Raw genomic sequence first — 53,910 nt, 5'->3', positions numbered from 1 at the left:
GACGTCCTTGGCTTCATTGATCCGCGCCGCCAGGAAAGACGTGCCACCGACATCGGGGTGCAGGCGCTGCATCAGGCGGCGGTGCGCCTTGCGGACATCCGCCGCGGCGGCCCCCGCTTCAAGACCAAGGACCTTGTAGGCCTCCTCCTTAGTCATGGCGCCCGGACCTGGCGCAACACCCAGCCCTTCGCCACCGTTCGTCTCAGCGTTTTTGCGCCAGACGGGAAATCTGCCGTCAAGATACGTCTCTAGCAGTTGCCCACTCTCCGGATCGCCGGAGAGTTCGCGGTAGAGATGCTGCAATTCCGCCAGCCCCATCGCGCCAAGCATCTTGCCTTCGTGGCGGCCAGCCAGGACCAGTCCTTCAAGGCCGCCAGTATCGTGATCGAGTTCCATTTCGAGTGCTGCGGTGCGCACCGTCGAACGCTTGCCCGGTGCGAGCTTTGCCGTCGGCCGCTTCATCCGCATGGAACCATACCAGGCGATTGCCGCCGACAGAATTATGCCGCCGATGCCTTCGCGCCCGACCACAACCATAGCGATGCCGACCAGCCCCAGAAGGACCGGCCCGAGTGTCTTCATGCTGCTGGCCAATTTTGCTGGGTCGGCGCGGAGGAAGATCGTGGCCGCGCCGAGAAGCACCAAATGCAATGCTACCAATGCGATGATTGCGCCCATCAGTCCCCGCCACCCCGCAGATGCTCGATCATCAGCCGGTCTTCCGGCCTGCCTCTGGCCTCGAGCGCCTTCAGCCCGCCGGTTGCAAACACGGCAACCGCCGAAAGCAGTCCTGCCAGAGTCGCGGCAGCCCGCCGATCAAATCGGAACCAAGCCCCTTTGGACAACCGCGCGATTTCCTTAAGCGCCTTTTCTGCGCCGGAATCATGACCTTCCTGGAAGACGAAGACAGGTACGCCATGCAGGCCGAGGCTGCCGGCCTTTTCCGCCAGATCGTCGATGTTCTCTTCCATCGCATCGCCGATATAGACCAGCGCATTGACCTTGGCCTTGGCCGTCTGTTTCAGCGAATGCGCCAGCACCTTGCCGATCTGGGTGTTGCCGCTGCGGCATTCGATTCGCGTCATCAGTTGCTTCAAGGCATTGGTATCGGTCACGAAAGCGGACGAACGGCACTCGCCCAGGCCGCGAAAGTAGACCAGTTGGACGCTGAGGGTTCCGGCCTTGCCGACGGCATCGAACATCTGGCCCTGCAGCTCACAGGCCAGATCCCAGGTCGGCTGGCGGCTCATCGTCGCGTCGAGCGAAAGGATCAGCCTGCCCGAACCCGTCGCCGACGCAGCCAGCGTCCTTGCCTGCCGAACAAAGGTTTCTATCTCGCCGGCATTGGATTGGGGTTTGACCGGCGCAGGATTGACCCTTGCGGGCACGGGCTGCTTCTTGTCGCTCATGAAAACAAGATGTGGCGTTGTTCCACCGCTTGCAAGCCCTGCCTAAGGCAACATTGAGGGCCAGACGCTTGGATTCCTGAGGGTCAGAGCAGGCCGAGATCGGCAAGCTCGCGCCTGAGCTTCGGCGGCATCTCGATCAGTCCGGCCTTGCCCTTGCCGAGATCAGCCGGCGCGTCCGCCGGTTTCAGATAGCGCCAGCCCTGAAAAGCCCGGCGCGGCTGCCAGTCGGTGCGCACGACTTGTGGATCGAGGATCAGATGGCAGCGGCCGATGCCCTCGTCGTCGGTGAATGGCCGGATTTCGGTGATCAACTGGCGGCACTGCACATTGCCCTTTATCACCCAGTAGAGCGAACCGCCATCGGTAACCTCGGCGCCGCGCGTCGGCATCATGCGTGTCGTGTGATACTGCTCGACCGGCTCACCGGAGCGCCGCCGCTCGTCAAGGCGGAAGGCGATCCACTCTTCGAGATCCTCGACGCTGTCGCAACCGACACAGAGTTTTATGAGATTGAGAGACATCGCTTAAGGTTTAGTCCGGTGCGCGGATGCGTCAACGGCCTGATCGACTTCTCCACAGTGCCAGTAGCCAGATACCAAGCCTGTGGTGCCCAGAGCCTCTCAGCACTCCACGACATTGACGGCAAGCCCGCCAAGGCTGGTTTCCTTGTACTTTTCGTTCATGTCGAGGCCGGTCTGGCGCATGGTCTCGATCGCCGCATCGAGCGGCACGAAATGGATGCCGTCGCCCTTGATCGCCAGTGACGCAGCCGTCACCGCCTTGACCGCGCCGAGCGCATTGCGCTCGATGCAAGGCACCTGGACCAGCCCGCCGACCGGATCGCAGGTCATGCCGAGATGGTGTTCGAGCGCTATCTCGGCGGCGTTTTCGACCTGTTCGGGTGTGCCGCCCATGACGGCGCACAGGCCGGCCGCGGCCATCGCCGATGCGGAGCCGACCTCGCCCTGGCAGCCGACCTCGGCGCCGGAGATCGAGGCGTTGGTCTTTATGATGCCGCCGACGGCTGCGGCCGTCAGCAGGAAGTCGCGGATGCTCGGCTGGTCGGCCTCGGGATGGAAATGCAGCCAGTAGCGCAGCACCGCCGGCAGCGTGCCAGCCGCACCATTGGTCGGCGCGGTAACGACGCGGCCGCCGGCGGCGTTCTCCTCGTTGACGGCCATGGCGTAGATCGACAGCCAGTCATTGGCGAGCAAGGGATTGGGCTTGTTCTGCTGCCATTGCTCCTGCAGCTTGTCGTGCAGCATGCGTGCCCGCCGGCGCACCTTCAGCCCGCCCGGCATGATGCCATCCTGCGACAGGCCACGGTCGATGCAGCCCTTCATGGCGCTCCAGATGCCGTCGAGGCCGGCGTCGAGCTCCTCGCGCGACATCTGCGATTCCTCGTTGACGCGCTTCATGTCGGCGATGGAAAGGCCGCTTTTGCCGGCCATCGCCAGCATCTCGACCGCGTTCTTGAAGGGATAAGGCACCTTCTTGCCTTCGGTCGTCACCGACCCCTTGGCCTTCATCCGCTGCAGCTCTTCTTCCGAAACCACGAAACCGCCGCCGATCGAATAGTAGATGCGCTTGAGCAGCAGACGGTCGCCGGAATCATAGGCGTAGAACGCCATGCCGTTGGCGTGGCCGGTGAGCGGCGTCTTGCGGTCCAGCACCAGATCGGTGGCCGGGTCGAAACGATAGGACGGGTGCCCGGGCGGTGAAATGCGCTTCTCCGCCGTGATGCGGCTGGCAATGCCATCAGCCTGATCGGGATCGACAGTCTGCGGCGTCAGGCCGGCGAGGCCGAGTATGACAGCACGATCCGAGCCATGACCAATGCCGGTATAGGCGAGCGAACCATGCAGGCTGGCGGCGAGACGGTCGACCTTGACGCCCGCCGGACGCGGCCAGTCATTTCCCGCGACCTCGTCGAGAAACCGCGCCGCAGCGGTCATCGGCCCCATCGTGTGCGAACTCGAGGGGCCGATGCCGATCTTGAACAGGTCGAAAACCGAAAGGAACACGCGGCGTTGTCTCCTGGAGTCACGTCGAGGACTACATATAGGAATTCCCAGGATGTTTCCGCTCTTTTGGCAATCGCGGCGCAGCGCCTGCCGACCTTGTTTGCTCCGGCAGCGACATTGGTTGTCGATCGCTCTTTGCCGGACATCGAAGCGATCGCACTGAATGTGATAAATTCAGTCCATGGGCGATTCCCTCGATCTTTCGACAGCCGATCTCGCGGCGCTGGCTTTCTTCCTCGTCGCGTGGCTGCTGCACACGCTTGCCTCCGACGGCAAGCTGGTCAGCCGGATATCGCTGACGACGGCGATGAATGCGCAGCGGCAAGCCTGGATGCGCACCATGGCCGAACGCGAGATCCGCATCGTCGACACCGCCATCATGAGCGGCCTGCAACAAGGAACCGCCTTCTTCGCCTCCAGCTCATTGATCGCGATCGGCGGCTGCTTTGCCTTGCTCGGCGCATCCGACCGGGTTCTTGAAGTGCTGAGCGATCTGCCCCTGGGCGGCGCCCCGTCGCGCGCGGCCTTTCAGATAAAGGTGTTTGGGCTGGTGCTGATCCTTGCGTTTTCGTTCTTCAAATTCGGCTGGGCGTACCGGCTGTTCAACTATTGCACGATCCTGATCGGCGCGGTGCCGATCCCGCATGGCGAAGCGTCACGCAATCCGGTCAGCGAAACGGCGGTCTGGCGTGCGGCGCAGATGAACATGCTGGCCGGAAAGCATTTCAATTCCGGCCTGCGCGGCGTGTTCTTCTCGATCGGCTATCTCGGCTGGTTCGTCGATCCCACGGTGTTCGTGCTGTCGACGCTGTTGCTGCTCGCCGTGCTGGTCCGGCGCCAGTCCTTCTCGGCCGCCAGACAGGCGGTGATCGGTCAGCCGCCAGGCCCTGGAAAGGGTTGATCGATCCGGCCCGACAGCCAGTAGGCAAAAAGCCCGATCCATTCACGGATGGCCATGGTGGTGGCCTGCAGCGAATCGGCGGGATTGTCGCGGAACAGGCCGATGCCTTCCCGCCCCGTGGTGCGATAGTCGACCGGCCAGGGAATTGTTGCAAAGCCGGCTTTGTCGAACAGCGCCTTGGCGCGCGGCATATGGAAGGCCGAGGTCACCAGCAGCCAAGTCTCGCCGGGCTTCGGCGTTACCAGCGCCTTGGTGAAGACGGCATTCTCATAGGTGTTGCGGGACTTGTTTTCGAGGATCAGGCGATCGGCCGCCACGCCAAGTGCGGTGAGCAGACGAGGCGCGGTGGCGGCGTCGCCCTCGCCTTCCAGGAACAATTCGCCGGTGCCGCCGGAGACGACCACCTTGGCGGTTGGAAAGCGCCGGGCGAGAATCGCGGTCTCGACCATCCGGTCGCCGCCGCTGTTCAGCTCATAGCCGCCGCGCACCAGGTTGATGGCGCCTTCGAAGCCGCCGCCAAGCACGACGATGCCGTCGACCCTTTGCGGCAGCGACGGGCGCGCAAAACGCTCCTCCAGCGGATTGAGCATCATGGCGCCGAGCGACGTCCAAGCCGACAGCGCAAGGATCAGAAACGCCAGCACGCTGCCGGTGGCCGCTAGCCGCCGTCGGCCGATCATTGCGGCAAGCAGCCCGGCCAGCAGCAGGAAGATCGTCAGGTTGAGCGGCTGGATGAAGAACCAGAATATCTTGGAAAGGTAGAAGAACATCGCTCACCCCCGTCGGACGAGCGACATCCTTACCACCACTTCTCCGGCTGAAATGTGCCGGCCGCCTGCTCGATGACCGCAGCGGTCTGGAACAGGGTTTCCTCATCGAACGGCCGGCCGATCAGCTGCAGGCCGAGCGGCAGGCCCTTGGCGTCGAGCCCGGCGGGCACGGCGATGCCTGGCAGGCCGGCCATGTTCACGGTGACGGTGAAGATGTCGTTCAGATACATCTTCACCGGATCGGCGGCCATGTCCTCGTCGGCGATGCCGAAAGCGGCGGATGGTGTCGCCGGGGTCAGGATGACATCGACGCCGGCGGCGAAGACATTCTCGAAGTCGCGCTTGATCAGATTGCGCACCTTTTGCGCCTGCAGATAGTAGGCGTCGTAATAGCCGGCCGACAGCACATAGGTGCCGATCATGATGCGGCGCTTGACCTCGCGGCCGAAACCGGCGGCGCGGGTCTTTTCATACATGTCGACGATGTCCTTGCCCGGCACGCGCAACCCGTAGCGGACGCCGTCGTAGCGGGCGAGGTTGGATGAAGCCTCGGCGGGCGCCACGATGTAATAGGCCGGCAGCGCGTATTTGGTGTGTGGCAAGGAAATATCGACGATCTCGGCGCCGGCGTCCTTCAGCCAGGCAATGCCCTTCTGCCACAGCGCCTCGATCTCTTCGGGCATGCCGTCGACGCGGTATTCTTTGGGAATGCCGACCTTCATGCCCTTGATCGGCTTGCCGATCGCCGCCTCATAGTCCGGCACCAGCCGGTCGACCGAGGTCGTGTCCTTCGGGTCGACCGAGGCCATCGATTTCAACAGGATCGCGGCATCGCGCACGTCGCGGGCGATCGGCCCGGCCTGGTCGAGCGACGAGGCGAAGGCGACGATGCCCCAGCGCGAGCAGCGGCCATAGGTCGGCTTGATGCCGACGGTGCCGGTGAAGGCCGCCGGCTGGCGGATCGAGCCGCCAGTATCCGTCGCCGTCGCGCCGGCGCACAGGAAGGCCGAGACCGCGGTTGCCGAACCGCCGGAAGAACCACCCGGCACCAGCTGTGCATTGTCCAGGCTGCGCGCGGTCCTGGTGCCGCCGGCCGATACGAAGCCGCCGTCGCCCTGATGCGTGGTCGGCATCACCACCGTGTCGAGGCGCGAGCGCCGCCACGGGTTGATGACCGGGCCGTAGTAGGACGTCTCGTTGGACGAGCCCATGGCGAACTCGTCCATGTTGAGCTTACCCAGCATGACCGCGCCGTCGGCCCACAGATTGGTGGTAACGGTCGATTCGTAGCGCGGCTTGAACCCATCGAGCACATGGCTGCAGGCCTGGGTATGGACGCCTTCGGTGCCGAACAGGTCCTTGATGCCGAGCGGGATGCCTTCCAGCGCACCGCCCTCGCCCTTGACCAGCCTGGCATCGGACGCCTTGGCCATGTCTCGCGCCTTGTCGCCGGTCACCGCGACATAGGCATTGAGCGCCGGATTGGCGCGATCGATGGCCGCGAGATAGGCCTCGGTGATCTCGGTCGCGGTGATTTCCTTGCCGCGCAGCTTGGCGCGGGCCTGCGAAATCGTCAGCTGGGTCAGGTCGCTCATCAAAGGCTCTTTTCGTAAAACACCGACCACTCGGAATCGGGATAATCCAGCACCGGGCCGCAGCGCGAAAACCCGGCACGTTCGTAGACGGTCCACGCGGCGGGATGACGATCGCCCGTCTCCAGCACCAGGCGCTTCAGCCCTTCATTGCGCGCCAGCGCCTCGACCCGCTCGACGATCCTGGCGCCGATCTTTAGGCCGCGATATGAAGGCCGCGTGTACATACGCTTGACCTCGCCGATGGCGCCATCATGGCGCTTCAGCGCGCCGCAGCCGATGGCCAGGCCGTTGTCGCGGGCGATGAAGACGGTCGTATCCTCACCGGCCATCTGCTCGACCGTCAGGTGGTAGCAATGCTCCGGCGGTGTCAGCTCGAGCAACGTTTCGTTGAGTTCGTTGACCAGTCCGCGCACGTCTTCCTGCAGCGGCGTTTCAATGGCGATCTCGATTGCCATCGGCGCGCTACTCCACGACCTTCGGCACGAGGAAGAAATTCTCTTCGGTCGCCGGTGCATTGGCAACGATGTCGGCGGCCTTGTTGCCGTCGGTGACGACATCCCTGCGCTTCTTCATTTCCATCGGCGTCACCGAGGTCATTGGCTCGACGCCGGAAACATCGACCTCGTTCAACTGCTCGACGAAGCCCAGGATGGCGTTCAGTTCGCCGGTCATGCGTTCGGCATCTTCTTCGCTCACCGCAATGCGGGCGAGACGCGCGACGCGCTTCACTGTCTTGACATCAACGGACATGTTTTGCCTCGGGAAAACCAGTTCGGGCTATAGCGGCGCCGCGCGCGCGGCGCAACATGCATCGTGCGAGGCCGTGGTGGCGGCCCGGCTCTTCTGCCATCGGTCCGCGGACAAGATGCTGCCTATGGCAGGGCAACGCCCTCGCACAGATAGTAGCTGCCACTGTTGCCGGTGGCCTCGCTTTCGTCATCGGCCGGCCGGACCGAAACGAGATCGATCTGTGTCGGGCTCATTTGGGTCACTGAAAGGACGTCGGGAAAGACGTAACCCGGCTCCTGGCAGATGGCCGTCACCGCCCAGCTGGGCGAAGCTGTCGCCTTGCTGACCTGAACGAACTCGCAATTGTATTCGACGCCCTGCAGGCCGCGCGCCGAAAGCACGATGTTGCCGGCGTCGATCAGCGTCTGCAGCGTAGCCTTCCTCGCCTGCGCGCAAAGCTCCTCGGACTGAAGGTAGACGCCTTCGATGAAACCATCCGCTGCGAGCGCGGGCGACGCCGCGACCAACATGGAAACGCAAAGAGATTGCCTCAAAGCCATGGTTTCATTCCGCTTTAGCCGATTTCTAAATCGTAATCGTCTCACCGATCTTCGGCAATGCCACCTTCACACCGGATCCTTCCAGGCCCGCCTCGAACTTGTCAGCGGTCGGATCGATCATCGGAAACGTGCCGAAATGACAGGGAACCACGGTCTCGAACTTGAAGAAGCGGCGGCAGGCGAGCGCGGCCACCGCACCGCCCATGGTGAAACGGTCGCCGATCGGCACGATGCCGATCTTCGGTTCATGCAACTCGTTGATCAGCGCCATGTCGGAAAAGATGTCGGTGTCGCCCATGTGGTAGAGCGTCCTGTCTTCCGGGAAATGCAGGACGAGGCCGCCGGGATTGCCGAGATAGGTGTTTTGGCCGCCATCGCCGGGGAACGAGGAGGAGTGCAGCGCCTGGACGAACGTGGTGGTGAAGCCGCCGCAATCGACAGTGCCGCCGATGTTGCCCGGATTGATCTTCTTGTCGCTGACGCCCTTGCCGACCAGGTACATGCAGATTTCGAAATTGGCGACCAGTTGGGCGCCGCTTTTGCCGAGCACTTCCACCGCTCCGCTGATGTGGTCGCTGTGACCATGCGTCAGCAGCACATGCGTGATCCCCTCGGCCGGCCCCTCCCAGCCACCCGTCCAGGACGGATTGCCGATCAGATAGGGATCGATGAGGATCTTGGCATCGGCGGTTTCGATGCGAAAGGCCGAGTGGCCGTACCAGGTCAATTTCATGAATGCTTTCCTCGATTTTTGCCTTGCCAAAGGATAGAACGCCGATGGCACTGAAATCAAAGGGTTACTCTGTCCGTCGAGCGTTTGGCAAAACACGAGACGTTGAAAGGCGAAGGACGGCCATTGGGCATTATCACGATCGAGGAATTGCCGGCGCGGCTTGCCGGCGGCAAGACGCTGGCGGGGCTTGACCTCGGCGACAAGACGATCGGCGTCGCGGTCTCGGACCAGAGGTTTTCCTTCGCCCATCCGCGCCCGGTCATCATGCGAAAGAAATTCTCGCTCGACGCTGCGGTGCTGCTGGCCTTGCTGCAGAAGGAGAATGCAGGCGCGGTGGTGATCGGACTGCCGATTAACATGGACGGTTCGGAAGGGCCGCGCGCGCAGAAATCGCGCGCCTTCGTCCGCAACATGGCGCAGGTGAGCGACCTGCCCTTCGTGCTCTGGGATGAAAGACTATCGACGGTCGCGGCCGAAAGGACACTGATCGAGATGGATTTCTCGCGCCGCAAACGCGCCGGCAAGATCGATTCGGCGGCAGCCGCGTTTATTCTGCAGGGAGTTTTGGACCGGCTTCAGTCGCTCCACGCATCCGCTCGAACGGAACCGGACCCGCCCAGCGCTGCTTGATCCAGCCGGCGATTTCACGGCGGCGGCGAAACGCCCACAGCGCCATCAGCAGAAACCCGTCGAAGACGCAGGCCTTTGCCACCATACCGGGGATGGTCGCCGGATCGATACCGAGCATCTGGCCATAGAGCTGGAAGACGAAGTCGTGCAGCTGCCGGCTCAGCATGACGTAGCCGAAGTTCATGTCGTTGAGCGACAGGTAGAACCAGCCCCAGAACAGTGCCATCGGGGCCGCCCACAATGCGAAGATATAACGCATCAGCGGCCTCCCCTGGGATTCGAGCCTGTCCGGCCCGATATGAGTGATAGCAGTGAATTGTGGGCCGCGGCCTTTGCCATGCCATGCGCGGCGGCGCGGATTTCGTCATCGGCCGGAGCGACCGCCGCGACAGACCGTCGCTCGGCAAGCATGGCGACATAGGATGCCAGAAGCGCCGCCAGTTGCACGGCGACAACCATGAACAGCCCGTTGATGCCTTGCGCGGCGCCACCGATGACGATCAGCGACAACACCCCGGACGCGGAGATGAAAGCGATGCGGGCAACGCTGTCGACGCCCTGGCTGCTCGCGTCATTGACCAAGGTTTCGACAAAGGCCCAGAAGAACAGCACCGCCACGACCAGCAATGCGGTGGCGAGCGGCGCCACGACGATGACGTTGTCGAGGTCGACGAAGCGAGTGCCCTCTATGGTGGCCCCCAACACGCCCAGCGCCGCCGCCACACCACGGTTTCCGTCGATGCAGATGAGCGCAAGCAGGGCGAAAACGATCGCCCAGTGCAAGGCCAGAAAAGAGGTCAGTACGTGTCGCATCGGCATTCCTGGTTCGCAAAGTAGGGAATGGCAATTTGAACCATTCCTTGCTCTCGCCGCGACAGTGAGCTTTGCCGCCCGCCACCGCAACGGAAACCATTTGTTAAGGTTAACGGCGATCAATGACACGCGTGAGGAGGCTCGCCGGTACCTCAAAATGATGGATGGCGCCGGTTTTTATGCGATGCTCGCGGTTTAATTCACCGGCGGATAGAGCGTGTCGATGATCATGCGCGCGTCGTGGCGCGAATCGAGCATCCCATAGGTGTTGCGCCATTGGCCGGCCAATCGCGTCTCGACGAAGGCGTCGGCGATCCGCCCTGCCCCCAGCCGGCGCAATTCCGCCGCCGCCGCCGATAGAGCCAGCTGTTCGGTAAGCAGCCGGGCCGAGCCGTCGTCGGTCGCAGCAACCTGCATCGCCGCCTTCAGCACGCCGATCGTGCCACGTCCGCCGGCGCCGAGGTCACGGTCGATACCGGCCAGCACATCCTCGAACAGACCAGGCGCGCGGCCGAGCACGCGCAGCACGTCGAGCGCCATGACATTACCGGAGCCTTCCCAGATCGCGTTGACCGGGGCCTCGCGATAATAGCGGGCGAGCGGCGCCTCCTCGACATAGCCATTGCCGCCGAGGCACTCCATCGCCTCGTAGAGCAGCGGCGGTGCGATCTTGCAGACCCAGTATTTGACGACCGGCGTCATGGCGCGGGCGAATGCAGCCTCGCCGCGATCGCTCGCCGCCTCGTCGAAGGATCGCGCCAACCGGAACGACAGCGCGGTGGCGGCGGCGACATCGAGCGCCATGTCGGCCAGCACGCGCTGCATCAACGGCTGCTCGATCAAAGTTGAACCGAACACCTGTCGGTGGCGGGCGTGATGAACAGCCTCGGCGAGGCCGGCGCGCATGATCGCCGAAGATGCGACAGCACAGTCGAGCCGGGTCAAGGTCACCATGTCCATGATCGTCTTCACGCCCGCACCCGGTTCGCCGACCATCTCGCCGATGGCGTTGACGAACTCCACTTCGGAAGACGCATTGGAACGGTTGCCGAGCTTGTCCTTCAGCCGCTGGAAGCGGAAGCCGTTGCCCGAGCCGTCGCCGAGCACGCGCGGCACCAGGAAGCAGGACAGTCCCTCCGGCGCCTGTGCGAGCACCAGGAACGCATCCGACATCGGCGCCGACATGAACCATTTGTGCCCAGTCAGGCGATAGAACCCGCTGCCGGCGCGTTCCGCCCTTGTCACATTGGCGCGCACATCCGTGCCGCCCTGCTTCTCGGTCATGCCCATGCCGACCGTCAGCCCGGTCTTTTCGACCGGTGGCTTCTGGCTCTGGTCGTATTTGCGCGTCGTCACGCGCGGTGCCCATTCACGAAACAGTTTTGGGCTGGCCATCAACGCCGCGAGCGAAGCGTTGGTCATGGTGATGGGGCACAGATGCCCAGTCTCGAGCTCCGCCGTCAGATAGAACCGGGCAGCGCGGACCTGATGGCGGCGGCCGATCTCGGGGTCGCCGTTTTCCCACACCGAGGAATGCAGTCCATTGGCCACCGAGCGGCGCATCAAGGCGTGATAGGCGGGATGGAACTCGACCACATCGATGCGCCGTCCCTGGCGATCATGCGTCCTGAGCTTCGGCGTCTCGACATTGGCGAGGCGGGCCAGTTCCTGCGCCTCCTGCGTCAGCACGAAACGGCCGAGCCCGTCGAGGTCCTTGCGCACCGGATCGGAAAAGCGCTCCGCAAGCTGGATCAGCAACGGATCGCCCCGCCAGGCGTTGCCGCCTGTCAGCGGCGGCGGCTGGTTCGTCACGTCGTCGGTCACGCCCAATCCTTTTATCGGTAGAAAGGCCCTTATCGTCAGAAAGCCACGAATCCGAGGCCATCGGCTAGATATAGCCCAAGCCATGCAACGCGCGCGATGAAAATACCGGGGAGAACGGCTCCAATGCGAAGCTGGCGCTTGCAGCCGCAAAATCTCCACCCTATAGCAGCGCCTTGAGATGACCGACGCTTCGTCCCTGCCACTCTACCCTCACCGCCATCTTCTGGGCATCCGCGATCTTTCCCCCGCCGACATCGAGCTTCTGCTTGACCGGGCGGATCGGGCCGTCGCGATCTCGCGGCAGTCCGAGAAGAAAACCTCGACGCTGCGCGGCCGCACCCAGATCAACCTCTTCTACGAAGCCTCGACCCGTACGCAATCGTCGTTCGAGCTCGCCGGAAAGCGGCTCGGCGCCGATGTCATGAACATGTCGGTGGCGAGCTCATCGGTGAAAAAGGGCGAGACGCTCATCGATACGGCGATGACGCTGAATGCCATGCGGCCCGACATCTTGATTATCCGCCACCAGTCGGCGGGCGCGGCTGCACTTCTTGCCCAGAAAGTCGGCTGCTCGGTGGTCAATGCCGGCGACGGCGCGCATGAACACCCGACACAGGCACTGCTCGACGCGCTGACCATCCGCCGCGCCAAGGGACCGCTGTCGAAGCTGATCGTGGCGATCTGCGGCGACATCCTGCACTCGCGCGTGGCGCGCTCCAACATCATGCTGCTCAACGCGCTCGGCGCGCAGGTGCGGGTCGTCGCCCCGTCGACATTGTTGCCGAGTGGCGTTGAGAAGATGGGCGTGATCGTCACCCGCTCGATGGCCGAGGGCCTCAAGGGCGCCGACGTGGTGATGATGCTGCGCCTGCAGCGCGAGCGCATGGAAGGTGCCTTCGTGCCTTCGGTGCGCGAATATTTCCGCTATTTCGGCCTCGATGCCGAAAAACTGAAGGCGGCCAAGGACGACGCGCTGGTGATGCATCCCGGCCCGATGAACCGCGGCGTCGAGATCGCCTCGGAAATCGCGGACGGTCCGCAGAGCGTCATCCAGGAACAGGTCGAGATGGGCGTCGCCGTGCGCATGGCTGTCATGGAAGCGCTGCTCGACCCTCGGCGCAACCACGAGGGCCGCGGCGCATGAGCATAACAGTCTTTGAGCGCGCTCGCATCGTCGACCCCTCGCGCGGCATCGACGAAGTCGGCTCCGTCATCGTCGATGGCCGCAAGATCGTCGCCGCCGGCAAGGCGGCGCTGAACCAGGGCGCGCCCGAGGGTGCTATCGTCATCGACTGCGCCGGCAAGGCGATCATTCCCGGCCTGGTCGACGGCCGCGTCTTCATCGGCGAACCGGGCGGCGAGCATCGCGAAACCATCGCTTCGGCGAGTGTCGCGGCAGCGGCCGGCGGCGTCACCTCCATCGTGATGATGCCCGATACCGATCCGGTGATCGACAATGTGGCGCTGGTCGAATTCGTGCTGCGCACCGCCAAGGACACGGCAAGCGTCAACGTCTTTCCGGCGGCGGCGATCACCAAGGGCCTCGACGGGCGCGAGATGACCGAGTTCGGCTTGCTGCGCGAAGCCGGCGCCGTTGCCTTCACCGATGGCCGTCACACCATATCAAGCGCGCTGGTGATGCGCCGCGCGCTGACCTATGCGCGCGACTTTGGCGCCACCATCGTGCATGAAACGCAGGACGCCGACCTCGCTTCGTCCGGCGTCATGAACGAGGGCCTGTACGCCAGCTGGCTCGGCCTTTCCGGCATTCCGCGTGAAGCCGAATCCATCCCGCTGGAGCGCGACCTTGCGCTGGCGCGACTGACGCGCGGTTCGTACCATGCGGCGAAGATCTCGACGGCGATGGCGGCAAACGCCGTGACGCGCGCCAAAGCCGATGGCGCGACCGTGACATCAGGCATCGCGATCCACAATCTGTCGCTCAATGAAAACGATGTCGGCGAATACCGCACCTTCTTCCGTCTGACGCCGCCATTGCGCGCCGAGGAAGACCGGCTGGCGATGATCGAGGCGGTCAGGGACGGTACCATCGACATCATCGTCTCCTCACATGATCCGCAGGATGTCGACACCAAGCGCCTGCCCTTTGCCGATGCGGCAGCCGGTGCAATCGGGCTCGAAACCCTGCTGGGCGCGGCATTGCGGCTCTACCACAATGGCGACGTGCCGTTGCTCAGGCTGATCGAGACGCTGTCGACTGCGCCGGCAAGACTGTTCGGCCTGCCCGGCGGCACGCTGAAGCCGGGTGCGATTGCCGATCTTGCGCTGGTCGATCTGGACGAACCCTGGATCGTCGCCGAGAGCGGCATTCGTTCGCGTTCGAAAAACACCTGTTTCGAAGGCGCGCGGCTGCAGGGCAAGGTCTTGCAAACGCTGGTGGCGGGCCGCACAGTGTTCTCGGTGTGAGCCGGCCACCGCGCATCGCGCCTGATCCGGCCTATCTGGGGGAAATGCGGGGGAAACAATGACTTACAGCCTCATCCCAGCGCTGGTGTTCGGCTATCTCCTGGGTTCGATTCCGTTCGGCCTGCTGCTCACGCGCGCGGCCGGCCTTGGCGATGTGCGCAAGATCGGCTCGGGCAACATCGGCGCCACCAATGTTCTGCGCACCGGCAACAAGGGGCTTGCCGCGGCAACGCTGCTGCTCGACGCGCTGAAGGGCACGGCCGCCGTGCTGATATCTGGCCATTTCGCACCCGAATTGGCGCTCTGGGCCGGCCTTGGCGCCTTTCTCGGTCATCTCTTCCCGGCATGGCTGGGATTCAAGGGCGGCAAGGGCGTCGCGACCTATCTCGGCGTGCTCATCGGCCTTGCCTGGCAGGTGGCGCTGATCTTCGCCGTCGTCTGGCTGGTGATGGCTTTCCTGTTCCGATACTCCTCGCTGGCAGCGCTGACGGCGGCCATCGTCGTGCCGATCGCCCTGTATTTCCTGAGCACGCCGCAGATTGCCGCCCTGTTCGTGGTGATGAGCATCATCGTTTTCATCAAACATAGGGAAAACATTTCACGCCTGCTTGCCGGCACCGAGGGCAAGATCGGAGCCAAGGAGTGAGCGAACCCGCCGCCGGGCCGCGCCTCAGCGACCGGCAGCGGCTGAGCTGGCTGCGGCTGATCCGCACCCAGAATGTCGGGCCCGCTTCCTTTCGCGACCTGATCAATCGCTTCGGTTCGGCCGAGGTGGCGCTGGAGATCCTTCCGGAATTGATGATTTCGGGCGGCGCCAATCGCATTGCCCGCATCCCTTCCGTTGCCGAAATCGAGGCCGAATTGGAGACGGCGCGAAAGGCCGGCGCGCGCTTTGTCGGCATCGGCGAACCCGACTATCCGCCGCTGTTGCGCAGCATGGACAATCCGCCGCCACTGTTGGCGGTCAAGGGCAATGCCGCCGTGTTCCGGCTGCCGGGCGTCGCCATTGTCGGCGCGCGCAACGCATCGCTGGCCGGCATCAAGATGGCGCGCTTGCTGGCTGCCGATCTTGGCCGCGACGGCTATGGCATCGTCTCGGGGCTGGCGCGCGGCATCGACACGGCGGCGCATCAGGGCAGTCTCTCGACCGGCACGATCGGTGTGCTGGCCGGAGGGCTCGACCTGCCCTATCCGCCCGAAAATGCAGGACTGTGCGAAGAAATTGCCGAGCGCGGCGCCGTCATTTCGGAAATGCCGTTCGGCTGGCAGCCGCGCGCCCAGGATTTTCCGCGCCGCAACCGCCTCGTCGCGGGCGCGGCCCTTGGACTGGTGGTGGTCGAGGCAGCGCAGCGCTCTGGATCACTGATCAGCGCCAGGCTTGCCGGCGAAATGGGCCGGCTGGTCTTCGCCGTACCGGGCTCACCGCTCGATCCGCGCGCCGCCGGCACCAACGGCCTGCTCAAGGACGGCGCCACCCTGGTCACCGAAGCTTCGGACATTTCCAGGGCGATTGCGCCACTCACCGGCATGCGAGCGCCGGATGTGCCTCCGTTTCAAGACCCGCCCGATTTCTCGGCCACACCGCCGCCCGGCGAAAGCGACCGCGCCCGCGTCATCGAGGCGCTCGGCCCGACGCCTGTGTCGGTCGACGAGATCATCCGCCACACCGGCCTGCATCCGGCTCAAGTGTTCATGGTGCTCTTGGAACTCGACCTCGCCGGCCGGCTCGAGCGGCATGCCGGCGGACATGTTTCGCTGGTGTTCGAAGGTTCCTGAAGGGCAGCGTCGCCCCGCTCAATCCTGAAGCGATCAGCTTCAAACTCGCCCGCGTGCCCGAAGAAGCATTTTTCTTACAAACAGCGGGACCACGCCGTTGTAGAGGCGTTTGCTCTCGTTGACGAAATTTGAAAGGCCAGACAGCTGCTCTTCAAGTCGATGCAATCTAGCCTGGCTGTCCTGGGCCACGCTGTCGAGCGAAGCGGAGACATCAAGGATCGAACCAATTTTTGCAATGTCAGGTCCAATGGATTTGACCTGCTCGCCAAGCTCCATCAACGACGCGGCATTGCTCTCCAGCGTTTTTGTGCTTGATCGCAGCAATTCCACCAGCGCAGTCTGGTCTGGCGCAGTCCGCCATCCATGTATCTCCTTCACGACGGCGGCCCATCTGCGCGGCGCATACGAAACGCCGACTTCTTCGATCCAGCACGCGGTGGCCAGTGAGCGTTCGTCAGCGGTCGCATCCGTATCGGCCTGCATGGCCTGATTGTAGACCCTGAGATGTTCTTCGACGAAGTGCGAGACATCAGCCACTTCGCGAAAATAGGCTGAAACCTTCGCGGCATCGTCGGCATCGAACCGCGAGATCGCTTCCATCAGATTTTCGACAGTGGTCGGCCTCGTCAGAAGACCAACCCCGAGGTTCATTCGCCGCCATGCCTCCATGTTTGCCGTATCCAGCAAGCCAGCGAAGCCACGCGCGTCGCAGACGACGACCGAGCACCCCACCGCCGCGGCTTCAATGGCCATGCGCGCGGTTGCAAACACGATGTCGTATTCGAGCAAATCCTTTTCGAGTTGATAGGAAAAGCGTCCCGTTGCCGGACCCAACTCATCCAGGTGAATGTTGCTTTTCGAGCAGGCTTCGCGCACCGCTTGCTGGTGTGCGAGATGCTTGGTCAGCAGCAGCCCTCTTGCGGGTCTTGAAGGCAGCGGCAGGCGGGGCTTGAAACGTTGAAGGTCGACCGCATTGTAGATGAGGTCCAACTTGTCCGCCGGTACACCGCGCGACAGGCATTTGGCCTTGCACGCTTCGTCGACCGCGATCCAGCGGCGTATCTGCGGATGAAGCATCGGGGCTTCGACCTCGAGGGAAGCGCTGTGGCAGGAAAACACCGCTGGCACATCGGGAAACCGCGCCAGCGCGGTCAGGCAAGGCGTCAAATGCTGACCGTGAATTATGTCGGGCTTTTCGACGATCTCCGCAATTCGATCCACCACATGGTGTCCGCGTTGGCGCATTCTGTCGGCCATATCGCCAAGGGTTGGAGCCAGCAACATGGTTTGATGACCGGCACGGCGAAGCCCGTCGGCCAGCAATTCGACAACGGCTTCGGTACCGCTGTTATTCGACACGAACAGATTGGTAATGAGAACCCGCAAATGCCGCCTCCTTAGCTGTTTCACAACCTCCGCATTGGCGGCGAGGAAAACAGATGCTAGGCAGCGTTCTTAGTTTGAAGGCATTGACCAGACAAGTTTGTACAGAAATGACCGGCGCCAACTCGATGTTGGGGAACCTCTTTGGTGCCTGGTCGCCTTGGATGCAATCTAGAAGGGGATGTATGCCGAAACCCGGATTGGAGCCGTTTTTTGCCCGAAAAGTTGCAACATGTGCTGATCCTTGCACATCCCGGGCATGAGCTTAGGATTCATCACTGGCTTGAGCTCAGGAAACCACGAATCTACCTTTTGACGGATGGTTCGGGCGGACATCACTCTTCCCGAACCCAATATTCACGCGACGTGGTGGAAGCTACTGGCGCAACCGCAGGCGCAGTATTTGGCGATATTCCGGACGCAACCTGGTATAAAGCGCTGTTGGCTGGGGATAGTGGCGTCTTTACCGATGTGCTGTCGAGAATCAGCGTCGATGTGTCTGACATGCAGGACGTGCAAATCGTCTCGGACGCGGTCGATGGCTACAATCCTATGCATGATCTGGCCTATGCATTCGGCAATGCCCTCGACAGGCTGCTGCAAAGCACAAAGCCAGGGCGCAAGCAGCTTTGCTCCGCCGCGGTTCCCAACGTGCCGGGGGTTGTCGAAGTGGAAATCCAACTGGATTCGGCTGCTCGCGCCAGAAAGATGGCTGCGGTCAAAGCCTACACCCCATTGGCGGACGAAGCCCGCCAGATTTTGAATCGGGATCCGCAGTGCTTCGACAGGGAACTTCTCATCTCGCAGCACTTTGACTGGGATGCGCCCTGGACGCCGGAGTGGGAGCGAATCGGCAAAGAGCGCGTGGCGAATAAACTTTACGACAGATGCATCACCTACAGGGAAAATGTGCAGCCGGTGGCCCAGCAACTCATGTCGGAAAGCGACCGAAATCACGTGTCGCGTAAAGTCGGGCGTCTGCATTCCAGGGCCTAGCCACGAAATCTCGACCAATACCTGCGCTGATTGTGAAACGATGGTGAGCGCGATGGGATTCAAACTCATCACCCACTCACCACTATCGCGGTGGACGGGATTCTGAGGTTCTAGCGGCCTTGCAAACCGCCGCCCTCGGCAATCGCATCGCCAATCAACTTTGCGCGCTCGGCTCTTGGGCCGGGCTACACGCTCCTGCGGGCTCGAAAAGGCAGATCCGGCTAAGGGGCGGTGTGCGAGCGCCTCATCGAAAAAATTTGGCCAGCCTGATTTACAACTGACATGTTAGTGAGATATCACTGCCTGCGAACTTCTTTTCGGAGACTTGCCGGTGACATCACGCTTTGGCCTTTCAGCCGCCCTCACCACGCCTTTTGATGCCTCCGGGCAGATCGCCATCTCCCCCATGGTCGCCCAGGCTAGGAGTTGTCTGGCCGAGGGATGCGGTAGCGTGACGCTTTTCGGCACCACCGGCGAAGGCGCTTCGGTGGGTGCCGTGGAGCGGCGGGCGGTGACCGAAGCCATGCTGGCCGCCGGGATTCTGCCGCATCAGCTTGTTGCCGGCGTGCTGGTCGATGCAGCCGAAGACGCCGCCGAACAGGCCCGGCATGCCTTGCAACACGGCGCCCGCAACATTCTCCTCGCGCCGCCGAGCTACTTCAAGAATGTCGGCGAAGACGGTCTTTTCGGCTGGTTTTCCGCCGTCTTTGCCGCGCTTGGTCCCCTCGCCCGTGGCGTGCTCCTCTACAACATTCCCTCGGTCACGATGGTGCAGCTCTCGCTTGGCCTGATCAGCCGGTTGCGCACGGCCTTTCCGGACGTGGTCGCCGGTGTCAAGGATTCCGGTGGAGATTGGGACTACAGCGCGGCACTGCTCGGGGCTCATCGTGATCTGGTGATCCTGATCGGCGACGAGCGGCATCTGGGACGAGCGGTGCGAATTGGCGCTCAAGGCGCAATCTCCGGCATGGCCAATTTCGCAACGGGCGAGGTTCGCGCCATGGCCGATGGACGCGACGATGCCCGCGTCGAGACCTTCGTGCTCGAATTGCTCAAATATCCGGTCACGCCGGCGGTGAAGGTCATGGTGGCGCGCAAGACAGGCGACGAGCGCTGGCTGGCGGTCCGTCCGCCGCTGGAGCCGATCGCTTCGCAGGGGCAACAGCAGCTTGCGGCCGCCTATGACCGGCTGTTTGCGACGGAAGCGGCCTGACCGGCAAAGGAAGCGCGCTGAAATGGAAGACGGCAGCGAACCGACCACCCTTAGGGAAAAAGCCTATGCCAGCTTCACGCGGCATTTGCTGGCCCGCGACCTGCTGCCGGGCCAGTTCGTGTCGCAACGCGAACTGGTTGCCTTCACCGGATTGCCGCTCGGTGCCATTCGCGAAATCGTGCCGCGTCTCGAGGCCGAAGGACTTCTGACGACGATCCCGCAGCGCGGCATGCAGATCGCCCATATCGACATCAGCCTGATCCGCGAGGCTTTTCAGTTCCGCCTGTTCATGGAGCGCGAAGCGGTGGCGCTGTTCACCGCCAGCGCTTCCGATGACGAACTTGCTCGGCTGCGGCGCGAACATGAGGAGATGCTGGCGCAAGCCCTGTCGCAGGCGCCGACGCCCGAAATGGAAGCCAAGGCCCAGAACATCGACTGGGCGATGCACGACACCTTCATCAATGCGCTGGGCAACGAGATCATCGCCAAGGCCTATCTGGTCAACTCGGTGAAGATCCGGCTGATCCATCAGGAGCGCTTCCGCATCGACGGGCGCGTCGTGCCGGTCATGCGCGAGCACCTCGCGGTCATCGAAGCCATGGAGAGCCGCGAGCCGCAGAAAGCGGTCGAGGCGATCAGCCTGCATATCGACAAGGCGCGCCGGCTGGCGCTGCAAATCTGAGGAAGCATGAGCCGCGCCGCGGTCGCGGTGCAATCCACAACGACAGCAACCGGGAGGAAGAAATGTCGTCCAATCTGTTCAACCCAACCAGGAGGCAACTCCTCCAGGGAACCGCGGCACTTGCCGCCGCCGGCCTTGCAGGCATTCGCCCGGGCTTTGCCGCCGGTGTCGACTGGAAACGCTTTGCCGGCACGACACTCGATGTCAATCTCGTCAAAAGCCCGCGCAGCGACACCCTTATAAAATATCTCGCCGAGTTCGAGGAGCTGACAGGCATCAAGGTCAATGCCGAGGCAACGCCCGAACAGCAGCAGCGCCAGAAGACGGTGATCGAGCTGAGCTCCGGCAAGCCGAGCTTCGACGTCGTGCATCTGAGCTATCACGTCCAGAAGCGGCAGTTCGAGAAGGGCGGCTGGCTGGCCGACATCGCCGGCTATCTCGCCGACCCCACGCTGACCGATCCGGGGCTGGTCGAAAGCGATTTCGCCGATGCCGGCATGCTGTTCGCCAAGGACGGCAAGGGCGTGCTGCGCTCGCTGCCTTTCTCGGTCGATTACTGGATCCTCTACTGGAACAAGGAGTTGTTCGAGGCCAAGGGCCTGAAATATCCCGAGACGTTCGAGCAGATGGTGGCCGCCGCCGAAGCGCTGACGGACCCCTCGACCAACACCTACGGTTTCGTCGCCCGCGGCATCAAGAACGCCAACACGCCGGTGTGGACGTCACTCATGCTCGGCTACGACATGACGCCACTCGACGGCCAGGGGAAGCTGCGCACGGAATCGCCCGAGGCGATCGAGGCCGCCGGCCTCTACCAACGGCTGATGACCAAGTCCGCGCCTCCAGGCGTCACCGGCTTCAACTGGGCCGAAGCGCAGTCCGCCTTCCTGCAAGGCAAGATCGGCATGTGGTTCGACGGCGTGGGCTTTGCCCCGCCGATGGAAAATCCGGAAAAATCGCGGGTGGTCGGCAAGGTCGGCTACGGCGTCATGCCCAAGGGGCCCAAGGCGCATGCCGCGGGCACCTTTGGCGACGGGATCGGCGTGACGGCCGCCAGCGAGAAGAAGGAGGCCGCCTATCTGTTCTGTCAGTGGGCAGTGTCGCCGGCCATGGGCGCACGCTTGCTGCAGGCAGGCGCCGGCGTACCGTTCCGCAAATCGGTGCTTGAAGATCCAAAGGTGCGCGAAGGAGTCATCATGCCGGCAAGCTGGCTCGATGCGGTGGTCGGCTCCGGCAATGTCAGCCGGCTGTCGCTGCCGGTCATCATCCCGGTCACCGAGTTCCGTGACATCTATGGTGTCGCGCTGACCAACCTGATCGCCGGTGCTGATCCGGCACAAGAGCTGAAGAAAGCCACCGAACAATTCCAGCCGGTCCTCGACAGGAGCGAGCAAGGCTGATGTCCGCCACCACCCCAGAACGCACCGGGGTGACGACGCAAGCCATCGAAGGGAGCCAGGCGATCCGGCTGGCTCCCAACTATTGGCCCTTCGTCATTCCGGCGCTCATCGTCGTCGGCGCCGTGATCGTCTTTCCCTGGGCCTTCACGCTGTGGATGAGCGTCAACCGCTGGACGCTCGGCCAGTCGCGAAGCTTTGCCGGGGTGGAGAATTATCTGCGGCTGGCTGTCGATCAACGCTTCTGGGAATCGCTTTTCCATACCTTGACCTACACCTTCCTTTCGGTTGCCGCGCCGATGATCCTCGGCACCGTCGCCGCCCTGATCTTCGACGCCAGGTTCCCGCTGCGCGGCCTGTTGCGCGGCGTCTTCGTGATGCCAATGATGGCAACGCCTGTTGCCGTAGCGCTGGTCTGGACGATGATGTTCCATCCCCAGCTCGGCGTGCTCAACTACCTTCTGTCGCTGGTCGGCATCCCGGCGCAGGAATGGATCTTCAACGCCAACACAGTCATCCCTTCGCTGGTTGCGGTCGAGACGTGGCAGTGGACGCCGCTGGTGATGCTGATCGTGCTGGGCGGCCTGGCGTCCGTGCCGCGCGAGCCGTTCGAGAGCGCCGAAATCGACGGCGCCAATGCCTGGCAGCAATTCCGCTACCTCACTCTGCCGATGATCGCACCGTTCCTGATGATCGCGGTCATTATCCGCACCATCGATGCGCTGAAGAGCTTCGACATTATCTACGCCATGACCCAGGGCGGCCCAGGCACGGCCTCGGAGACGATCAACATCTACCTCTACAACACCGCCTTCTCCTACTACGACATCGGCTATGGCTCGGCCATGGCCGTGGTTTTCTTCATCGTCATCGTGGCCCTGTCCTTCATCCTGCTGATGTTGCGCCAGCGCTCCCAGTGGATCGGCGTGGAGGGCAAATAGATGAGTTCACGGCTGCTCAACCAGATCGGGCTGTTTTTCGCGGCTCTGGTCTTTGTCTCGCCGGCGATCCTGTTCTTCCTCTGGATGATCTCGCTGTCGCTGAAATTCGAGATCGACAACGGCGCCTATCCGCCGATCCTGATCCCCGAACACCTCGCCTGGTCGAACTATGCAAAGGTGTTCGAGGAGAACAATTTCCTGCTCTATCTCTGGAATTCGGTTCTGGTGACAGGCACGGCGACGCTGCTGGCGCTGCTGATCGGCGTGCCGGCCGGCTATGGCATCGCACGGCTCAAGGCCGAACGGTCGGCGGTCGTCATCATGATCGCCCGCATGACACCGGGGCTTTCCTATCTCATCCCGCTGTTCCTGCTGTTCCAATGGGTCGGGATTCTCGGCACGCTATGGCCGCAGATCATCATCCATCTGGTGGTGACCGTGCCAATCGTGGTCTGGGTGATGATCGGCTATTTCGAGACCACGCCTATGGAACTGGAAGAGGCGGCCAACATCGATGGCGCCAGCTCCTGGCAGGTTTTCCGGCTGGTCGCGTTGCCCATCGCCAAGCCGGGCATCGTCGTCGCCTTCATCCTGTCCGTCATCTTCTCATGGAACAATTTTGTCTTCGGCGTGGTGCTCGCCAGCCGTGAGACGAGAACGCTGCCGGTCGCCGTCTACAACATGCTCTCCTACGAGCAGGTGAGCTGGGGGCCGCTCGCCGCCGCAGCACTTGTGGTGACGTTGCCGGTGCTGGTTCTGACCATGTTCGCACAAAGGCAGATCGTCGCCGGACTGACCGCCGGCGCCGTCAAGGGCGGCTGAGGCACAGTCCGACATCAAACTTTTTTCGAGGAAAACCCAATGGCATCGGTCACAATCAACAACGTGCAGAAAGCCTTCGGAGCCGCCAAGATCATTCACGACGTCAGCGTCGATATCGCCGATGGCGAGTTCGTCATCCTGGTCGGCCCGTCGGGCTGCGGAAAGTCGACGCTGCTGCGCATGATCGCCGGACTTGAAACGATCTCGGGCGGCAAAATCACCATTGGCGACCGCGTCGTCAACAATCTGCGGGCACGGGACCGGAACATCGCCATGGTGTTCCAGAACTACGCGCTCTATCCGCATATGACGGTGGCCGACAATATGGGCTTTGCCCTGAAGATCAAGAAAGCCGATCCGGCCGACACCGCCAGCCGCGTCGGCAGGGCCGCCGGTATTCTCGGCCTGGACAAGCTGCTTGACCGCTACCCGCGCCAGCTTTCCGGCGGCCAGCGCCAGCGCGTCGCCATGGGCCGTGCGATCGTGCGCGACCCGCAGGTTTTTCTGTTCGATGAACCGCTGTCCAATCTCGACGCCAAATTGCGCGTCCAGATGCGCGGTGAGATCAAGGCGCTGCACCAGCGGCTGGGCACCACCACCATCTATGTCACGCATGACCAGATCGAGGCCATGACCATGGCCGACAAGATCGTCGTGCTGCACGACGGTCTTGTAGAGCAGATCGGCGCGCCGCTCGACCTTTACGACCACCCGGCCAATCTCTTCGTTGCCGGCTTCATCGGCTCGCCCGCCATGAACTTCATTGCCGGCCGTATCGAGGAAGGCGTGTTCCGCAGCACCAGCGGACTGACGCTGCCTCTGCCGGAAGGCATCCACCCGGCGCATGCTTCAGGGGGCGACCTGGTCTACGGCATCCGCCCGGAACATATCCGTGCGACTGCCCAAGGCATCCCAGGCAAGATCACGCTTCTGGAAGCGACGGGGTCGGAAATCTTTGCCAAGGTGGATTGTGGTGGCGAAGAGATCTCCTGCCTTTTCCGCGAGCGGCTTGTGCTGAAGCAGAGCGAGCAGGTGCGCATCGAGATCGACCGCGCCTGCGCTCATCTATTCGACGCCAAAACCGGTCGGCGACTGTAGGATTGCTGCCACGGACTCGGAACTGTTGGTGAGCGCGATGGGATTCGAACCCATGACCTACTGATTAAAAGTCAGGCCCTCATCACTAAGGCCGACTAAACCGGGCTAACGCAACCGTTGCATAACCTACTGAAAAGGCATACTACTTCTATCCAGCTTAGCTGACTTTAGTTGTCCTTATCGGCACCGATTGTTAGCCAGCCGTTAGCCGGAAGGAAGTCCTATGACCCGCAGGCGCAAGTTTTCCGACACAGGCGTTGAGGCGCTGAAGCCCAAGGCAACGCGCTACACTTCCCCCGATCCCGAGCTGCGCGGGCACTACGTCCGGGTGATGCCGTCCGGGGCGAAATCATTCGTTGCCGTGGCGCGCGACCCGAACGGGAAACAGGTTTGGGCAACCATCGGCGCCGCCGACAAGATGGGCATTGAGAAGGCGCGCACGCTGGCAAGGGAAGCCATTGAGCGCATCCGCCAGGGTTTGCCACCTGTCGAGCAAAAGGCCGCTCCGGTGACCTTCAATGACGTTTCAGACGGCTATCTCAAACGCCACGTTGTCGCCAAGGGTTTGCTCTCAGAATATGAAATCCGCCGCTGCCTTGACGTGTATGTCATCCCCCAGTGGGGCAAGCGGGAATTTGTCTCGATCCGGCGCGGCGACGTTGCCGCCCTGCTCGACAAGATCGAGGACGAGAACGGCGCCCGGCAGGCGGATTCGGTGCTGGCGATCGTCCGCGGTGTCTGCAACTGGTTTGCCGCTCGCAACGATGACTATGTGTCGCCGATCGTCCGGGGAATGCGCCGCACGGTTCCGAAGGATCGGGCTCGCGAGCGCATCCTTACCGACGATGAAATCCGATCCATCTGGAAACATTCGGAAGGCCCTTTCGGCGCAATGATGCGGTTTGCCCTCGCGACCGCTCAACGCCGCGAAAAGCTGATGACGATCAAATGGGACGACGTGTCCATTGATGGCGTCTGGCACGTGCCGAGCGACGACCGTGAGAAGGGAACCGGCGGCGACCTCAAGCTGTCTGCCCTCGCCCTCGAAATCATCCGCAGCCAAAGCCGGATGGGTAAAAACCCCTACGTCTTCGCTGGTCGCGGCGACGACGGCCATTTCAACGGCATGTCGCGGGCAAAAATCAACTTCGACAAGCGCGCGAAGGAAGCTCAGGCGAAGTTAGAGCCGTGGGTTATTCACGATCTGCGGCGCACTGCCCGCTCTCTCATGTCCCGTGCTGGCGTCCGACCCGACATTGCAGAGCGCGTCATGGGCCACGTGATTGCCGGCGTGGAAGGGATCTATGACCGACACGCCTACCGCGACGAAAAGGGCGATGCTTTGGAACGCCTGGGCGCCCTACTCGATACCATCATCAAGAACGACCCTAGCGCCAACGTGGTGCCGATCAGGAAGGCAGCACAATGAACCACCAAGAGTTTTATGACGGCTACCTCAACAGATGGAAAAAACACTGGGAAGAAACCGGATTGCTTCCGGTTCTTTTCAGCGCTGTCGGCATGTGCGCCGAATGGAAAATTCCGCTGCCTGAATGGGCATCACTGGCGGTTCTCAACCTGATCATTGACAACTTCAACACCAAATCCATGCCGGGAGTCAAAGGCCCTCACGCCCGCCTTAAAAGCCGAATGGTAAAGGACTATGCGCACTATCTCCGATGGTCGGCCGTAAGAAGCTGCCTATTTCTTGCCGGGCTTGATGAACTGCCAGAACCGGCCAAAAAGGGCCGGCCGCCCAAGAGCAAGGATAACGGGCCGACAAGGGACGGCCTACTGAGCGAAGCGATGCAACTGCTGAGCAAAAACAAATACGCGCAATCGGTGACGCAGGACGCGGTTGAGGAAAGTTACACCACCGTAAGCGGTTCAAGGGCCGCTGGCGAAGACCGCTTTCGCTTCGAAGACTTCCAATTAATTGCGCCTCAAAGCGCGACTTAAAGCTTTTTATTTTCCGCTAAGATCGACGTATCTGGGTGGCCTCTCGCTCAACCAAAGAGGCACCCGATGACTACGTTTCTCCGCTTCAAAGACCTTAAGGCGCGCGGCATCGTCACCAATTGGCCGACGTTGCTCGACTGGATCAAGGACGAAGGCTTTCCGCCGGGAAGATATTTCGGCCCCAATACTCGCGTCTGGTCAGACGAAGAGATTGATTGCTGGACGGCTTCGCGTCCCCTCGCCCGCTCGGAAAGCGAGGCCGCATAATGGCTGCTTCCCCCGCAACTACCGATCACGTTGGCGACGAGCGGATAAACCAATGCGCTCGATTCCTGGCGACAACGCCACCGCTGGCAAGGCCAAGGCCGCTGCTGCCGGCAATGCGCGAAATGTTCGACCTGTCTTCGGCTGATGTTGTGATTGCTATTCGCCAATCGCATCAGATTGCGGGAGGCGCGAATGCGAGCGGCTGAAAAGCGAAAGCTCGCCGGCCAGGGCGAGCTTCGCGAGAACGATATTCAGAACAGCAATGGCAGCAGCATTACCAAAACACCCCGCCAACGTCCAGCGAAAGACACTTCGCAGGCGCGTTGGAAGGCTCGGAATCAATGGGCCGTCTGGGCTCATTCCTGCCTTGCCGCCGCGATCCGCAGGGGTCTAGTCCAGCGCCAGCCTTGTAGCGTCTGCGGCACAACCGACAACGTAGATGGGCACCATAGTTCGTATGATAAACCGGCGGCGGTAATCTGGCTTTGCAGGTTGCATCATGTCCAAACCCATCGCCGCGCGTTGAAGCCCAAGCGTAAAGGCCATGCGTGATGGCCGACGACAAAGGCCGCGCACGGCGCGGAAAGCGCACCCAGATCGGCGGGCAGTTCTCTTGGCGGCTGATCGACATGCAACGCTCACCGGCCTACCGAGCCTTGTCACTGTCGGGCCATCGGATCTTGTCCAGGCTTGAAATCGAGCTTGCCAGCCACGGCGGCGACGACAACGGCAAACTGCCGACGACGTTCGACCAATTCGAAGAATACGGCGTGCATCGGCAGGCCATCGCCCCTGCAATCCGTGAAGTGGTTGCGCTGGGCTTTGTGGAGATCACAGAGCGCGGCAGAGCCGGCAATGCAGAGTGGAGGCGCCCGAGCGTCTATCGCCTCACATATCGGCCTACACGGCTGACTGAGGCAACCGACGATTGGCGCAAAATCAACACGAAAGAGCAGGCGGAACTTATCGCTTCTGCCGCGCGGAAGGCGTCTGAAAAAACAAAAGTCCAGTATCGGAAACCGTACCAAGGATTAGTACGGAAACCGCACCGCTCAGAGCCGTTTCATAGTACGGAAACCGTGGGCACTACCCATAGTACGGAAACCGTGGGCACCTCTATATCTCGGGAGGATGTAGGCAATCCGATAGGCAAGGTTTCCGATGCTCTGCTGCGCAACCTAAAGCGCAAAGGGCTGGCACGATGACCGGCGGCCAATCCAGAACGGCCGATCAGCGGCGCGAGGCCGACCGGATTCGGAAGCAAGAGGAGCGCGCCCGCTACGACGCGGGAATCATCCTGCTGCCCGTGGCCTTGAACAAGCAACACATTACCCGACTTCTGGTTAATCTGAAGAAGATCGATCCTGACATTTCGAATGATCGGAAGGCGCTTTCAGAAGCCGTGTCCGAGTTGCTGGCTAGCCTGAAGGCCGTTGATATCGTCCCTGAATAAACCTATTGCGTCACGTGTGACAAAACTCTTTCGTGTGCTTCAGAGCATTTGAACCGTGATTTGGAGACCACTATGCGCGCTGCAATTTCTGTCCCGTTGGACATCGACAAGGGAATGGACTTCGCCCGCATCGCCCGCGTCATGGCTTCGTCCCCAATGGCCGAAGAGCGCGGCCTGATCGCAGAACAATCCGGCCTGTCGCCGCGTGTTGTGTCGATCGTCAAAAGCCCTGTCGCTGCCGGCCAGGCAAACGGCGACACATGGGGCTCGGAGCTTTCGCAGTACGACATCGTGACGTCGGCGTTCCTTGATAGCTTGAGAAATTCCGGCCTGTTTTTCCGCTTGCTCGATGGCGGCATGTTGCGCGTTCCATTGAGGAGCAAGCTTACGGCTCTCACGGCCGGCGCCAACGCCTATGTTGTCGGCGAAGGCAGTGCGAAAAAGATCAGCCGCTTGTCGCTCGAAACTGAGAGCATCGACCCGTTCCGCGCGGCTTCGATCGTCGTCGTTTCGGATGAGTTGCTAAAGCTGGGCGTGCTTTCCGATCCCTTGATTTCTCATGAACTGCGAGGCGCTACCGTCGTCGCCGTCGATGAGAAATTCGTGGCCATCCTGGCCGCTGCGGCCAACACAGCGGCGAGCTCGGGCTCGACCGTCCAGGCCGTGCAGCAGGATTTGCGAGTTGCGTTGGCGGAGCTCGACCTGGGGCAGCAATCGCGGCTCTATTTCGCCACGCATCCCGACACGATCAAAAGTCTTGCAACCATGACAGTGGACGGCGGATTCGCCTTCAGTGATATCAACCCGGTTTCCGGCGGCACGCTTTTGAAGACGCCGTTGATCCCGTCCGATGCAATTGCAAGCGGCGAGTTCTACGCGATCGACGCCAGCGGCATTGCCGGCAATTCCGACGCGGTCACGATCGAGCGATTCAAGCATGCGACCGTGCAGATGGACGACAGTCCCGACAGCCCGGCCACAACCTCGACCACGCTCATTCCGCTGTTCCAACGCAACCTCGTCGGCATCGTTGCCTCATGCTGGGCCGGCGCCAAAGCCGTCCGCGCGAACAGCGTGTTCAAGCTGACTGGCGTCGATTGGGGCTCTGGAAACAGCCCGTGATCGGAGGGAGCGCCATCATGAGCGAAGCAAAACGCATCAGAGACAAAGCGGCCGGCAAGAGAAGCGCGGACGACGAGGCGTTTATTGCCGAAGTCCGTGAGGTTCGCCAGCTCCTTATCGATAGCAACGGGTTCACAGACCTTCTCAAGCCGTTGTCGACACGGATGGTGTTTGATCTGCTCGCCGAATTCCACGTGATCAGTCGCAAGACACATGAAGCAGCAGAAGCACGCATCAAAGCCCTGGAAGAGGGCAAGGTGATCGGCGTGAAGTATGCCGGCACCTATCAGCGCGCGCTGCCCTACCAGAGGGGCTCTTGCGTCACGTATCAAAGCAGCATGTGGACGGCGCTCGCCGACGTGCCGGAAGGCATCGTGCCCGGCAACAACGCCTCACTGTGGCAGCTATCCAGCAAGGGCGACAAGCCCGTCACCGTCACTAACCCGAGGGCAACCAAATGACGCTCACCGAAGCCGACGCCAAGCTAACCGATGCGATGCGCGCGGCGCTGCACGAGCACGCCGAATTCATCCAAAGCAAAGGCGGCACCGCTGACGAGATCAAGGCATCTGTCGACGCGTACGCCGAGCTACTGCGCGAGTGGCACAAGAAGACGATGGGTGAGATCACGCGCTTCGCAAGCGAACCATCCGCGCCTTCCCATGCGGTCAACTGACCGGGGGGGACTTTGCCGATTCCTGCGAGCAAACCATGCGACCGGCCCCCATCCATTATCTTTCATTAAATTGAGCATTTCATTGGTGAGGCAAAAAAATAAATGGCGAAAAACCTCAAACTGGTAGCCAACAACCCGCCCAAGAGCCCGGCGCCACCTCGTCCCCTTGGCGAGCACGGCCGCGCTCTCTGGCAGTCAGTCCATAGCCAATACGGCATTGAAGACGCCGCCGGCATTGAATTCCTGGTGACGGCCTGTCAGGCGCTCGACCGGGCCGAGGCACTGAAGGCGCAAATCGATGCTGACGGCGCTGTCATTCGGACCAAGGCCGGGCTCAGGGATCATCCCGGCTTGAAGCACGAGATCGCATCGCGTTCGCTGTGCATCCGCACGCTCGCCCGCCTGGGCCTGGATCTTGAGCCGGTGCGCGCCGGTCCTGGCCGGCCTTCTGGCGGTGTCGGATGGGAAGGCTAGCGAATTGGCAACGAAACGCACGCCGCTTCGGCGCCGACAGATAGGCAGTGCGGCAGAGCTTGCCGCATGGTCCGACGCGTTCACATGCGAGTTTGATTTCTTCAACGATCTGGAACCGTTTGGACTGTTCACCGACGCTGAAGTCAAAGCCGCCGCTCCCGAGGCATGGAAGCGCCTGGGAGGCGCGTTCCTGGCCTCATGGAAGCCGACCGACACGCGCGAAACACCTTGGGCCTTAGACGAGTTCGGAGCGCCCTGAATGGCCACAAAGCGCACGCCACTTCGCCGCGACATCAAGCGCTGGATCAGTCCCGCCGCGATCGACGCATTCAAGGCCGGCGACCGCATGGGCCTCTACCATGCCCTGGCGCTGAAGCCTTGGCAGCCGAATCCACTCGAAGTCGACGGGCCGGAGCCGCCAGAGTGGGGAAGCGGCACGGCTTGGGTGGCAGATTGGCCGATGATGTGGGAAATCCGGCAGGATCTGGAGGCGGCTTGCAAATGATGATCGCCGGCTATGCCATCGCCTGGGGTGTTATCTGCAACGATGAATTTGTCGTAGGCGCCGGCGCGTTCCACCAGCTGATCCAGCGCGGTTTTCAACCTCAAATGTTGCTTGAGCATGAAGGTGAGGAAATCGGCAGATGGCTTAAAATTCGAGAAGACGACCGGGGCCTTCTTTGCGTGGGCGAGGTCTTTTCAGATTCGCCGCGCGCTCAATTGGCGCGGGATCTCATGGTGTCGGGGAAACTGCCTGGCCTTTCGCTCGGCCGCAAGGAAACCATGGCAAGACCGATTGCCTCCGGTATTTCCTTTGTTCGCCAGGTGCTCCGGATTGATGAGATCTCCCTGGTTGAAGAGCCTCGCTGTCCGGCCGCACTCATCGACTCCATTTGCGAGATGGGGGCCGGTTAATGTCGCTTCCCGGCACAAAGGCTTTCGTTGGCATATGGCTCCAGCACAAGGACACCCCAGCGCCAATCGTTGCGATTCCGGAGGTTCAAACAAGCCTTCCGACGTCTGCTTACGGTCAGACGATCCCGGTCGTATGGTTCAAGGCGCGGCTGCCTAGCGCCTATATTTGGGTGGCTCCTATCCTGACAGTGACGGAAACGCATCAGGAATCCGGTTTTTGGGGCATCATCCAATCGACAACCTCTACCACGGCCAACATGTCGGCCAGGTTGCGGTTCGCGCGGCCGCTCGTTCCGGACTCGACGTGGACGCTTCGGAAGTTCTACGCCAACGGCAGGCTGATCTATGATGCGACGACGGGCTACAGGCAGGACGGCTTGCAGTTCACTGCTTATGATGGGCGATCGACCCAGCTTCGTGATCCAACCATGGTTGCCGAGGAAGGAGAAGAAAACGTCTCCGCCCATCGTGGCTATCTCGATATCGTCGTCACTGATTTCGATATCGTCGGTCTCGGTGCGCCGCCGGTTTTCGAGGCGGAATGGATACAAGAAGCATCTTCGGTCGACATCGACAATTTCACGATCCTGTTGCCGACCAGACTCTACACGGTGCCCGTTGTGGATTGGGATTCTAACACCTTCTACGCTCTCGATGGTGATTTCTGGATCCGCCGTTTTCACATTGCCGGCCTTCGCGAAATTTACGCCATCCCGATCAGTTTCAACGCCTTCAGCTATTCCGATATTGATAGCGGCACCATTCGGTTGATCCCGCAACTCGGCTGCCTCCTGGCATTCTTCCAACGCTCCGGCGGTGGCCTGACTTGGTACGCAGTTCTAATCGACATCGAAACCGGCGCGATCGTGGCCGAAGACACAGGCGGCACGATCCAGTTTATCCAGACGGGCGCCCTATGTCGGTTTGGCTCGGCTTCCGTCTACGTCGCGCATGCCCATCTTGGCGTCCTCTTGATCTACCTGATCAAGGAAGAAAGCATCACCAGAACGTTATTCACCGGTGGCTGGGAGGGTTACAGCGAAGTGCCATCCATGGTGTTCGGCGCGGTTCGCTCCAACAATGCAGACCTATGGATGTGTGCCGATAACAAGCTGGTCAAAGCGGTCATCACCTCGACGGGAGCGATCTCGACCACTACCGAGTTTGCGACCTTCGCTACCGACCTGGTTTATGTTCTCTGGCATGACGGGGATCTGATCGTTTTCACCGATGATCAGCAGATCATCCGCGTTGACGGAGCGACCGGCGCGACGGTCTGGACGCAAGCCGTGCCCTATCAGATCACCGCGAGCTTTCCTGACCCGGACCTGCATCGCCTCGATGGGGTGTTTTTCTTCCAGGACGTGACGTCCTACAGTTTCACCGACCTCGATACCGGCCTGACGACATCGATTGCCAATCCTTCGGGAGAGGTGCCGAAGGTGGTCTACGACGGCCGATCCAACCTGACCGTGAACACCCATCAATTGTTAGCCCAGCCATTTCGCGCATTCTTCGACGGATCGGGCGACGGCACGCAAGGGGAGCTAACCGATTTTCTAACGGCCCTCATGCAGGCCGGCGGCTACGACGCGTCTGAAATCGCCTTTGAGGGTGTCTTAGACGACATGATTGACGGCTCTGTCATCGACATCACGGCCGGCGTCAGGGACATCGCCCGTTCCGTTTGTGAGCCTTATTCCATCGCCATATTTGAACGCTGAAGGAGTACGAAAGATGACTTTTCCTTTCCCGTCGGTCGTCGCGAATAGTTCGTCGCACGTTGCGACCTGGCAGACCAACGCCCAAGCGAACCCTACCGGCAACAATGGCGGTTGGAACGGCTACACTCATCGCGAGCGGATACTCGCGGCCGGTCTTTCCAACGGTGGCGGATCGAAAGTCCGCGTGACTTTGAAAGCAGGGAGTTCGGCCGGTTTCACCATCGATTCCTGCTATATTGGGGCAGGCGCATCCGTGGGCGATACCTACGATTTCGAGACGACGCCAACGCAATTGCTATTCAATGGCGGCAACGCAGGCGTCACGGTGACGACGGGCAATTCGATCCTTTCTGACGAGATCACCTATACGGTCGACGCGAGCAAGAACTTAATCGTGTCGATGCATTTCAGCGCAACATCGGCCGTCGGCATTGATACCGGCGCCACCAACTGGAACGGGTATTCCAAGGCTGCAGTGAGCGAAGCAGGCACCGTGAATGTGAGCGGCTATTCGGCAGGCGGCGGAAACGTCAGCTATGGCCTAGCGAAGGTCGAATCGTTCGTATGAACCGGTCCATCCCTAGCCCTTCCGCAGCCTCACCCCGGCGCCGCCGCCGTTCTCGGCGATGAACTCGACGCCGGCCGCGACGAGAGCTTGCTCGATCGCTGCCAATGCCTCTTCCGAACCGCCATACCTGCCTGTCTCGAAATTTGAGATCGTGTTGCGGTGAACTCCGGCAGCCTTTGAAAGGTCGGTCAGGGACCAATTCAAAGCCGCTCTAGCCATCCTCACTTGTGCAGGCTTCACAACTCATGATCCTTGTGCTAATTTCACAAGTGTAAGTATCACAACTGATCGGAGAAATCCAATGCCGAAACCATCGTTTCCGGCGGCCGGCGAAGCTTTGCCCGCTGCCGAGGTAATGCCCATCCTGGGGAGATTTTCCCGCCGCGCCCTGATTGGCGCCTTCGCTTCTGTTCCGGTCATAGGTGCCGCCACAGTGGCGGCGGGAGCGGTTTCAGTGCTTCCCGTCGAAAGCATAGACGACCGCGTCAGGCGCATAGCTGCGACGCTTACCGAGGCAATGGACGAATGGAACCCCGATTGGCGGGCGCAAATCTATGAGAGCCCGATCATGGCGGCGTTCCGCGAATGGGACGCGCTCTATGTTCGGACCTACCGAGATCCGACGCTTGACGATGACAATAAGATATCTCGCCTTTGCGAAGCCATGAAGGCGGTCGAGGACCGCGTAAGGGAGATACCGGCGAAGACGACGACCGAACTATTGGCCAAGGTCATGATGATTTCCATCTATGGCAGCTTCGCGCCGTGTGATGACGAGGACGCCTTCTATGCCGAAGCGCGGGCGGTGCTGTCATGAACGCGCACACGCCCGTCCTGAAGCCCCTTGGAATGCCGAAGGGCATGGACCCGCGCGAATGGCGCCAGTCGGTCGAGAAGCGCCTGAACGACCTCCTGGACCGCGCCATGTCGCTGATAACGGCGCTGGACCTCATGGAAGCTGACTATTGCGACGACGAGGCTACCGGAGACGACGAGTCGTCGCTGGGCTGGGGAGAGCGCCCCGGCTGCCACATGGAATGCGACGATCGCGAGCAGGACGACTGCGACGACGAGGACGGCCACGACGCCGAAGGGTATTGCCCGGAGGACTACGGCGAAACGATCATGTGGCCGGACGACCTCAAGTCACAGGAAGTGCTGGTGCGCTATGAGTGACGCGATCGACGCAATCGACAACATCACAATGGTACAGCATCTTTTTTTCGCAGCGCTGATGGCGTTGGCCGACATCGATGACATGCAGGAGCGCAGTGCTCTAGAAGCTGTGCTTAGTGAAGGTCTAGCGAAGCTCAATGCAGGGATTGGGACGCTTGAAGGCATCAGGGCGAACGGCGAACAGCCCGACCACAACTGAAATCCGTCACCGTGACGGTTTTGGCCCGCTGCCTCACGGTGGCGGGCTTTTTGTTAGCCGTCTGTTAGCCTTGTCAGATTTTGGCAGGACAGTCGTTTCGGAAGCGAAACTTTATGTGATTGTTCTAGCTTGGAAATTTCTGGTGAGCGCGATGGGATTCGAACCCATGACCTACTGATTAAAAGTCAGTTGCTCTACCGGCTGAGCTACGCGCTCCCGCGGGCTCTAAAGGCCGCCCTCGAAATTGCGCGGAACATAGGGAGAGTGCCTCGACCGGTCAACCGGAAAAAGAGTATCGCCAAGCCAAGCTTTCCCAGCAATGCCATGTCGTCTGTCTGGCCACTTCGACCAGGACGTCGAGAGCCGTCCAGAGCAGCCGAATGAACGGCCCCTGCTGCCATTGCCAGGCCAAAGAAATATTACAAATCAGCAACTTGATATTTTTGCGCGGAACAATTGCTGGGCTCGTCCGTTCTCCCACCACAAGGGACGTCAATCACCCTTTCGAAGGAGAAGAAGAATGAACAAGATCGTATCGGGTATACTGGCGACCACTCTGTCAGTTTCGTTTGCAGCGACTGCCATGCCGGCCAATGCCGCCCAGGTGTTCGTGCCGCAGGCACCGGAGGCCTCATCAAATATCCTGAACGTCGAAGCCCGCAACGGCGATAGGAATTTCCAATGGCGTCATAACCGCCATGGCAACCGCAATTTCGGCAACCGTCGTAACTTTGCCCGAAACAATGACGGCGGCGCCTACTGGAATGGTCATCGCGGCTACCGCGAGTACCATCGCGGCTATCGTCGTCACGGCGACAACTGGTTCCCGCTGGCTGCCTTCGCCACCGGTGCCCTGATCACCGGCGCGATCATCAACAACGAAAACAACCGTGTCTACGAAGGCAACTCGCATGTGCAGTGGTGCTATGATCGCTATCGCAGCTACCGCTCTTCGGACAACACGTTCCAGCCGAATTACGGTCCTCGCCAGGAGTGCCGTTCCCCCTACTGATCACGGGTGAGTACCAGTAACTGATAGTGTCGCGTGGAAAGGTCCGTGCCATGGCGCGGGCCTTTTTCGTAAGCAATGGCGACCCAGGATCAGCCTGCCCAGCTGACGCTCTTGAAGATGAGATAAAGCGCACCGCCTTCACCACGCGGTGAGCGGTACGCTCCAAGGGCATCGCAAATTCGAACCATTGCACCGGTCAATTCCCAACCGAGCGCTTCCAGGTCATTATCCGCATCCGTCACGTAAGCCTGAGCCAGCGCATCAATGCTGTTCTTCTCGCCGAAGGATCGAACGAGCTTTGCGTCGGTGAGGAGATCGTCGGGTAAATTTGAATTTGCCCAGGCCCACAGCCAGTTGTCTGCCTTGGCGCTCGTGGAGCCGGCAATCTGGATCTCGGTGATCACCTTGACGGCCCCGTCTTTGGAAAACAGGAGCCTGCCGGTCGTCATGTCATAATCGTAGCGTGACCAACTGCCGAGGCGGAATTCCTTATGCAAGCGGTCATTCTTGGCATGCAGTTGCTCAACGGCCTCGTCGCGCCTGGCTCCATTTCCCCTCGCCCTAAGAATCTGATGCGGATTTATTGCACACTCAGAGTCCTGCGCACAGCATCGCGCCAGCCTGCCAGCTTGGCGGAGCGCATGGCGCTATCCATATCCGGCTGGAAACGCCGCTCCAGCGCCCAGCTTTTCGCAAACTTCTTGGCATCCGGCCAGACGCCGGCCTTCGAGCCGGCGAGCCATGCGGCACCGAGCGCCGTCGTCTCCAGAATGGTCGGGCGATCGACCGGCGCGTCGAGGATGTCGGCCAGGCGCTGCATGGTCCAGTCCGACGCCACCATGCCGCCATCGACCCGAAGCACGGTCTTTGCCGAAGCGCCCTTCCAGTCCTTGCGCATGGCATCGAGCAGGTCGCGCGTCTGGTAGGCGACGGCTTCAAGCGCCGCGCGAGCAAACTCCGCCGGACCGGAATTGCGGGTCAGCCCAAAGATGGCGCCGCGTGCCTCGGCATCCCAATGCGGTGAGCCGAGCCCGACGAAGGCCGGCACCAGGTAGACATTCTGCGTCGGATCAGCCTCGGCCGCCAGTTTGCCGCTCTGCTCGGCCTTGCCGATCACCTTTATGCCATCGCGCAGCCATTGCACGGCAGCACCCGCAATAAAGATCGAGCCTTCCAGCGCATAGGTCGTCTTGCCGTTCAGCCTATAGGCAATGGTCGTCAGCAGCCGGTTCTTCGAGCGCACCAGGTCGCTGCCAGTGTTGAGCAGCGCAAAACAGCCAGTGCCGTAGGTCGACTTCATCATGCCCGGCTCGAAGCAGGCCTGGCCAATGGTCGCGGCATGCTGGTCGCCGGCAACGCCGAGGATTCTTATCTCGGCGCCGAAGAGATTTTTCTCCGTGATTCCATAGTCATCGGCACAGTCTTTTACCTCAGGAAGCATTTTCGCCGGGATGTTGAGAATCGAAAGCAACTCGTCGTCCCAGGCATTCTCTGCGATGTTGTAGACCAGCGTGCGCGAGGCGTTGGTGGCGTCCGTGGCATGGACCTTGCCGGCGGTCAGGCGCCAGATCAAAAAACTGTCGATGGTGCCGGCGAGCAGCTCGCCCTTCTCGGCACGCCGCCTTGCTCCTTTGACCTTGTCGAGCATCCAGGCGATCTTGGTGCCGGAGAAATAGGGATCGAGCAGCAGGCCGGTCTTTCGGGTGAATTTCTTCTCAAGCCCCTGCTTCTTCAGCTTCTGGCAGAGCGTCGCGGTGCGCCGGTCCTGCCAGACAATGGCATTGTGGATCGGCTTGCCGGTCGCCCTGTCCCAGATGACGACAGTTTCGCGCTGGTTGGTGATGCCGATGGCCGTGACATCCGCAGCGGCGTGGCCGGCTTGCTTCAGCGCAGCCTTCACCGTCGTCACGACGCTCGCCCAGATTTCCTCGGGGTCATGCTCGACCCAGCCGGAGGCCGGATAGTGCTGGGTGAATTCCTTCTGCCCGCTGCCGACAACCTTCATCTGGCCGTCGAACAGGATCGCCCGGGTCGATGTCGTTCCCTGGTCGATTGCCAGCACAAAACCGCTCATTCCCACGTCCTCCGCCTTGATACAAACAGGGGAGACGGCAACATGCCGCCTCCCCCAATGTCACACGGGCGCGAACGCCCGCATAGGACAGCCTATTTCTGCCAGCTTTTCACCAGTTCGTCGTAGTTGATGGTGATCGGCTTTTCCTTCTCGTTCTCGATCTTGAGCTGAGGTGCGAGATTGCCTTTCTTGACCGCGTCGGCGTTCCAGTAGGCGAGGTCATGCTCTTCGGCCATCTTCGGGCCGATATCGCCCTGAACGCCCGACTTCTCGATGCGGCTCATGACCTTTTCCTGCTCGCCGCAGAGCGAGTCCATGGCTTCCTGCGCGCTCTTGGCACCCGACGACGCATCGCCGATCGCCTGCCACCAGAGCTGTGCCAGCTTCGGATAGTCAGGCACGTTGGTGCCGGTCGGCGACCACTGGACGCGGGCCGGCGAGCGATAGAACTCGATCAAGCCGCCGAGCTTCGGTGCACGCTCGGTGAAGCTCTTGTCGTGGATCGTGCTCTCGCGGATGAAGGTCAAGCCGACATGGCTCTTCTTCACGTCCACGGTCTTCGAGGTGACGAACTGCGCGTAGAGCCAGGCGGCCTTGGCGCGGTCGGTCGGCGTCGACTTCATCAGCGTCCAGGAACCGACGTCCTGATAGCCGAGCTTCATGCCGTCCTTCCAGTAGACGCCATGCGGCGACGGCGCCATGCGCCATTTCGGCGTGCCGTCGTCGTTCAACACTGCCTTGGCGCCGGCATCGACCATCGAAGCGGTGAAGGCGGTGTACCAGAAGATTTGCTGGGCAACCGCGCCCTGCGCCGGAACCGGTCCGGATTCAGAGAACGTCATGCCCTGGGCTTCCGCCGGTGCATAGGCTTTCAGCCAGTCGAGATATTTCTGGATCGAGTAGACAGCGGCCGGGCCGTTGGTGTCGCCGCCGCGTGCCGTGCAGGAGCCGACGGGTCGCGAATTCTCGTCGACCTTGATGCCCCATTCGTCGACCGGCAGGCCGTTCGGAATGCCCTTGTCGCCGTTGCCAGCCATCGACAGCCAGGCGTCGGTGAACCGCCAGCCGAGCGACGGGTCCTTCTTGCCATAGTCCATGTGGCCATAGACCTTCTTGCCGTCGATCTCACGGCCGGTGAAGAATTCGGCAATGTCCTCATAGGCCGACCAGTTGACCGGCACGCCGAGTTCGTAGCCGTACTTGGCCTTGAAGTCCGCCTTGTTGTTCTCGTCGTTGAACCAGTCGTAACGGAACCAGTAGAGGTTGGCGAACTGCTGGTCGGGAAGCTGATAGAGCTTCTTGTCGGGCGCCGTCGTGAACGAGGTGCCGATGAAGTCCTTCAGGTCGAGGTTCGGATTGGTGACATCCTTGCCGTCGCCCGACATCCAGTCGGTCAGGTTGCGCACCTGCTGGTAGCGCCAGTGGGTGCCGATCAGATCGGAATCGTTGACCCAGCCGTCATAGAGGTTCTGGCCGGTCTGCATCTGGGTCTGGATCTTCTCGACGACGTCGCCTTCCTGGATGACGTCATGCGTGACCTTGATACCGGTGATGGCGGTAAAGGCCGGCGCCAGCACCTGCGATTCATACTGGTGCGTGGCGATGGTTTCGGAGACGACCTTGATGTCCATGCCGGCGAACGGCTTGGCTGCGTCAATAAACCACTGCATTTCGGCTTCCTGGTCGGCGCGCGAAAGCGTCGAGAGCGGACCTATCTCCTTGTCCAGAAAGGCTTTTGCCTCGTCCATCCCGGCGTAGGCGTTGCCCACGCCGAGCAATAGGACAAGGGCAGTCGTTGATGTTAAAAATTGCCGTCGCATAAGTTTCCTCCACTGTTTCAGGTTCAAGTGTGATCTGGAGCAGCCGCCGGCACGCGGTCGCTCCAACAGTTTCCCCCTCTATACGTAGCGGAACACGCCGATGGCGTAGACCACGGAGAGAGCGAGAGCCCACCAGAGACTGGGTCCGACAAGACCCAGCCAAGCGAGATGGATAAACGCGCTGCCAAGCAGCGATAGGAAGAGACGGTCGCCGCGCGTCGTCTCGAAGCGCAGGATGCCAACGCGCGGATTGCCGCCCGGCGAGGCGTATTCCCACACCGCCATGCCACACAGCAGCAGAAGAATGGTTGCGAAGAAGGCCGCCGTCGGCCACGTCCACGCCATCCAGGAGAGGTCGAAGTTCATTGTCATACCCTCCCCAGGGCGAAGCCCTTGGCGATATAGTTGCGGACGAACCAGATGACGAGCGCGCCGGGGATCAGCGTCAGCACACCAGCCGCTGCAAGCAGGCCCCAATCCATGCCGGCGGCGGAAACCGTGCGCGTCATGGTGGCGGCGATCGGTTTGGCGTCGGTCGTGGTCAGCGTGCGGGCAATCAGCAATTCCACCCATGAGAACATGAAGCAGAAGAAGCAGGCGACGCCGATGCCGCTGGCGATCAGCGGCATGAAGATCTTGACGAAGAAACGCGGGAACGAATAGCCGTCGATATAGGCGGTCTCGTCGATTTCCTTCGGCACGCCCGACATGAAGCCTTCAAGGATCCACACCGCCAAAGGCACGTTGAACAGGCAGTGTGCCAGCGCCACCGCGATATGGGTGTCGATCAGGCCGAAGGCCGAGTAGAGCTGGAAGAACGGCAGCGCGAACACCGCCGGCGGCGCCATGCGGTTGGTCAAAAGCCAGAAGAACAGATGCTTGTCGCCGAGGAAGCGATAACGCGAGAAGGCGTAGGCCGCCGGCAACGCCGCGGCCACCGAAATCACCATGTTCATCACCACATAGGTGATCGAGTTGATGTAGCCCGAATACCAGGAGGCGTCCGTGAAGATGGTGACGTAATTGGCGATCGTCGGCGCGTGCGGATAGAGCGTCAGCGAGGAGACGATCTCGGCGTTGGTCTTGAAGCTCATGTTGATGAGCCAGTAGATCGGCAGCAAGAGAACGATGATGTAGACCGTCGGCACGATCCACCACCAGCGCGATTCCTCGCCGCGACGCCGCATCAGCCGGGCGACCTCATCCTGCGACAGCGTGCTGGCCAGTTCTCCCGAAGCTGTCGTCTCGTTCACTCTGTCCGCTCTTTCGTTGGCGCCGCTCATCTCAGCGCTCCGCGTCGTAATTGGTCATCACGGTGTAGAACACCCACGACAACAACAGGATGATGAGGAAGTAGACCAGCGACATGGCAGCCGCCGGGCCAAGGTCGAACTGACCGAGCGCGGTCTTGACGAGGTCGATCGACAGGAACGTCGTCGAATTGCCGGGACCGCCGCCAGTGACGACGAAAGGTTCGGTATAGATCATGAAACTGTCCATGAAGCGCAAAAGCACGGCGATCAAAAGCACGCGCTGCATCTTCGGCAGCTGGATGTAGCGGAACACCGCCCATCGCGAAGCACCGTCGATCTTGGCCGCCTGATAGAAGGCATCGGGAATGGAAACCAGGCCGGCATAGCACAGCAGCACGACCAGGCTCGTCCAGTGCCAGACATCCATGATGATGATGGTGACCCAGGCGTCGAACGGATCCTGCACGTAGTTGTAGTCGATGCCGAGCGCGTTGACGTAGTAGCCGAGCAGGCCGATGTCGTTGCGGCCGAAGACCTGCCAGATGGTGCCGACGACGTTCCACGGGATCAGCAGCGGCAGCGCCATCAGCACCAGGCAGACCGGCACGCCCCAGCCCTTTTTCGGCATGTTGAGCGCGATGAAGATGCCGAGCGGCACTTGGATGGAGAGGATGATGAAGGAGAAGATCAGGTTGCGGACCATCGCTTCCCAGAAGCGGCTGGACGAGAGCAGTTCCTCGAACCATTCGGTGCCGGCCCAGAAGAAGACATTGTTGCCGAACGTGTCCTGCACCGAATAGTTGACGACCGTCATCAGCGGAATGACGGCCGAGAACGCCACCAGCACCAGGACCGGCAGCACCAGGAACCAGGCCTTGTTGTTCCAGGTCTTTTCCATCTATGCCCCCATCTCGACGCGCCAGGAATCGGCATAGATGTTGATGCCGGCCGGATCGAACCGCACCTTCGGTTCGGCCGGCACGGTCTCGTCCTCGCCGATAACCGCCGCGATGTCGCGGCCTTCCAGCTTGGCGCGCACCACTTTGTGGCGTCCGACATCCTCGACCTTGCTGATCGAAACGGCCATGCCGTCGCGGCCAAGCCGCACATATTCGGGACGGATTCCAAGCTCGATGGCGCCACTGTCTGCCTTCGGCGCGCCCGGGAGTTCGATCCGCTGCGAGCCGAGCGTCGCCGTCTTGCCGTCGATTGCCACCGGCATGACGTTCATGCCGGGCGAGCCGATGAAATAGCCGACAAAAGTGTGGCGCGGCCGTTCGAACAGTTCCGCCGGCGTGCCGATCTGCACGATGCCGCCATCATACATCACCACAACCTGATCGGCGAAGGTCAGCGCCTCGGTCTGGTCGTGGGTGACATAGACCATGGTGTAGCCGAAGCGGCGGTGCAGCTGCTTCAATTGCGAGCGCAGCACCCACTTCATATGCGGGTCGATGACGGTCAGCGGTTCATCGAACAGGATGGCGTTGACGTCGGACCGCACCAGTCCACGGCCAAGCGAAATCTTCTGCTTCTGGTCGGCGGTCAGGCCCCTCGCCTTCTTCTTTGCCCAGGACGCCAGATCGATCATTTCCAGTGTCTCGCGCACCTTGCGGTCGACATCGGCTTCCGGCACGCCGCGGTTGCGCAGCGGGAAGGCCAGATTGTCGTAGACGGTCATGGTGTCGTAGATGACCGGGAACTGGAACACCTGCGCGATGTTGCGCTCCTGCGTCGACAGGTTGGTCACGTCCCTGCCGTTGAACAGCAACTGGCCATGCGAGGGATGAAGCAGGCCCGAGATGATGTTGAGCAGCGTGGTCTTGCCGCAACCGGACGGTCCGAGCAGCGCATAGGCGCCGCCATCCTCGAAGGTGTGATGCACTTCGCGCAGCGCGAAATCGGCATCCGTCCGCGGGTTCGGCAGATAGGAATGCCTGACATGATTGACGTCGATGCGCGCCATATCGCCCTCCTATGCCGCCAGCTTCGGCGCGCTGACGGCGCGGCCGTGCTCGTCGAAAACCATGATGTGGCGCGGATCGATGAACACCTCGACCACTTCGTCGGGCTCGAAATGGCGGATGCCGTGGGTCAGCATGACCCAGCGCACGTCGGCGAAGTCGAGATGGATGAAGCTCTCCGACCCGGTGATTTCGGTGATCGTGACCTTTGCGCGCACCGGCACGGCCAAGGCATTGGGCCGTTCGAGCGACAGATGATGCGGCTGGAAGCCGATCGTATAGTTGGCATCGGCAATGCCCGAGAGCTCGGTCGGCACCGGCAGTTTCACGCCGCCTTCGAGCAGGAAATCCGGGCCCTTCTTGGCCAGCACGATGGTGTTGAGCGGCGGATCGGCGAAGGTCCTTGCCGTCACCAGATCGGCCGGCTTGCGGAACACCTCGATGGTCGGGCCGAACTGGGTGATGCGTCCTTCGGAAAGTGTCGCCGTATTGCCGCCGAGCAGCAGCGCTTCATGCGGTTCGGTCGTGGCATAGACGAAGATGGTGCCGGCGGCGGCAAAAATCCTCGGCAGCTCGGCGCGTAGTTCTTCGCGCAATTTGTAGTCGAGATTGGCAAGCGGCTCGTCGAGCAGCACGAGGCTGGCATTCTTGACGATGGCGCGCGCCAGGGCGGTGCGCTGCTGCTGCCCGCCCGACAGGCTGAGCGGCGTGCGGTCGAGATAGGGTGTCAGCTTGAGCAGGGCCGCGGCCTCGCGCACTTCCTTGTCGATCTTGGCCTGATCGGTGCCAGCCACCCGCAGCGGCGAGGCGATGTTCTCGTAGACGGTCATCGCCGGATAGTTGATGAACTGCTGGTAGACCATGGCGATCTTGCGCTTCTGCACGGGCACGCCGGTGACATTCTGGCCGTCGAACCAGACCGAACCGGAGGTCGGTACATCGAGACCGGCCATCAGCCGCATCAGGCTGGTCTTGCCGGAAAGCGTGGGCCCAAGCAGGACGTTGAGCGAGCCGTGCTGAAGCGTCAGCGACACGTCGCGGATATGCTCGACCGCACCGACCATCTTGGTGACGTTTCTCAGTTCCAGCATGACGCCTCCTCCCAGGCTTTCTGCATCAGCTCAAACCCTTTTCATTCGGCAGCTGCGACATGCCGCCGGCTTATGCCGCGCATGAATTCGTCGAGCGATGCCACCTGCTCACGGCCGAGATGCAGGCCGCGCTTGGTCCTGCGCCATAGCACATCCTCAGCGGTGACCGCCCATTCGTTTTCAACGAGGTAGCGTATCTCGGCCTCGTAGAGATCGGCACCGAAATTGCGGCCGAGATCGGCATTCGATTTGGCCAGGCCCAGCAGAACCTGCGCACGCGTCCCGTAAAGCCGGGTCAGCCGGCGCGCCAGGCGTGCGTCGAGGAAGGGATAGGCCGATTTCAGCTTCGCCACTTGCGCGTCGAAGCCGGTGGCCGGGAAATCTCCGCCCGGCAGTGGCGCGTTTGCCGTCCACGGCTTGCCACGCTTGCCGAGGAAACCCTCGATCTTTTCCAGCATCGATTCCGACAGCCGGCGATAGGTGGTGATCTTGCCGCCGAACGCATTGACGATCGGCGCAGCGCCCTCGCCGCCATCAGCCTTGATCACATAGTCGCGCGTCGCTTCCTGCGCCTTGGAGGCGCCGTCATCGTAGAGCGGACGGACGGCGGAATAGGTCCAGACGATGTCGGAGCGCTTGACCGGTTGCGCGAAATATTCGCTTGCCGCGGCACAGAGGTAGTCGATCTCGGTGTCGCTGATTTTCACGTCATGCGGGTCGCCGGGATAATCCTGGTCGGTGGTGCCGATCAGGGTGAATTCTTCCTCGTAGGGAATGGCGAAGATGATGCGGCCATCCTTGTTCTGGAAGAAATAGGCGCGCGGATCGTCGAACTTCTTGGAGATGACGATGTGGCTGCCTTGCACGAGGCGGACATTGTGCACATCGTTGAGGCCGACGACGCCGGAAAGCACGTGATCGACCCAGGGGCCGGCAGCGTTGACCAGCAGCCTTGCCTTGATCTCCTCGGTCGCGCCGGTCTGCAGGTTCTCGATCTTGATCGTCCACAAACCGTTTTCGCGGCGCGCGCCGACCACTTTCGTGCGGGTGCGAATGGTCGCGCCGCGATCGGCGGCATCGCGCGCATTCAGCGCCACCAGCCGCGCATCATTGACCCAGCCATCCGAATATTCGAAGGCCTTTTTGAACAGCGGCTTCAAGGGCTTGCCGGCCGGATCCCTGGTCATGTCCAGCGTCCGGGTCGCCGGCAGCAATTTGCGCCCGCCAATGTGGTCGTAGAGGAAGAGGCCGAGCCTGATCAGCCAGGCCGGACGCAGGCCCTTGGCGTAGGGCAGCACGAAGCGCATCGGCCAGATGATATGCGGAGCGTTCTTCCACAGAACCTCGCGCTCCATCAGCGCCTCGCGCACCAGGCGGAATTCATAGAATTCGAGGTAGCGCAGGCCGCCATGGATCAATTTGGTCGAGCCTGAGGAGGTCCCGCTGGCAAGGTCGTTCATCTCGGCGAGAAAGACGGAAAAGCCACGCCCGACGGCATCGCGGGCAATGCCGCAACCATTGATGCCGCCACCGATGACGAAGATGTCTCGGATTGCGTCCACAAAGCCCTCCCGCGATTTCGCATTGCAGCATTTTTAGGTTTTTACGAAACCGTATCGGGATTATTTCGAAATGAGAACGAATGTCAAACGAAATATCACAGGCGCGTGATGATATACCGAGACCGCTTAGCCGAGCGACGTCTCGATCAGTTGAACCTCGGCTTCCTGACAGATCTTGCGCACCGACGGGATGTCGCAGCGGTCGGTGATGAAGGTGTTGACCTGCGACAGATGGCCGATGCGCACCGGCGCGGTGCGCTCGAATTTGGTCTGATCGGAAACCAGGATGACATGACGCGCATTGGCGATGATCGCCTGCGCCACCTTGACCTCGCGGAAATCGAAGTCGAGCAAGGCACCATCATGGTCGATGGCCGATGCGCCGATCACGGCATAGTCGACCTTAAACTGCCGGATGAAATCGACTGCCGCTTCGCCGACGACACCGCCATCGGAACCGCGCACCACCCCACCGGCAATCACCACCTCGATCGACGGATATATGCGCATCCTATTGGCAACATTGATGTTATTGGTGATGACCATAAGCCCGCTGTGATCGAGCAATGCCTTGCTGACCGCCTCTGTCGTGGTGCCGATGTTGATGAACAGCGAGGCGTTGTCGGGGATCAGCCTGGCTGCCGCGCGGCCGATCGCTTCCTTCTCGTCGGCGGCGATCTTGCGCCTCGCCTCATACTCCATGTTCTCGATGCCGGACGGGAACAACGCACCGCCATGGATGCGCGAAAGCAGCCGCTGATCGCACAGGTCGTTGAGATCCTTGCGTATGGTCTGCGGCGTCACATTGAAGTGGGTGGCCAGATCGTCGACCAGCACGCGACCATGATCCTTGGCCATCTGGATGATTTCGGCATGGCGTGGCGACAGATACATGGACGAGCTCCCGTTTTCGTTTTTCTTGTCTATAGTCGAAAACGAAACCAATGAAAAGGCATGAGCCGGCTAATGAAATCGACACGACTGCAAAGGCAAACGCCAGCGCACTCCAGGTTTGGCCAACTCAGGCCAAGCCGCGCGCCATTTCGGTGATGACGACGAAGGCGGCATCGACATCGCCGGCGGTCGCCTCGAACTGTCCGACCTGGAACCGGATTGCCACTCGTCCATCGACTCTCGTCTGCGTCAGGTAGATGCGGCCATCGTCGTTGATCGCGTTGACCAGCCGCAGATTGTGTTCGTCCGCATCGGCGCCGGTTGCGGCCCTGTGCCGGAAGGAAAACAGCGACAGCATCGGTTCGCTGACGATCTCGAAATCCGGCTCCTTTGCCAGCCGCGCGGCAAGGCCTTCGCTCCAGGCGACATGGTTGCGGATCATCGTCCGCAGGCTTTCCAGCCCATGGGCGCGCAGCAGGAACCACAATTTCAGCGCGCGGAACCGTCGGCCGAGCGGCACCGACCATTCGGAATAGTTGATAATGCCGTCATGGCCGTGGGTTTTCAGATAGTCCGGCTTGATGGCCAGCGTCCGCACATGGCTTTCGGGATCGCGCAGGAACTGGATCGAGCAATCGAACTGAGCGCCCAGCCATTTGTGCGGATTGAAGACCACGGAGTCCGCCGCTTCGACACCCGCCCAGAAATGGCGATACTCGGGGCAAATCATCGCCGAGCCGGCCCAGGCCGCATCGACGTGAAGATAGAGGCCATGCCGCCGCGCCACCTCGACAACCGCGGCGATGTCGTCGGTGCCGCCCGTGCTGGTGCCGCCAACGCAAGCGATGATACCGGCCGGCAGCATGCCAGCTTCCCGGTCAGCAACGATTGCCGCCTCAAGCGCTGCCGTGTCCATGGCGCGAAAACGGCCACCGACGGGAATGCGCACAAGATTGTCCTCGCCGATGCCCGAGACCCAGATCGCCCGGTCGATCGAAGTGTGCACCTGGTCGGAGGAATAGATGCGCAATCGCGCCTGCCCTGCCAGGCCTTGTCTGTTGCCTTGCCAGTCGAGCGCCCGCTCGCGCATGGTCAGCACCGCGGCCAGTGTCGCCGACGAGGCCGAATCCTGGATCACTCCGGAGAACCCGTCCGGCAGGCCGAGCGCCTGGCGCATCCAGTCGACAGTGCGCGTTTCGAGCTCGGTCGCCGCCGGCGACGTCTGCCAAAGCATGCACTGTGCGGCCATCGCCGAGACCAGATATTCCGCCACCACCGAGACCGGCGCCGCATTGGCCGGGAAATAGGCGAAGAAGCGCGGATGCTGCCAATGCGTCATCCCCGGCAGAATCTTCTCTTCGAAATCGGCAAAAATCCTGTCCATCGGTTCCGCATCTTCAGGCGGCGCAGCCTCTATGCTCCTGAAGATGTCGCCCGGCTCGACCAGCGGCCGCACCGGGCGGTCGCGCAGCGTGCTGCGGTAATCGGCGCCCCAATCGGCGGCGCGCCGCGACCATTGCCGGAAATCATCATTGTTCATCGTGTCCTCCCGACAGGATCCCTCGCCGCCGCTCGTCACGGCTGGCTCTTCAAGGTTCGATATTATTTAACATGTGAAATATATGCAACCGCCAGCGAATGCCGCGCGCCCTACCCCGGGAAATCGGGCAGGCTGGCAAAAGCTGTCTTCAGCGCACTCGACCAGCCATCCGAGATCGTGCGGTAGTACTGGTCGTCCTGGCCGATCCGCTTCTTCAGCCCAACCTTGAAAGCGTCTTTTTCCAGGAAGAGCAGGTCGAGCGGCAAGCCGACCGACAGATTCGACTTCAGCGTCGAATCGAACGACACCAGAAGCAGCTTCACCGTCTCGGCGAGGCTCATCGTCTTTTCGTAGGCGCGGATGATGATCGGCTTGCCATATTTGGTCTCGCCGATCTGGAAGAATGGCGTGTCGTCGGTCGATTCGATGAAATTGCCTTCGGGATAGATCATGAACAGCCGCGGCTCGCTGCCCTTGATCTGGCCGCCGAGGATGAAGGAGGCATTGAAGTAGGAGTCTGCCTTTTCGCCGGCTGGTGACGAACTGGCGATGACCTCCTTGACGGTATCGCCGACCAGCCGCACCGTCTGATACATCGACGGCGTCTCCAGAAGCGTGGCGTGACGATCTGCAATTGCCTTGGTGCGTTCGTCAAGCAGGCTGACCACCGCCTGAGTCGTCGCCAGGTTCCCGGCCGACATCAGCACGATGACGCGCTCGCCCGGCTGCTCCCAGACATGCATCTTGCGGAAGGTGGAAATCGAATCCATGCCGGCATTGGTGCGCGTGTCCGACATGAACACGAGCCCGCGATCGATCTTCAGGCCGACGCAATAGGTCATGGAATCTCTTCTAACGGCAATCCTAGGGGGATTACTGCTCTACCGTGACGGTGACCGCAAGCTGTTCTTCCGCCTGTCCCAGCCGAATTCCCGACACCGGCGTGGCATCGCGATAGTCGCGGCCGGTTGCCACTTTTACATAGCGTTCGTCTGGAGAGATGCCGTTGGCGGCATCGAAGGCAACCCAGCCGAGACCCGCGACATGCGCTTCGGCCCAGGCATGGCTTGCGGCCTGCTCGACAGTCGCATCCAGCATCAGATAGCCGCTGACATAGCGGGCCGGAAAGCCCATGGCGCGCGCGGCCGCGGCAAAGATATGGGTGTGATCCTGGCAGACACCGGTCTTGAGCGCCAAGGCTTCCTCTGCCGGCGTCGCCGCATTGGTGGTACCGGGCGTGTAGGCGACGCGCTCGCCGATCATCGCCATCAGCCGGTGCAGCCGCTCGATGTCGGTGCCCTTGCCGACCGCGGCGGCGAGTTCGCGAACACCGCTGCCGATCGCCGTCAACGGTGTTTCATGGCTGTACAGCCAGAGCGGCGTAAAGCCCTGGTGTGGTCCGGAGACACCTGCGGTGTCGCGCGTCACCACTTCGCCGGCCGCTTCCACGGTGATGAAGTCGCGCTCGCCCTCGACGCTCAATAGCCTTGTGTCATTGCCGAAGTGGTCGACAAAGCGAACCTCTTCGCGCGCGCCCTCGATGGCCAGCGCCCAGGACAGAACGGTCTGCGTCGATCCGCTGACCGGAAGCAGCCGCAGCCGCTGCAGCAGATAGTGCACCGGTGCATCGTAGCGGTATTCGGTCCGGTGGGTGATCTTCAGCCGCATGTTTGTTTTCCGTTTACGAGCATGATCTCGTCCGAAAACCGGTTCCCACTTTTCGCTATCGCGGTCCTTCGGTTCGGGATCATGCTCAATTAAACCGATAATCTTGTGCGATCTCGTCGCCGAGCCTGGTGTTCTCACGAATGAAATTGGCCAGGAATTCATGCAGGCCGGCGTCGAATATATCCTTGATCGACCCGGCCCTCAGCATGGCCTGCGTCTTGTCGGCCGTCGCGTGGCAGGCATGGCGTTCGCCGTAGTCGTCGCCGAGGAATTTCAGATGTTCGGCCAGGAAGCGATAGCAGAAGGTCAGCGAACGCGGCATGCGGACATTGAGGATCAGATAGTCGGCAATGTTGGTCGGCTTGTAGTCGGCCTCGTAGACCCAGCGGTAGGAGCGGTGCGCCGACACCGAACGCAGGATCGATTCCCACTGGTAGTTGTCGAGCGTCGAGCCGACCCAGGAGATCGACGGCAACAGCACATAGTATTTCACGTCGAGAATGCGCGCCGTGTTGTCGGCGCGCTCGACATAGGTGCCGAGCTGCGAGAAATCGAAGATCTCGTTACGCAGCATGGTGCCGTAGAACGAGCCGCGGATCAGTGCCGTCTCGCGCTTGATCGCATCGAGAACGCTGGGCAGGTCGCGCTCGTCGATCGGCCTTGCCAGCATCCGCTTCAGCGACATCCAGGCTTCGTTGATGCTTTCCCAGGTCTCGCGTGTCAGCGCGGTGCGCACCATGCGGGCATTGTTACGAGCCGTCTCGATCGCCACCATCGTGCTCGACGGGTTCGACGTGTCGCGCAACAGGAAGTCAGCGACATTGGCGGCGGTATAGTCCTGGTATTTCTGCGTGAAGGCGACGTCGGAGCCGGCGCTGAGCAGCACCGAATTCCATTCTTCCGAGGCACTTTGGGTGCGCGTCAGCGCCATGCGCAGGCCGGCATCGACAAGGCGTGCCATGTTCTCAGCCCGCTCGATGTAGCGGTTCATCCAGTAAAGTCCGTTGGCGGTCCGGCCTAAAAGCATCCAAAAACCTTCAAATGAAAATCAATCATCCAGCACCCACGTATCCTTGGTGCCGCCGCCTTGCGAAGAATTGACGACCAGCGAGCCTTCCTTCAGCGCGACGCGCGTCAGCCCGCCGGGCACGATCTGGATGCGGTCGGAAACCAGCACATAGGGCCGCAGATCGACGTGGCGCGGCGCCAGGCCCTTGTCGGTCAGGATCGGGCAAGTCGACAGCGCCAACGTCGGCTGGGCGATGTAGTTCGACGGTTTTGCCGCGAGTTTCTTGGAAAAATCCTCGCATTCCTTCTTGGTCGCCGCCGGCCCGACCAGCATGCCGTAGCCGCCGGAACCGTGGACCTCCTTGATCACCAGCTCGTCGATGTGCTCGAGCACGTATTTCAGGCTGTCCGGCTCCGAGCAGCGCCAGGTCGGAATGTTGCCGAGGATCGCTTTGCGGCCGGTGTAGAATTCGACGATCTCGGGCATGTAGGAATAGATCGCCTTGTCGTCGGCGATGCCGGTGCCCGGCGCATTGGCAATGGTGATGTTGCCGGCGCGGTAGACATCCATGATGCCGGGTATGCCAAGCGCCGAGTCCGGCCGGAACGTCAGCGGGTCGAGGAAAGAATCGTCGACGCGGCGGTAAAGCACATCGATCTGCTTGTAGCCTTCGGTCGTGCGCATCGCGACATGGCCGTCGATGACGCGCAGATCCTGCCCTTCGACAAGCTGCACGCCCATTTGGTCGGCAAGGAAGGCATGTTCGAAATAGGCGGAGTTGAAGCTGCCGGGCGTCAGCACCGCGATGGTTGGCGTGCCCTTGGTGCTTTGCGGCCGCACCGCCGCCAGCGACTGGCGCAGAAGCTGCGGATAGTTTTCCACCGGCCGCACCTTGATCTTCTGGAACAGCTCGGGGAACAGCTGCATCATCGTCTCGCGGTTCTCCAGCATGTAGGAGACACCGGATGGCGTGCGTGCATTGTCCTCCAGCACGTAGAATTCGTCCTCGCTGATGCGGACGATGTCGACGCCGATGATGTGGGTGTAGACGCCGGCCGGCGGCCTGACCCCGATCATTTCCGGCAAAAACGCCTCGTTCTTGGCAATCAATTCCCTGGGAACGCGCCCTGCCCGCAGGATCTCCTGGCGATGGTAGATGTCGTCGAGGAAGGCGTTCAGCGCCTGCACGCGCTGCTCGATGCCTTGCGTCAGACGCCGCCACTCATTGCCCGAGATGATGCGGGGAACGATGTCGAACGGGATCAGCCGCTCGGAGGCTTCCTGCTCGCCATAGACGGCGAAGGTGATACCGGTCTTGCGGAAGACGCGTTCGGCGTCCTGCATCTTCTCGGTAAGCCTGGCCGGATCCTGCTCCTTCAGCCAGCGATCATAAGCCGAATACGGTCTTCTCAATCCGGAAACTTCCGGAAGCATTTCATCGAACGCTGCCAATCGCATACTCCCCTGTGACACCATTTCACTGGCGTCGCCGGAGAAAATCAAGCGCAATCGGTGATTTGAGGGATACCGACGATCAGTATGTGGCGGCTGCCCAAAATTGAGGCAGCTGAAATATGACCTTGGTCAGGCTTTGCCTTGTGGCCGAGCAGGTGCGTTCAGTGGCTAGAAGGCGCGGAACGTGACGACGGTGAAGGTGTCCTTGATGCCGGGGAGAATCTGCACCTTCTCGTTGACGAAATGGCCGACATCTTCCTCGTCGTCGACATAGAATTTGGCGAGCAGATCGTAGTTGCCGGCAGTGGAGTAGATTTCCGAAGCGATCTCGGCATCGGCAAGCGCGCTGGCAACCTCATAGGATTTGCCCAACTCGCATTTGATCTGCACGAAAAACGCCCTCATGGCTTCGTCCCTAAACGTCCAAGTCCAAGCGGCCCTTCTGACAGACTGGAGGCGGGCTTTCAAGCGTTGGAATGCGTACTTAGCCGACCTGGACCTGGGCTACGGCTTCCCACAGCGCCGCCACCGGCATGACGCGCTTGAACCGAGGCGAGACGAATAAATCGCCATCACTGAAACCGTGAAGCGCCGCCAAGCGTATGTTAAAATGCCTCTTGGCACAGTTTTGGGGAGAGGCAGCGTTCTCAAGGGGCACCGGAGACAGGCCATGCGCCACATGTTTTTCGCATTCGCGTTCGTTCCATTCATCTTGGCCTCGTCGGCGTTTGCCGGCGATGCCGAGATCAAGGCGGCGCAAGCAGCCATCGACGGCCAGTTGAAAGCGTTCATCGCCAATGACGGCGTCACCGCCTACAGCTTCGCAGCACCCAACGTGAAGCAGATCTTCCCGACCGTCGACACCTTCATGAACATGGTGACCAACGGCTATCCGCCCGTGCGCAAGCCGCAGACCTATTCTTTTGGCAAGGTGGAGGAGACGAGCCCGACCTCGATCGTCCAGCAGGTGCTGATCGTCGGCCCCGACGGCAAGGACTACGAGGCTGTCTACACGCTGCAGCAACAGCCCGACGGCAGCTTCCAGATCACCGGCTGCAGCCTGCGCGCGTCGAATTCGCTGAGCACCTAGACAATCCATTTAAGGCTTGTTGACGCCCAAGATTGCCATCGCCTTGAAAGGATCACGCTTTGACAGCGCAATCCGGATTCGGCATCCGTTTCATTCTGAATGGGATTGCGGAATATTGACTTGAACGACAATCACAAAAGGTGACTGTGCTGGAGTGGTGGGTTTCGTGACAACAACAATACTGTGTGACTTGCGTGGGGGGCTTTGATCTCGTGGTCGTGC

The 53,910-nt window shown here is 61.4% G+C and carries 65 protein-coding genes and 1 tRNA gene (2 of these 66 running past the window's edge); 33 read left to right on the top strand and 33 right to left on the bottom strand.

What is annotated here, in order from left to right; all coding sequences use genetic code 11:
* The 4 genes from B5V02_RS23885 to B5V02_RS23870 form a co-directional block, all read right to left on the bottom strand.
* Nucleotides 1–678, bottom strand: the 5' portion of a protein-coding gene (locus B5V02_RS23885; protein WP_111546517.1) for a DnaJ domain-containing protein. Its footprint begins 21 nt before the window's first position; 678 of the gene's 699 nt are visible here — the first part of the coding sequence; the start codon lies at nt 676–678; the stop codon falls past the left edge of the window.
* Nucleotides 678–1,409 carry a vWA domain-containing protein gene (locus B5V02_RS23880; RefSeq protein ID WP_111546516.1) on the bottom strand — a complete coding sequence of 244 codons (732 nt, stop codon included), beginning with the start codon at nt 1,407–1,409 and terminating at the stop codon, nt 678–680. The genes B5V02_RS23885 and B5V02_RS23880 overlap by 1 nt, the downstream gene beginning before the upstream one ends.
* Before the next feature lie 83 nt (nt 1,410–1,492).
* Nucleotides 1,493–1,930 (bottom strand): DUF1489 family protein, encoded by a 438-nt coding sequence (locus B5V02_RS23875; protein WP_111546515.1) that lies wholly within the window; start codon nt 1,928–1,930, stop codon nt 1,493–1,495.
* A 99-nt stretch (nt 1,931–2,029) separates the two neighbouring features.
* A complete protein-coding gene (locus B5V02_RS23870) occupies nt 2,030–3,433 on the bottom strand; it encodes an L-serine ammonia-lyase (RefSeq protein ID WP_111546514.1) in 1,404 nt (467 codons plus the stop codon).
* Nucleotides 3,434–3,614: 181 nt separating this feature from the next.
* On the opposite strand from B5V02_RS23870, the gene B5V02_RS23865 reads away from it, so the two are divergent.
* Nucleotides 3,615–4,334 (top strand): DUF599 domain-containing protein, encoded by a 720-nt coding sequence (locus tag B5V02_RS23865; protein ID WP_111546513.1) that lies wholly within the window; start codon nt 3,615–3,617, stop codon nt 4,332–4,334.
* On the opposite strand, the gene B5V02_RS23860 is transcribed toward B5V02_RS23865, so the two are convergent.
* From B5V02_RS23860 to B5V02_RS23835, 6 genes are all read right to left on the bottom strand, one after another.
* Nucleotides 4,307–5,104 carry a YdcF family protein gene (locus B5V02_RS23860; protein WP_111546512.1) on the bottom strand — a complete coding sequence of 266 codons (798 nt, stop codon included), beginning with the start codon at nt 5,102–5,104 and terminating at the stop codon, nt 4,307–4,309. The two genes, B5V02_RS23865 and B5V02_RS23860, sit on opposite strands and share 28 nt — an antisense overlap.
* Before the next feature lie 29 nt (nt 5,105–5,133).
* The gene (locus B5V02_RS23855; RefSeq protein ID WP_111546511.1) at nt 5,134–6,699 is read right to left on the bottom strand and encodes an amidase; all 1,566 of its coding nucleotides are present in this window, start codon (nt 6,697–6,699) and stop codon (nt 5,134–5,136) included.
* Entirely contained in the window at nt 6,699–7,154 is a 456-nt protein-coding gene (locus tag B5V02_RS23850; protein WP_111546510.1) for a GNAT family N-acetyltransferase, read from the bottom strand. Before B5V02_RS23850 ends, B5V02_RS23855 begins: the two co-directional genes overlap by 1 nt.
* A gap of 7 nt (nt 7,155–7,161) precedes the next feature.
* Nucleotides 7,162–7,449, bottom strand: coding sequence for an Asp-tRNA(Asn)/Glu-tRNA(Gln) amidotransferase subunit GatC (gene gatC / locus B5V02_RS23845; protein WP_027029060.1), 288 nt, complete (start codon nt 7,447–7,449; stop codon nt 7,162–7,164).
* 122 nt (nt 7,450–7,571) lie between these two features.
* Entirely contained in the window at nt 7,572–7,988 is a 417-nt protein-coding gene (locus tag B5V02_RS23840; RefSeq protein WP_111546509.1) for a hypothetical protein, read from the bottom strand.
* A 25-nt stretch (nt 7,989–8,013) separates the two neighbouring features.
* Nucleotides 8,014–8,721 carry a metal-dependent hydrolase gene (locus B5V02_RS23835; protein ID WP_111546508.1) on the bottom strand — a complete coding sequence of 236 codons (708 nt, stop codon included), beginning with the start codon at nt 8,719–8,721 and terminating at the stop codon, nt 8,014–8,016.
* Nucleotides 8,722–8,844: 123 nt separating this feature from the next.
* On the opposite strand from B5V02_RS23835, the gene ruvX reads away from it, so the two are divergent.
* Nucleotides 8,845–9,351 (top strand): Holliday junction resolvase RuvX, encoded by a 507-nt coding sequence (gene ruvX, locus B5V02_RS23830; protein WP_111546507.1) that lies wholly within the window; start codon nt 8,845–8,847, stop codon nt 9,349–9,351.
* Here ruvX and B5V02_RS23825 read toward each other — a convergent pair.
* The 3 genes from B5V02_RS23825 to B5V02_RS23815 form a co-directional block, all read right to left on the bottom strand.
* Nucleotides 9,269–9,610 (bottom strand): DUF6105 family protein, encoded by a 342-nt coding sequence (locus B5V02_RS23825; protein ID WP_111546506.1) that lies wholly within the window; start codon nt 9,608–9,610, stop codon nt 9,269–9,271. The two genes, ruvX and B5V02_RS23825, sit on opposite strands and share 83 nt — an antisense overlap.
* Nucleotides 9,610–10,164 (bottom strand): hypothetical protein, encoded by a 555-nt coding sequence (locus B5V02_RS23820; protein ID WP_111546671.1) that lies wholly within the window; start codon nt 10,162–10,164, stop codon nt 9,610–9,612. The genes B5V02_RS23825 and B5V02_RS23820 overlap by 1 nt, the downstream gene beginning before the upstream one ends.
* Before the next feature lie 195 nt (nt 10,165–10,359).
* The gene (locus tag B5V02_RS23815) at nt 10,360–11,988 is read right to left on the bottom strand and encodes a DNA alkylation response protein (RefSeq protein ID WP_111546670.1); all 1,629 of its coding nucleotides are present in this window, start codon (nt 11,986–11,988) and stop codon (nt 10,360–10,362) included.
* Between the two features lie 178 nt (nt 11,989–12,166).
* Between B5V02_RS23815 and B5V02_RS23810 the strand changes: the two genes are divergently transcribed.
* The 4 genes from B5V02_RS23810 to dprA are packed head-to-tail and all read left to right on the top strand — an operon-like array spanning nt 12,167 to nt 16,191.
* Nucleotides 12,167–13,132, top strand: coding sequence for an aspartate carbamoyltransferase catalytic subunit (locus tag B5V02_RS23810; protein ID WP_111546505.1), 966 nt, complete (start codon nt 12,167–12,169; stop codon nt 13,130–13,132).
* The gene (locus B5V02_RS23805; RefSeq protein ID WP_111546504.1) at nt 13,129–14,415 is read left to right on the top strand and encodes a dihydroorotase; all 1,287 of its coding nucleotides are present in this window, start codon (nt 13,129–13,131) and stop codon (nt 14,413–14,415) included. The genes B5V02_RS23810 and B5V02_RS23805 overlap by 4 nt, the downstream gene beginning before the upstream one ends.
* Before the next feature lie 58 nt (nt 14,416–14,473).
* The gene (gene plsY, locus B5V02_RS23800) at nt 14,474–15,061 is read left to right on the top strand and encodes a glycerol-3-phosphate 1-O-acyltransferase PlsY (RefSeq protein ID WP_111546503.1); all 588 of its coding nucleotides are present in this window, start codon (nt 14,474–14,476) and stop codon (nt 15,059–15,061) included.
* The gene (gene dprA / locus B5V02_RS23795; protein WP_111546502.1) at nt 15,058–16,191 is read left to right on the top strand and encodes a DNA-processing protein DprA; all 1,134 of its coding nucleotides are present in this window, start codon (nt 15,058–15,060) and stop codon (nt 16,189–16,191) included. Before plsY ends, dprA begins: the two co-directional genes overlap by 4 nt.
* A 39-nt stretch (nt 16,192–16,230) precedes the next feature.
* Here dprA and B5V02_RS23790 read toward each other — a convergent pair whose 3' ends face one another.
* Nucleotides 16,231–17,577 carry a glycosyltransferase gene (locus tag B5V02_RS23790; RefSeq protein WP_111546501.1) on the bottom strand — a complete coding sequence of 449 codons (1,347 nt, stop codon included), beginning with the start codon at nt 17,575–17,577 and terminating at the stop codon, nt 16,231–16,233.
* Nucleotides 17,578–17,787: 210 nt separating this feature from the next.
* Between B5V02_RS23790 and B5V02_RS23785 the strand changes: the two genes are divergently transcribed.
* The 10 genes from B5V02_RS23785 to B5V02_RS23740 all read left to right on the top strand — a co-directional run bounded on the left by B5V02_RS23785 (nt 17,788) and on the right by B5V02_RS23740 (nt 26,949).
* Nucleotides 17,788–18,570 carry a hypothetical protein gene (locus tag B5V02_RS23785; RefSeq protein WP_245446130.1) on the top strand — a complete coding sequence of 261 codons (783 nt, stop codon included), beginning with the start codon at nt 17,788–17,790 and terminating at the stop codon, nt 18,568–18,570.
* 331 nt (nt 18,571–18,901) lie between these two features.
* The gene (locus tag B5V02_RS23780; protein WP_111546668.1) at nt 18,902–19,783 is read left to right on the top strand and encodes a dihydrodipicolinate synthase family protein; all 882 of its coding nucleotides are present in this window, start codon (nt 18,902–18,904) and stop codon (nt 19,781–19,783) included.
* A gap of 22 nt (nt 19,784–19,805) precedes the next feature.
* Nucleotides 19,806–20,465, top strand: coding sequence for a GntR family transcriptional regulator (locus tag B5V02_RS23775; protein WP_111546667.1), 660 nt, complete (start codon nt 19,806–19,808; stop codon nt 20,463–20,465).
* Nucleotides 20,466–20,527: 62 nt separating this feature from the next.
* Nucleotides 20,528–21,865, top strand: a complete 1,338-nt coding sequence (locus B5V02_RS23770) for an ABC transporter substrate-binding protein (protein WP_111546500.1) — start codon at nt 20,528–20,530, stop codon at nt 21,863–21,865.
* Nucleotides 21,865–22,803 (top strand): carbohydrate ABC transporter permease, encoded by a 939-nt coding sequence (locus tag B5V02_RS23765; RefSeq protein ID WP_111546499.1) that lies wholly within the window; start codon nt 21,865–21,867, stop codon nt 22,801–22,803. Before B5V02_RS23770 ends, B5V02_RS23765 begins: the two co-directional genes overlap by 1 nt.
* Complete coding sequence (locus tag B5V02_RS23760) at nt 22,804–23,625, top strand: carbohydrate ABC transporter permease (RefSeq protein ID WP_056587473.1); 822 nt, start codon at nt 22,804–22,806, stop codon at nt 23,623–23,625.
* Between the two features lie 39 nt (nt 23,626–23,664).
* Nucleotides 23,665–24,723 carry an ABC transporter ATP-binding protein gene (locus tag B5V02_RS23755; protein WP_111546498.1) on the top strand — a complete coding sequence of 353 codons (1,059 nt, stop codon included), beginning with the start codon at nt 23,665–23,667 and terminating at the stop codon, nt 24,721–24,723.
* A 223-nt stretch (nt 24,724–24,946) separates the two neighbouring features.
* Nucleotides 24,947–26,152 (top strand): tyrosine-type recombinase/integrase, encoded by a 1,206-nt coding sequence (locus B5V02_RS23750; RefSeq protein WP_111546497.1) that lies wholly within the window; start codon nt 24,947–24,949, stop codon nt 26,150–26,152.
* Entirely contained in the window at nt 26,149–26,682 is a 534-nt protein-coding gene (locus tag B5V02_RS23745) for a hypothetical protein (protein WP_111546496.1), read from the top strand. Before B5V02_RS23750 ends, B5V02_RS23745 begins: the two co-directional genes overlap by 4 nt.
* Nucleotides 26,683–26,748: 66 nt before the next feature.
* Nucleotides 26,749–26,949 carry an AlpA family phage regulatory protein gene (locus B5V02_RS23740; protein ID WP_111546495.1) on the top strand — a complete coding sequence of 67 codons (201 nt, stop codon included), beginning with the start codon at nt 26,749–26,751 and terminating at the stop codon, nt 26,947–26,949.
* 156 nt (nt 26,950–27,105) lie between these two features.
* On the opposite strand, the gene B5V02_RS40760 is transcribed toward B5V02_RS23740, so the two are convergent.
* Nucleotides 27,106–27,309, bottom strand: coding sequence for a hypothetical protein (locus B5V02_RS40760; protein WP_167458634.1), 204 nt, complete (start codon nt 27,307–27,309; stop codon nt 27,106–27,108).
* Nucleotides 27,310–27,500: 191 nt separating this feature from the next.
* Between B5V02_RS40760 and B5V02_RS23735 the strand changes: the two genes are divergently transcribed.
* From B5V02_RS23735 to B5V02_RS23695, 11 genes are all read left to right on the top strand, one after another.
* The gene (locus B5V02_RS23735) at nt 27,501–28,154 is read left to right on the top strand and encodes a hypothetical protein (protein ID WP_111546494.1); all 654 of its coding nucleotides are present in this window, start codon (nt 27,501–27,503) and stop codon (nt 28,152–28,154) included.
* A complete protein-coding gene (locus B5V02_RS23730; protein WP_111546493.1) occupies nt 28,151–28,402 on the top strand; it encodes a hypothetical protein in 252 nt (83 codons plus the stop codon). Before B5V02_RS23735 ends, B5V02_RS23730 begins: the two co-directional genes overlap by 4 nt.
* A gap of 72 nt (nt 28,403–28,474) precedes the next feature.
* Entirely contained in the window at nt 28,475–29,524 is a 1,050-nt protein-coding gene (locus B5V02_RS23725; RefSeq protein ID WP_111546492.1) for a phage major capsid protein, read from the top strand.
* A gap of 17 nt (nt 29,525–29,541) precedes the next feature.
* On the top strand, nt 29,542–29,985 hold the full coding sequence (locus B5V02_RS23720; RefSeq protein ID WP_146606142.1) for a transposase: 444 nt from the start codon (nt 29,542–29,544) through the stop codon (nt 29,983–29,985).
* The gene (locus B5V02_RS23715; RefSeq protein ID WP_111546490.1) at nt 29,982–30,200 is read left to right on the top strand and encodes a hypothetical protein; all 219 of its coding nucleotides are present in this window, start codon (nt 29,982–29,984) and stop codon (nt 30,198–30,200) included. The genes B5V02_RS23720 and B5V02_RS23715 overlap by 4 nt, the downstream gene beginning before the upstream one ends.
* Before the next feature lie 102 nt (nt 30,201–30,302).
* Nucleotides 30,303–30,674 (top strand): hypothetical protein, encoded by a 372-nt coding sequence (locus tag B5V02_RS23710; RefSeq protein ID WP_111546489.1) that lies wholly within the window; start codon nt 30,303–30,305, stop codon nt 30,672–30,674.
* A 4-nt stretch (nt 30,675–30,678) separates the two neighbouring features.
* A complete protein-coding gene (locus B5V02_RS40755; protein ID WP_167458633.1) occupies nt 30,679–30,933 on the top strand; it encodes a hypothetical protein in 255 nt (84 codons plus the stop codon).
* The gene (locus B5V02_RS40750; RefSeq protein WP_167458632.1) at nt 30,934–31,179 is read left to right on the top strand and encodes a hypothetical protein; all 246 of its coding nucleotides are present in this window, start codon (nt 30,934–30,936) and stop codon (nt 31,177–31,179) included.
* Complete coding sequence (locus tag B5V02_RS40745; RefSeq protein ID WP_167458631.1) at nt 31,176–31,589, top strand: HK97 family phage prohead protease; 414 nt, start codon at nt 31,176–31,178, stop codon at nt 31,587–31,589. The genes B5V02_RS40750 and B5V02_RS40745 overlap by 4 nt, the downstream gene beginning before the upstream one ends.
* Complete coding sequence (locus B5V02_RS23700) at nt 31,589–33,313, top strand: hypothetical protein (protein WP_111546487.1); 1,725 nt, start codon at nt 31,589–31,591, stop codon at nt 33,311–33,313. Before B5V02_RS40745 ends, B5V02_RS23700 begins: the two co-directional genes overlap by 1 nt.
* Nucleotides 33,314–33,326: 13 nt before the next feature.
* A complete protein-coding gene (locus B5V02_RS23695; protein WP_111546486.1) occupies nt 33,327–33,881 on the top strand; it encodes a hypothetical protein in 555 nt (184 codons plus the stop codon).
* 12 nt (nt 33,882–33,893) lie between these two features.
* Here B5V02_RS23695 and B5V02_RS23690 read toward each other — a convergent pair whose 3' ends face one another.
* On the bottom strand, nt 33,894–34,100 hold the full coding sequence (locus tag B5V02_RS23690; RefSeq protein WP_111546485.1) for a helix-turn-helix domain-containing protein: 207 nt from the start codon (nt 34,098–34,100) through the stop codon (nt 33,894–33,896).
* Between the two features lie 82 nt (nt 34,101–34,182).
* Here B5V02_RS23690 and B5V02_RS23685 point away from each other — a divergent pair, with 82 nt between their 5' ends.
* From B5V02_RS23685 to B5V02_RS23675, 3 genes are read left to right on the top strand one after another with little or no spacing between them, the layout of a single operon-like run.
* A complete protein-coding gene (locus B5V02_RS23685; RefSeq protein ID WP_111546484.1) occupies nt 34,183–34,698 on the top strand; it encodes a hypothetical protein in 516 nt (171 codons plus the stop codon).
* Nucleotides 34,695–35,057: a hypothetical protein gene (locus B5V02_RS23680; protein WP_111546483.1), complete on the top strand. Its 363-nt coding sequence runs from the start codon at nt 34,695–34,697 to the stop codon at nt 35,055–35,057. The genes B5V02_RS23685 and B5V02_RS23680 overlap by 4 nt, the downstream gene beginning before the upstream one ends.
* The gene (locus B5V02_RS23675; RefSeq protein WP_111546482.1) at nt 35,050–35,256 is read left to right on the top strand and encodes a hypothetical protein; all 207 of its coding nucleotides are present in this window, start codon (nt 35,050–35,052) and stop codon (nt 35,254–35,256) included. Before B5V02_RS23680 ends, B5V02_RS23675 begins: the two co-directional genes overlap by 8 nt.
* Nucleotides 35,257–35,396: 140 nt before the next feature.
* Here the strand turns inward: B5V02_RS23675 and B5V02_RS23670 are convergent.
* A tRNA-Lys gene (locus B5V02_RS23670) sits at nt 35,397–35,472 on the bottom strand.
* Nucleotides 35,473–35,776: 304 nt separating this feature from the next.
* Here B5V02_RS23670 and B5V02_RS23665 point away from each other — a divergent pair.
* Nucleotides 35,777–36,268, top strand: coding sequence for a BA14K family protein (locus B5V02_RS23665; RefSeq protein WP_111546481.1), 492 nt, complete (start codon nt 35,777–35,779; stop codon nt 36,266–36,268).
* An 89-nt stretch (nt 36,269–36,357) separates the two neighbouring features.
* On the opposite strand, the gene B5V02_RS23660 is transcribed toward B5V02_RS23665, so the two are convergent.
* The 16 genes from B5V02_RS23660 to B5V02_RS23585 form a co-directional block, all read right to left on the bottom strand.
* On the bottom strand, nt 36,358–36,837 hold the full coding sequence (locus B5V02_RS23660) for a DUF6882 domain-containing protein (RefSeq protein ID WP_111546480.1): 480 nt from the start codon (nt 36,835–36,837) through the stop codon (nt 36,358–36,360).
* Between the two features lie 11 nt (nt 36,838–36,848).
* Complete coding sequence (glpK, locus tag B5V02_RS23655; RefSeq protein WP_111546479.1) at nt 36,849–38,342, bottom strand: glycerol kinase GlpK; 1,494 nt, start codon at nt 38,340–38,342, stop codon at nt 36,849–36,851.
* Nucleotides 38,343–38,434: 92 nt separating this feature from the next.
* Nucleotides 38,435–40,162 carry an ABC transporter substrate-binding protein gene (locus B5V02_RS23650; protein ID WP_111546478.1) on the bottom strand — a complete coding sequence of 576 codons (1,728 nt, stop codon included), beginning with the start codon at nt 40,160–40,162 and terminating at the stop codon, nt 38,435–38,437.
* Between the two features lie 78 nt (nt 40,163–40,240).
* Nucleotides 40,241–40,528: a DUF2160 domain-containing protein gene (locus B5V02_RS23645; protein ID WP_095085033.1), complete on the bottom strand. Its 288-nt coding sequence runs from the start codon at nt 40,526–40,528 to the stop codon at nt 40,241–40,243.
* Between the two features lie 2 nt (nt 40,529–40,530).
* The gene (locus tag B5V02_RS23640; RefSeq protein ID WP_111546477.1) at nt 40,531–41,445 is read right to left on the bottom strand and encodes a carbohydrate ABC transporter permease; all 915 of its coding nucleotides are present in this window, start codon (nt 41,443–41,445) and stop codon (nt 40,531–40,533) included.
* 1 nt (nt 41,446) lies between these two features.
* Nucleotides 41,447–42,313 (bottom strand): carbohydrate ABC transporter permease, encoded by an 867-nt coding sequence (locus B5V02_RS23635; protein WP_111546476.1) that lies wholly within the window; start codon nt 42,311–42,313, stop codon nt 41,447–41,449.
* Nucleotides 42,314–43,381, bottom strand: coding sequence for an ABC transporter ATP-binding protein (locus B5V02_RS23630; protein ID WP_111546475.1), 1,068 nt, complete (start codon nt 43,379–43,381; stop codon nt 42,314–42,316). It abuts the gene before it with no gap.
* A 9-nt stretch (nt 43,382–43,390) separates the two neighbouring features.
* Nucleotides 43,391–44,470, bottom strand: coding sequence for an ABC transporter ATP-binding protein (locus tag B5V02_RS23625; RefSeq protein WP_111546474.1), 1,080 nt, complete (start codon nt 44,468–44,470; stop codon nt 43,391–43,393).
* 41 nt (nt 44,471–44,511) lie between these two features.
* Complete coding sequence (gene glpD, locus B5V02_RS23620; RefSeq protein WP_111546473.1) at nt 44,512–46,032, bottom strand: glycerol-3-phosphate dehydrogenase; 1,521 nt, start codon at nt 46,030–46,032, stop codon at nt 44,512–44,514.
* Nucleotides 46,033–46,158: 126 nt separating this feature from the next.
* The gene (locus B5V02_RS23615) at nt 46,159–46,926 is read right to left on the bottom strand and encodes a DeoR/GlpR family DNA-binding transcription regulator (protein WP_111546472.1); all 768 of its coding nucleotides are present in this window, start codon (nt 46,924–46,926) and stop codon (nt 46,159–46,161) included.
* Between the two features lie 127 nt (nt 46,927–47,053).
* Nucleotides 47,054–48,466 (bottom strand): pyridoxal phosphate-dependent decarboxylase family protein, encoded by a 1,413-nt coding sequence (locus tag B5V02_RS23610; protein ID WP_111546471.1) that lies wholly within the window; start codon nt 48,464–48,466, stop codon nt 47,054–47,056.
* A 110-nt stretch (nt 48,467–48,576) separates the two neighbouring features.
* Entirely contained in the window at nt 48,577–49,308 is a 732-nt protein-coding gene (locus tag B5V02_RS23605) for a proteasome-type protease (RefSeq protein ID WP_111546470.1), read from the bottom strand.
* A 31-nt stretch (nt 49,309–49,339) separates the two neighbouring features.
* Entirely contained in the window at nt 49,340–50,134 is a 795-nt protein-coding gene (locus B5V02_RS23600) for a transglutaminase family protein (RefSeq protein ID WP_111546469.1), read from the bottom strand.
* An 85-nt stretch (nt 50,135–50,219) separates the two neighbouring features.
* On the bottom strand, nt 50,220–51,161 hold the full coding sequence (locus tag B5V02_RS23595; RefSeq protein WP_111546468.1) for an alpha-E domain-containing protein: 942 nt from the start codon (nt 51,159–51,161) through the stop codon (nt 50,220–50,222).
* Between the two features lie 21 nt (nt 51,162–51,182).
* Nucleotides 51,183–52,595: a circularly permuted type 2 ATP-grasp protein gene (locus tag B5V02_RS23590; protein WP_167458630.1), complete on the bottom strand. Its 1,413-nt coding sequence runs from the start codon at nt 52,593–52,595 to the stop codon at nt 51,183–51,185.
* Between the two features lie 171 nt (nt 52,596–52,766).
* Entirely contained in the window at nt 52,767–53,003 is a 237-nt protein-coding gene (locus B5V02_RS23585) for an Lrp/AsnC family transcriptional regulator (protein ID WP_095085044.1), read from the bottom strand.
* 265 nt (nt 53,004–53,268) lie between these two features.
* Here B5V02_RS23585 and B5V02_RS23580 point away from each other — a divergent pair, with 265 nt between their 5' ends.
* Entirely contained in the window at nt 53,269–53,688 is a 420-nt protein-coding gene (locus B5V02_RS23580) for a DUF4864 domain-containing protein (protein ID WP_111546466.1), read from the top strand.
* 194 nt (nt 53,689–53,882) lie between these two features.
* Nucleotides 53,883–53,910: the 5' end (the start) of a hypothetical protein gene (locus tag B5V02_RS23575; RefSeq protein WP_111546465.1), read on the top strand. 269 nt of this gene lie beyond the right edge of the window; the window shows 28 of its 297 coding nt (coding positions 1–28); the start codon lies at nt 53,883–53,885; its stop codon lies off the right edge, out of view.

This window comes from Mesorhizobium kowhaii (genome assembly GCF_003253745.1).
In the GTDB taxonomy this organism is placed as follows: Bacteria; Pseudomonadota; Alphaproteobacteria; order Rhizobiales; family Rhizobiaceae; genus Mesorhizobium; species Mesorhizobium kowhaii.
Note: the sequence above shows the minus strand (reverse complement) of the source record. Positions and strands in the feature narration are given on the sequence as shown.

What these genes read in the sequence shown, in the direction of transcription:
- B5V02_RS23625 (WP_111546474.1), bottom strand. Translation starts at nt 44,470, where the DNA reads ATGCTGGAACTGAGAAACGTCACCAAGATGGTCGGTGCGGTCGAGCAT.
- B5V02_RS23730 (WP_111546493.1), top strand. Translation starts at nt 28,151, where the DNA reads ATGACCGGCGGCCAATCCAGAACGGCCGATCAGCGGCGCGAGGCCGAC.
- B5V02_RS23725 (WP_111546492.1), top strand. Translation starts at nt 28,475, where the DNA reads ATGCGCGCTGCAATTTCTGTCCCGTTGGACATCGACAAGGGAATGGAC.
- plsY (WP_111546503.1), top strand. Translation starts at nt 14,474, where the DNA reads ATGACTTACAGCCTCATCCCAGCGCTGGTGTTCGGCTATCTCCTGGGT.
- B5V02_RS23840 (WP_111546509.1), bottom strand. Translation starts at nt 7,988, where the DNA reads ATGGCTTTGAGGCAATCTCTTTGCGTTTCCATGTTGGTCGCGGCGTCG.
- B5V02_RS23720 (WP_146606142.1), top strand. Translation starts at nt 29,542, where the DNA reads ATGAGCGAAGCAAAACGCATCAGAGACAAAGCGGCCGGCAAGAGAAGC.
- B5V02_RS23760 (WP_056587473.1), top strand. Translation starts at nt 22,804, where the DNA reads ATGAGTTCACGGCTGCTCAACCAGATCGGGCTGTTTTTCGCGGCTCTG.
- B5V02_RS23605 (WP_111546470.1), bottom strand. Translation starts at nt 49,308, where the DNA reads ATGACCTATTGCGTCGGCCTGAAGATCGATCGCGGGCTCGTGTTCATG.
- B5V02_RS23775 (WP_111546667.1), top strand. Translation starts at nt 19,806, where the DNA reads ATGGAAGACGGCAGCGAACCGACCACCCTTAGGGAAAAAGCCTATGCC.
- B5V02_RS23665 (WP_111546481.1), top strand. Translation starts at nt 35,777, where the DNA reads ATGAACAAGATCGTATCGGGTATACTGGCGACCACTCTGTCAGTTTCG.
- B5V02_RS23750 (WP_111546497.1), top strand. Translation starts at nt 24,947, where the DNA reads ATGACCCGCAGGCGCAAGTTTTCCGACACAGGCGTTGAGGCGCTGAAG.
- gatC (WP_027029060.1), bottom strand. Translation starts at nt 7,449, where the DNA reads ATGTCCGTTGATGTCAAGACAGTGAAGCGCGTCGCGCGTCTCGCCCGC.
- B5V02_RS23630 (WP_111546475.1), bottom strand. Translation starts at nt 43,381, where the DNA reads ATGGCGCGCATCGACGTCAATCATGTCAGGCATTCCTATCTGCCGAAC.
- B5V02_RS40760 (WP_167458634.1), bottom strand. Translation starts at nt 27,309, where the DNA reads ATGAGCCCAGACGGCCCATTGATTCCGAGCCTTCCAACGCGCCTGCGA.
- B5V02_RS23615 (WP_111546472.1), bottom strand. Translation starts at nt 46,926, where the DNA reads ATGTATCTGTCGCCACGCCATGCCGAAATCATCCAGATGGCCAAGGAT.
- B5V02_RS23715 (WP_111546490.1), top strand. Translation starts at nt 29,982, where the DNA reads ATGACGCTCACCGAAGCCGACGCCAAGCTAACCGATGCGATGCGCGCG.
- B5V02_RS40750 (WP_167458632.1), top strand. Translation starts at nt 30,934, where the DNA reads ATGGCCACAAAGCGCACGCCACTTCGCCGCGACATCAAGCGCTGGATC.
- B5V02_RS23675 (WP_111546482.1), top strand. Translation starts at nt 35,050, where the DNA reads ATGAGTGACGCGATCGACGCAATCGACAACATCACAATGGTACAGCAT.
- B5V02_RS23755 (WP_111546498.1), top strand. Translation starts at nt 23,665, where the DNA reads ATGGCATCGGTCACAATCAACAACGTGCAGAAAGCCTTCGGAGCCGCC.
- B5V02_RS23680 (WP_111546483.1), top strand. Translation starts at nt 34,695, where the DNA reads ATGAACGCGCACACGCCCGTCCTGAAGCCCCTTGGAATGCCGAAGGGC.
- B5V02_RS23600 (WP_111546469.1), bottom strand. Translation starts at nt 50,134, where the DNA reads ATGCGGCTGAAGATCACCCACCGGACCGAATACCGCTACGATGCACCG.
- B5V02_RS23710 (WP_111546489.1), top strand. Translation starts at nt 30,303, where the DNA reads ATGGCGAAAAACCTCAAACTGGTAGCCAACAACCCGCCCAAGAGCCCG.
- B5V02_RS23650 (WP_111546478.1), bottom strand. Translation starts at nt 40,162, where the DNA reads ATGCGACGGCAATTTTTAACATCAACGACTGCCCTTGTCCTATTGCTC.
- B5V02_RS23700 (WP_111546487.1), top strand. Translation starts at nt 31,589, where the DNA reads ATGTCGCTTCCCGGCACAAAGGCTTTCGTTGGCATATGGCTCCAGCAC.
- B5V02_RS23880 (WP_111546516.1), bottom strand. Translation starts at nt 1,409, where the DNA reads ATGAGCGACAAGAAGCAGCCCGTGCCCGCAAGGGTCAATCCTGCGCCG.
- B5V02_RS23850 (WP_111546510.1), bottom strand. Translation starts at nt 7,154, where the DNA reads ATGGCAATCGAGATCGCCATTGAAACGCCGCTGCAGGAAGACGTGCGC.
- B5V02_RS23635 (WP_111546476.1), bottom strand. Translation starts at nt 42,313, where the DNA reads ATGGAAAAGACCTGGAACAACAAGGCCTGGTTCCTGGTGCTGCCGGTC.
- B5V02_RS23770 (WP_111546500.1), top strand. Translation starts at nt 20,528, where the DNA reads ATGTCGTCCAATCTGTTCAACCCAACCAGGAGGCAACTCCTCCAGGGA.
- B5V02_RS23735 (WP_111546494.1), top strand. Translation starts at nt 27,501, where the DNA reads ATGGCCGACGACAAAGGCCGCGCACGGCGCGGAAAGCGCACCCAGATC.
- B5V02_RS23855 (WP_111546511.1), bottom strand. Translation starts at nt 6,699, where the DNA reads ATGAGCGACCTGACCCAGCTGACGATTTCGCAGGCCCGCGCCAAGCTG.
- B5V02_RS23765 (WP_111546499.1), top strand. Translation starts at nt 21,865, where the DNA reads ATGTCCGCCACCACCCCAGAACGCACCGGGGTGACGACGCAAGCCATC.
- B5V02_RS40745 (WP_167458631.1), top strand. Translation starts at nt 31,176, where the DNA reads ATGATGATCGCCGGCTATGCCATCGCCTGGGGTGTTATCTGCAACGAT.
- glpK (WP_111546479.1), bottom strand. Translation starts at nt 38,342, where the DNA reads ATGAGCGGTTTTGTGCTGGCAATCGACCAGGGAACGACATCGACCCGG.
- B5V02_RS23740 (WP_111546495.1), top strand. Translation starts at nt 26,749, where the DNA reads ATGACTACGTTTCTCCGCTTCAAAGACCTTAAGGCGCGCGGCATCGTC.
- B5V02_RS23825 (WP_111546506.1), bottom strand. Translation starts at nt 9,610, where the DNA reads ATGCGTTATATCTTCGCATTGTGGGCGGCCCCGATGGCACTGTTCTGG.
- B5V02_RS23865 (WP_111546513.1), top strand. Translation starts at nt 3,615, where the DNA reads ATGGGCGATTCCCTCGATCTTTCGACAGCCGATCTCGCGGCGCTGGCT.
- B5V02_RS23645 (WP_095085033.1), bottom strand. Translation starts at nt 40,528, where the DNA reads ATGAACTTCGACCTCTCCTGGATGGCGTGGACGTGGCCGACGGCGGCC.
- B5V02_RS23860 (WP_111546512.1), bottom strand. Translation starts at nt 5,104, where the DNA reads ATGTTCTTCTACCTTTCCAAGATATTCTGGTTCTTCATCCAGCCGCTC.
- B5V02_RS23610 (WP_111546471.1), bottom strand. Translation starts at nt 48,466, where the DNA reads ATGAACAATGATGATTTCCGGCAATGGTCGCGGCGCGCCGCCGATTGG.
- B5V02_RS23685 (WP_111546484.1), top strand. Translation starts at nt 34,183, where the DNA reads ATGCCGAAACCATCGTTTCCGGCGGCCGGCGAAGCTTTGCCCGCTGCC.
- B5V02_RS23695 (WP_111546486.1), top strand. Translation starts at nt 33,327, where the DNA reads ATGACTTTTCCTTTCCCGTCGGTCGTCGCGAATAGTTCGTCGCACGTT.
- B5V02_RS23810 (WP_111546505.1), top strand. Translation starts at nt 12,167, where the DNA reads ATGACCGACGCTTCGTCCCTGCCACTCTACCCTCACCGCCATCTTCTG.
- B5V02_RS23690 (WP_111546485.1), bottom strand. Translation starts at nt 34,100, where the DNA reads ATGGCTAGAGCGGCTTTGAATTGGTCCCTGACCGACCTTTCAAAGGCT.
- B5V02_RS23580 (WP_111546466.1), top strand. Translation starts at nt 53,269, where the DNA reads ATGCGCCACATGTTTTTCGCATTCGCGTTCGTTCCATTCATCTTGGCC.
- B5V02_RS23585 (WP_095085044.1), bottom strand. Translation starts at nt 53,003, where the DNA reads ATGAGGGCGTTTTTCGTGCAGATCAAATGCGAGTTGGGCAAATCCTAT.
- B5V02_RS23875 (WP_111546515.1), bottom strand. Translation starts at nt 1,930, where the DNA reads ATGTCTCTCAATCTCATAAAACTCTGTGTCGGTTGCGACAGCGTCGAG.
- B5V02_RS23595 (WP_111546468.1), bottom strand. Translation starts at nt 51,161, where the DNA reads ATGCTTTTAGGCCGGACCGCCAACGGACTTTACTGGATGAACCGCTAC.
- B5V02_RS23805 (WP_111546504.1), top strand. Translation starts at nt 13,129, where the DNA reads ATGAGCATAACAGTCTTTGAGCGCGCTCGCATCGTCGACCCCTCGCGC.
- B5V02_RS23745 (WP_111546496.1), top strand. Translation starts at nt 26,149, where the DNA reads ATGAACCACCAAGAGTTTTATGACGGCTACCTCAACAGATGGAAAAAA.
- B5V02_RS23820 (WP_111546671.1), bottom strand. Translation starts at nt 10,164, where the DNA reads ATGCGACACGTACTGACCTCTTTTCTGGCCTTGCACTGGGCGATCGTT.
- B5V02_RS23835 (WP_111546508.1), bottom strand. Translation starts at nt 8,721, where the DNA reads ATGAAATTGACCTGGTACGGCCACTCGGCCTTTCGCATCGAAACCGCC.
- B5V02_RS23640 (WP_111546477.1), bottom strand. Translation starts at nt 41,445, where the DNA reads ATGAGCGGCGCCAACGAAAGAGCGGACAGAGTGAACGAGACGACAGCT.